This window comes from Paraburkholderia bannensis (genome assembly GCF_014200455.1).
GTDB lineage: Bacteria > Pseudomonadota > Gammaproteobacteria > Burkholderiales > Burkholderiaceae > Paraburkholderia > Paraburkholderia bannensis_A.
In genome coordinates this window covers 1-57671 of sequence record NZ_JACHBW010000007.1, presented here as the reverse complement: position 1 = coordinate 57671, position 57671 = coordinate 1, and the positions used below count along the sequence as shown (strand labels likewise).

Here is a 57671-nt window from a genome sequence, read left to right as displayed (position 1 = left end):
TCTTCATTGACGGTCTCGTCGAACGTAAAACCGTACTGGAAGCCCGAGCAGCCGCCGCCTTGCACGAACACGCGCAGCTTCAGCTCCGGGTTGCCTTCCTCGTCGATCAGTTGCTTGACCTTGTCAGCCGCTGCGTCGGTAAAAACGAAGGGACCGGGCATTTCAGTCACGGGGGTCTCGGTGACAGCGTTCATTCGAACTCTCCAAAAAAGCTTCTTGCCGCTATTGTAGGGCTGTTCCTGAGATCGTGCTTAAGCCCAGGAAATCAAGGGTTTCTCGCCACTTGTTTGATCCACATCGCAAATATGGATCAAACAAGTGGCGCGCGTTCGTACTTCTCATAAACGAAAAAACCGCCCGGCGCATTTCTGCGCGAGGCGGTTTTGCAGCAGCCATGCGTCTCCGCGAGGAACGCATGGACCACGAAGCGAAAATTAACGCTTCGAGAACTGCTTGCGGCGACGTGCCTTGTGGAAACCGACCTTCTTACGTTCCACTTCACGTGCGTCACGCGTAACGTAGCCAGCCTTCGACAGTTCCGGCTTCAGCGTTGCGTCGTAGTCCATCAGCGCGCGCGTGATGCCGTGGCGAACCGCGCCAGCCTGGCCGGTTTCGCCGCCGCCCGTCACGTTCACCTTGATGTCGAACGTCGTGCCGTGGTTCGTGAGTTCCAGCGGTTGACGCACGATCATCAGCGACGTTTCGCGCGAGAAGTAGTCAGCGATAGGCTTGCCGTTGACGATGATGTCGCCCTTGCCAGCCTTGATGAAGACACGTGCGACTGCGCTCTTGCGGCGGCCCGTACCGTAGTTCCAGTTACCGATCATGTGGGCTCCCCTTAGATCTCGAGCGCCTTCGGCTGTTGAGCCGAGTGCGGATGCGTTGCGTCTGCGTAGACCTTGAGCTTCTTGATCATCGCGTAGCCCAGCGGGCCCTTCGGCAGCATGCCCTTGACAGCCTTCTCGAGCGCGCGGCCCGGGAAACGCTCTTGCATCTTGCCAAACGTCGTTTCGTAGATACCGCCCGGGTAGCCCGAGTGACGGTAGTACTTCTTGTCGGTCGTCTTGTTGCCCGTGACCTTCAGCTTGCCGGCGTTGATGATGATGATGAAATCACCAGTGTCGACGTGCGGGGTGAACTCAGGCTTGTGTTTGCCGCGAAGACGGCGTGCCACTTCGCTGGCGACACGGCCGAGAACCTTATCCGTCGCGTCAATCACGTACCATTCGCGCTGCACTTCATGTGCCTTGGCGGAAAAAGTCTTCATGATCGATCCAAAAAATAACTTGTGCCCTGATTCGGTCCTGCTTGTGTGATGACGCTCGTTGGCGCCGGCGCAGGCTCTCCCTGGTCCGGGTTTCCCGCTTTCCCGTTTTGACACGAGAAACACGAGGAAACCGGCTTCCCCGCGGGCATGATGCGGGAAACCGACGATTATAAACTGAAAAGTCTTGTAAAGCCAAATAGTTAGCTTCAACGAGGCGCCGGACGGCACCGTCCTGCAAGCCGCTGGCTTTCGCTCCCGTTTCACCGACGTCACTCTCGAATTGCGCGGTCTGTCATCGACGCCTCGACTCGGTGCGTCTGCGACTCCTCTTGCCGCCCCCGAACAGGCCGCGCTCATGCGTCAATCCGACGCACCGATCCCCCGTCAAGGCTCCTACCGAAATCATTACGCGACGCGCAGACGTGACGGCAAAGTGCCGATGGGCGGCGCGTTGCCGCTCCAGACTCACCATGGAACAGAACGGATATGAAAAAGCCAGTCATCGCGGCAGCCATCGCTCTGGTTGCGATCAGTACGAACGCATTTGCCAGATATCAGGACTGCGACGCACGCATTAACGCAATCAAGACCAAAATCCAGATCGCGAAGCAATGGGGCAACGTCGGCCAGGCCGCCAGCCTCGAATCCGAACTCTCGGCCGCGAAGGCAGAGTGTGCGGGTCCAGCTCAAGCTGCACGCGCCGAGCGCGACGTGGCACAGCAACAGGAAGACGTCCGCAGGGCGCAGGCCGATGTCGATGAAGCATCCGACAGGCTGCGCGACGCACAAAGCCGCGGCGATACACAACGAATCGCACAAGCCGAGCGAAGGCTGGCCGACAAGCAGGACAGGCTCCGCGAAAAAATCGACGACCTTCACCGCGCGCAAGCCGCGCTAAAGGGCTAAAAACCCGGGAAGCTCGATCTGCGGTAAGCCGAAGTGCAGTAGGTATCTGCAGCGGGCGGACGAAAAAAAGCCCAAGCGCGTTTGCTCGGGCTTAATCCACTCTTTGGAGGAGGGTGGAGGAGACATGCTGAGGTGTCGTGAAGCAAGACAACCAATGTAAGTAACTATACCGATCGGCCTTGTGCAACGCAAGAAAATTCGCATTATGAATCTAAACACCATAATGCGAAATTATAAAAATATCTGCTCACAGAAAAAATATCCATAAGAATCAGATATTTATCAATAAACGACGGTGTGTGCCCCTCATTTCAGTAGAGCGAAACCCCTAATCACGGGAGGGAAATACCCTTGCGGTCGCGGCTTCGCGTCGCAACATTCCGGCAGAGCGCATGATGGGCATGCGCCATGTCCCCCCGGACATACCAGTAGGCCGCGGGCTACAATGCCGGCTGAATCGAGATAATTTGCGCAGGGGCAAACGCATGGAAGTCAAAGTAAGCTGGATGGGTCAGGATGGCATGGCTTTCGCCGCCGAAACGGGTAGCGGCCATCTGGTCAACATGGACGGAGCCCCGGAAGGCGGCGGTCATAACCTCGCGCCGCGCCCGATGGAAATGGTGCTGCTCGGCACCGGCGGCTGCACGGCGTACGACGTGGTGCTGATCCTCAAGAAGAGCCGCCAGGAAGTGAGCGGCTGCAACGTGACGCTCAAGGCCGAACGTGCGAGCGAAGATCCCAAGGTCTTCACGAAGATCCACTTCCACTTCACCGTGACGGGCAAGAACCTGAACCCGGCCACCGTCGAACGCGCGATCAACCTGTCGCACGACAAGTACTGCTCGGCGTCGATCATGATCGGCAAGACCGCCGAAATCACGCACTCGTTCGAGATCGTCGCGGTTTAAAACCCGGGGCGAAAAAAGAAAAAGCCGGCGCGGTTCTCGATGAACCGCGCCGGCTTTTTGCATCAATGAGGCTGCAAAGCAGGCCGATAAGCCGGATTCTGTGCGCACGTCGCGTCCGAAGACGCGCCGCGCGTGGCAGCCATTCCTCTAGGCGCGCCATTGCTGACGCGCTCAAGCTTCCTACCCGCAGACGAAATGGGGGCCCCATCCTGCATCCCGAAGATGCGCGCCTGCCTACTTGGAATTGCTCCGGGTGGAGGTTACCGTGCCGTCTACGTCACCGCAGACGCGGTGCGCTCTTACCGCACCGTTTCACCCTTACCTGATCCCGACCGAAATCGGGCCATCGGCGGTCTGTTCTCTGTTGCCCTGTTCCGCGTGTCACCACGGATGGCCGTTAGCCATCACCCTGCCCTGTGGAGTCCGGACTTTCCTCGCCCCCTCGACCGAAATCTCGGGGCCGCGACTGCCTGGCCTGCTTTGCGAGGCGCGATATTAGCACGGCTTCAGACCTGACGCTGACGCCGACCAGGCCGAAACACCGAGGTATCGTCGTAGAACACCGCTTCTTCATTAGGCGCCCACCAGCCCGGAATGCCCAGCACCGGCAGCGGCGCGAAGCTACGGCCATTCAGATCGGCCACGCTTGCGAGCGTTTTGCTCACCATCTCGTCGAGATACGCATTGCGCAGCGCACGCGGCCAGGCGAAATACGCCTCGGGCACGTCGATCACCCACGCGTGCGCCGTGCACGCCGCATAGGGCGCGACCAGCTTTTCGAGTAGTGCGTGGCCGAACACGCGCACTTCGCATGCAACGTCCCACTTCGCGCGAGCGTCGACGAACAGCGCGCGCCAGTCGAACTCGCGCAGCGCTCGTGTCAGCGCGGCATCGGCACTCGCGAACAGCACGGCGTTTTCATCGAACAGCGTGAGCGCGTCGCGCACGCCGCCGCGCGTCGGGCCGACGCCCAGCACGTCGATGGCATCGGCCTGGCGCGCGTTGAGCGCCGCCTTGATGCGCGGGAACTCAAACCAGTGCAGCGCGTTGAAGAAGTCGTGCAGGTTGTGGCGTGTGGGCACGCCGCCCGTCGCGGCGATGTGGCCTTCGTAGGACGCGCCTGCGGGCAGATCGTCCTGCGCGATGAAATGCAGCGCCTGGCCGCGGCCGGTGCGATGAGCGGCGGCGCGCGCATCGGCGTTCAGTTCGGCCAGATAAGGTGCGTAGCCCGCCAGCGCCGCCTGTTGCCAGCGGCGTCCACGTGATTCGTGCTGGGCGAACCACGGGTGCGCCCAGTCGATATCGGCGAAATGGCCTTCGGGAAGGCTGCGGCGCGGCGCTTTTTGAGGGATCGATGCGCTCGCATCGATCGTTTCAGGCATCGCCACGCCGACGCTCGCTACGCTCAAACCAGCTTCCAGCCGATGGTCTCGCCGCCGCGCAGCGGCACGACCGGCACGCCGCCCGCTTCGATTTCGCCCGGCAGTTCCCAGTCTTCGCGGCGCAGCGTGACGGTTTCGGCGGCACGCGGCAGGCCGTAGAAGTCCGCGCCGTAGAAGCTGGCGAAGCCTTCGAGCTTGTCGAGCGCGCCCGCGTTGTCGAACGCTTCCGCGTAGAGTTCGAGCGCGTGCAGCGCCGTGTAGCAACCCGCGCAGCCGCAGGCGTGCTCCTTGAGCCCCTTCGCGTGCGGCGCGCTATCCGTGCCGAGGAAGAAGCGCGCATCGCCCGACGTGGCCGCTTCGACCAGCGCGAGGCGGTGCGTTTCGCGCTTGAGCACCGGCAGGCAGTAGTAATGCGGACGAATCCCGCCGAGGAAGATCGCGTTGCGGTTGTACAGCAGGTGATGCGCCGTGATGGTCGCGCCCAGCAGGCCGGGCGCGGCGTTATCGGCACGGATGTAATCGACAGCGTCCTTGGTCGTGATGTGCTCGAACACCACCTTCAGGCCCGGGAAATCGCGGCGCAGCGGCGTCATTACACGGTCGATAAAGACTTTTTCGCGGTCGAACAGGTCGATGTCGGGACTCGTCACTTCGCCGTGCACGAGCAGCGGCATGCCCACTTCCTGCATCGCTTCGAGCGCCTTCGCGCACTTGCGGATGTCGGTCACGCCGGCGTCGGAATTCGTGGTCGCGCCCGCCGGATACAGCTTCACGCCATGCACGAAGCCGCTCGCCTTCGCGCGGCGGATCTCGTCGGCGGGGGTGTTGTCGGTGAGATAGAGCGTCATCAGCGGCTCGAACGTCATGCCCGCGGGCAGCGCCGCGAGGATGCGGTCGCGGTACGCCGAGGCCATTTCGGTCGTGGTGACCGGCGGCTTCAGGTTCGGCATGATGATCGCGCGGCCGAACTGGCGCGCGGTGTGCGGCAGGACGGCGGCGAGCATCGCGCCGTCGCGCACGTGCAGGTGCCAGTCGTCGGGGCGGGCGAGCGTGAGAGTCGTGGGGGTGGAAGCATTCATGGCTAGTCTGGTACGTGTGACGCGGAAGAATTTGCGCCAAGCATCGCGGATACACGGCAGCGGACGTCGCGCGCACACGACAGCGGCTTGTCCGCCACATCGGTGCGACCGCCGTTCCGGCGCGCTTTCACGCGGGACGGGAAAGCATCCGACAAATTTCGTATTGGCGCGCCGCAGGCCGGTGATATGCTTGGAAAATCATCATTGTACCGGGTCATGAGGTTAGCTTCGGCCCCGCTTCGCCCGCTGTACCACAGCATCTGATACGCGCCATGTGCCAACTTCTCGGAATGAACTGCGCCGCGCCGACGGACGTCACGTTCTCCTTCACCGGATTCGCGGCGCGCGGCGGCGCCACCGATCACCACGCCGATGGCTGGGGTATCGCGTTCTTCGAGGACAAGGCCTGCCGCCTCTTCATCGACAACGAAGCCTCGGCCCGCTCGCCCCTCGCCGAGATGGTCAAGCGCTATCCGATCAAATCCCGCAACACCATCGCGCATATCCGCAAGGCTACGCAAGGCGGCTGCTCGCTGGAAAACAGCCACCCGTTCCAGCGCGAGCTGTGGGGCCGGCACTGGATCTTCGCGCACAACGGCGACCTGCAGGACTTCAATCCCGTGATGACGGGCGTGTATCAGCCGGTCGGCACGACCGATAGCGAGCGCGCTTTCTGCCTGCTGCTGCAAGGCTTGCGCAAGGCATTTCCGGGTTCGCAGCCGCCTCTGGACGAACTGTTCGCCGCGCTTGAGACGCTCACGCGCGAGATCACGCAGTTCGGCGTGTTCAATTTCCTGATGTCGAATGGCCAGGCGCTGTTCGCGCATTGCTCCACGCATCTGCACTATCTGGTGCGCCGCTGGCCGTTTTCGACCGCGCATCTGGTGGACGCGGACGTCTCCATCGACTTCGCGAAATACACCACGCCTGAAGACCGCGTGGCCGTGATCGCCACCGCGCCGCTCACCGACAACGAAGTCTGGACGCGCTTCGCGCCCGGCGATCTGCTGATGTTCCAGCACGGCGAGGTGATCGCGCAGACCCGCGTGCCGGTACCGCAGAAGGTGCTCGACAAACTGAAGAATCCGGCGCTGGACGCGTCGGCGAGTGCGTCGCGCGTGGCGCCCTGCCCTTCGTTGAACGTGCAAGCGGGCGAAATCGACGCGGAAGCCGTCGATGCCCTGCAGAGCTGGGGCGAATAAGCACCCTACCGCGTCAAACGAAAAAAAGCCGCGCACGCCCTGAGGGCTGCGCGGCTTTTTGCATTGTTGCTTCGTCGATCAGTGCAGGATCTTGGCGAGGAAGTCCTTCGCGCGATCCGACTTCGGATTGGCGAAGAAGTCATCCTTGCGGTCGTCTTCGACGATGGCGCCCTTGTCCATGAAGATCACGCGGTGCGCGACCTTCTTCGCAAAGCCCATTTCGTGCGTCACGCACATCATGGTCATGCCTTCCTGCGCCAGTTCCACCATCACGTCGAGCACTTCGTTGATCATTTCCGGATCGAGCGCGGACGTCGGTTCGTCGAACAGCATCGCCACCGGGTCCATCGACAGCGCGCGCGCAATCGCCACGCGCTGCTGCTGACCGCCCGAAAGCTGGCCGGGGAATTTATCGGCGTGCGCGCGCAGGCCCACGCGATCGAGCAGCTTCAAGCCCTTTTGCGTGGCTTCGTCCTTGCTGCGGCCAAGCACCTTGATCTGCGCGAGCGTCAGATTTTCAGTGATCGACAGATGCGGGAACAGCTCGAAGTGCTGGAACACCATGCCCACTTTCGCGCGCAGCTTGGAGAGATTGGTGCGCTTGTCGCCCACCGACTGGCCGTTCACGAGGATCTCGCCCTGCTGGAACGGCTCAAGTCCGTTGACGGTCTTGATGAGCGTGGACTTGCCCGAGCCCGACGGCCCGCACACCACCACCACCTCGCCCTTCTTCACTTCCGTCGTGCAGTCGGTCAGCACCTGGAACTGGCCGTACCACTTCGAAACGTTCTTAATTGAAATCATCTTGCGACCTTTTTCTGAAGACCTTTCACAAGGCTCGACGCGATCACGCAGATCACGAAATAGCATGCGCCCGCGAACAGTACCATCTCGACCATTGTTCCGTCACGGTCGCCAATGTTGGTGGCGGTGCGGAAGAAGTCGGCGAGACTGATCACATACACGAGCGACGTGTCCTGAAAGAGCACGATGGCCTGCGTGAGCAGCAGCGGCACCATCGCGCGAAACGCCTGCGGCAGCACCACATACTGCATCGCCTGGCCGTAACGCATGCCCAGCGCGAAGGACGCGTTGACCTGCCCGCGCGGCACCGCCTGAATGCCGGCGCGAATGATCTCGGAATAATACGCGGCCTCGAACAGCGAGAACGCGATCATCGCCGAAGCGAGGCGAATGTCGATGTCGGGCGACAGGCCCAGCAGATTCTGCAGCACCTGCGGCACGATCAGGAAGAACCACAGCAGCACCATCACCAGCGGAATCGAGCGGAACACCGTGACGTAGCCCTTGGCGAACCACTCCAGCGGCTTGACGCCCGACAGGCGCATGAGCGCGAGCAGCGTGCCCCACAGAATCCCAACGACGATCGCGCAAACCGTGATCTTGAAGGTGACGATGGCGCCGGTCCACAAGGTAGGCAGTGCGCCCGGAATACCGCTCCAGTCGAAATGATGCATCACTTGCCTCCGATATAGCCTGGCAGCCGGGTCTTCGCTTCGACCCAGCGCATCAGCGCCATCACGATCACATTGATCAGCACATACGCGAGCGTGACCGAGATGAACGACTCATAGGTTTGCGCCGTGTAGTCCACCAGCTGACGCGCCTGCGCGGACAGATCGAGCAGTCCGATGGTGGACGCCACCGCCGAGTTCTTGAAGATATTCAGGAATTCGGACGTGAGCGGCGGCACGATGATGCGATACGCAACCGGCAGGAGTACGTAGCGATACGTCTGCCATTGCGTGAATCCCATCGCCAGACCCGCGGCGCGCTGGCCGCGCGGCAACGCGTTGATGCCCGAGCGCACCTGCTCGCACACGCGCGCAGCCGTGAACAGACCCAGACAGATCACCGAGGCCGTAAAGAACTGGATGCCCGGCGGCAGCTGCTTGAATGCATTGCCAAGCGAAGGCGGCACGAGTTCCGGCAGCACGAAGTACCAGATGAAGAACTGCGCGATGAGCGGGATGTTGCGGAAGATCGCCACGTAGACCGTGCCGACGCCCGCGAGGAAACGGTTCGGCGCCGTGCGCAGCACGCCGAAGAATGAACCGACGACGAGCGCGATCACCCACGCGCACAGCGACACCGACACCGTCACCCACAGGCCCGAAATGAGCCAGCCAAGGTACGTGGTGGGTTCGCCCGTCGAGACCGGGCTGAGCAGAATGCCCCAGTTCCAGTGATAGGACATGAAGAGACTCCAACAAAAAGAACGGAAGAAGCGCCGCTTTTGCGTCCGCTTCTTCCGTCCTGTGTTACACGCTGATCAGGTGGTTAAGGCCGCGATCAGTCGATAGCCTTGTCGTTCGGGCTCTTGTAGAGCGCCTTCATGTCGTCGCTTTCCGGGAAGTTCAGGTTGAGACCCTTCGGCGGAATCGGCGATTCGAACCACTTCTTGTAGATCGCGTCGGCTTCGCTCGACATTTCGACCTTGGCGATGGCGTCGTCGGCGACCTTCTTGAACTCGGGGTCGTTCTTGCGCAGCATGCAGCCGTAAGCCTCACGCGATTGCGGCGTGCCGACGATCACGAAATCGCCCGGATTGTTCGACTTGGCGCGCTCGCCTGCAAGCAGCGCGTCATCCATCATGAACGCCACTGCGCGGCCGGTGGAGAGCGTCATGAACGATTCGCCATGATCCTTCGCGCTGATGATGTTCATGCCCAGGTTCTTGTCCTGGTTCATCTTGCGCAGCAGGCGCTCGGACGTCGTGCCCGCCGTCGTCACGACGGTCTTGCCCTTGAGGTCGGCGAAATCCTTGATGCCCGAATCCTTCTTCGTCATCAGGCGCGTGCCGATCACGAAGATCGTGTTCGTGAAGGCAGCTTGCTGCTGACGCTCGACATTGTTGGTCGTCGAGCCACATTCGATGTCGATCGTGCCGTTCTGCACGAGCGGAATGCGGTTCTGCGAGGTGATCGGCACCATCTTGACCTTGAGGTTAGGCATGTTCAGCTTCTGCTTCACGGCCTCGACGATCTTGAGCGCGTAGTCCTGCGAGTAGCCGATCACATTCTGCTTGTCGTCGTAGTACGAAAACGGAATCGACGATTCGCGGTGACCCAGCGAGATGACGCCGGTGTCCTTGATTTTTTTGAGCGTCCCCGAGTCCTGCGCATGTGCACCGACGGCGACCAGACCGAGGGTGGCGAGAACGAGGGCGGCCTTTTTGAATTTCATCTGTGATCTCCTTCTTGGCATGGATCGAGCGCAGTGTAGCAAAGTAACTTTATTGAAAGAATAAAGGCCGACCCTGGCGTTGCAACCACGCACAACCCGCTCCATGACAGGGTTGCACGCTGCATGAAATTGCACCCTGTCGCGGCTTTTTCATCTTTTTTTCACAGTGCGAATGCAAAAACGGGCGGCCCCTTGTGGGGACCGCCCGTTCGTTACCTCTCACCGCCGGCGTATAACCGGCGACGCAATTTTTACCGCTTCGATCAGGGGTACAGACCGCGCATTTCGCGCGCCATCAGGATGCGCTTACATGCCACGATAAACGCCGCCGTACGCATCGACACACCTTGCTCGCTCGACACTTGCCAGACCGCCGTAAACGCTTCGCGCATGACGCGCTCCAGACGTTCGTTGATTTCGCCTTCGGTCCAGAAGAAGCTCGAAAAGTCCTGCACCCACTCGAAGTACGAAACGGTCACGCCGCCCGCGTTCGCCACCACGTCCGGAATCACGAGGATGCCCTTGTCGTGCAGGATGTCGTCGGCTGCCGTCGTGGTCGGGCCGTTTGCGCCTTCGACGATGATCTTCGTGCGGATCTTGCCAGCGTTCTGTTCCGTGATCTGGTTTTCCAGCGCGGCCGGAATCAGGATGTCGGTTTCGATGGTCCAGAATTCGTCGTTGCTCAGCATGTCGGCGCCGGCGAAGCCTGCCACGCCGCCTGTCTTCGCAACGTGTTCGAGCAGCGCGTCGGCGTCGATACCGGTCGACTTATAGAGCGAACCCGTGTGGTCCTGCACCGCGACGAGCTTCGAGCCCGCTTCCTGGAACAGACGCGCAGCGATGCCGCCGACGTTGCCGAAACCCTGCACGGCAATGCGTGCGCCTTCGATCGACAGACCCTTGCGGCGAGCCGCTTCGCAACCCACCACGAACACGCCGCGGCCGGTGGCTTCGCGACGGCCGAGCGAGCCGCCCAGCGAGATCGGCTTGCCGGTCACGACGCCGGTGGACGTCTGCCCCTGGTTCATGGAGTACGTGTCCATCATCCACGCCATGATCTGCTCGTTCGTGTTGACGTCCGGCGCAGGAATGTCGGTGTTCGGTCCGATGATGATGCCGATTTCGCTGGTGTAGCGGCGCGTCAGGCGCTCAAGCTCACCACGCGAAAGCGTACGCGGATCGACGCGGATACCGCCCTTCGCACCGCCGTACGGCACGTTCACCGCGGCATTCTTCACCGACATCCATGCCGACAGCGCCATCACTTCGGACAACGTAACGTCCTGGTGATAACGCACGCCGCCCTTGCCGGGACCGCGCGAGACGTTGTGCTGAACGCGATAGCCTTCGAAGTGCGCCACCGTACCGTTATCGAGTTCGATCGGGCAATCGACGATCAGGATGCGCTTCGGACGCTTGAGCGTTTCGAGCCAGCGCGACAGCGAGCCGAGGTACGGCGCGACGCGATCCACCTGACGGAGATAGTTGCCCCACGGACCGAGCGCGTCGGCGTGAAGATAGGAAGGAACCGAAGACACAGCAGACTGCGATTGGGATGACATGAACGCTCCAAGCGATCGAACAAGTGCCGCCATTGTCAGAAAACACCTTCACTCGCGCCAATGCCGTTTGTTCATCACGTTATGCTTTTCGTGCATAACGTTGGAAAATTCGCAAGAATGTGTCGCGGATACCCTGTAACGGCGGGCGTTTGCGGGAATCGCGACGGCGCGTCAACGTGACGCAACGATTGTTTCCGGCCGCGCAAAACAGCCATGCGAAAGCGGACACGGCGGCTTGCGCTGCCGTGTCCGCTTTCGCATCGGGCGTATTCGTAACTGAGGCGGGGCTTAGCCGCGCGCGATTTCCGCGCTCACCGCATCCCAAAGCGCGCGCACCAGCGCTTCGCGGGCGTCGTCGCCCTGGGCGGCAAGCTTGTCGCGATAGAGGCGGATCTCCATGTCGAGCGTGAATTGCCCCTCGGGCGCGCCGCGCGTGCCGCGATCGAGGCGCATCAGCTTGCCCTGCGCAACCGCCTCCTCCACCGCGCTGTGCGGCAGGAACGCGATGCCGTGACCGGCCTGCGTCATCGCCTTGAGCCCTTCGGCCATGTCGGTTTCATAGACGCGGTCGAGGTAGAGCCGCGTGGGCGCATTGGCGACGATCACCTCGGTCATGCGGCCGAGGTACGCGTTGGGCGTGTAGGAGAGATAGGGCGTGGGCGCGTCGGGCGTGCCCGGCAGCGTGTAGCGCGCGCGGCCCGCGCGCTGCGGCGCCGAGTACGGGCTGATCGATTCGATGCCGAGCGTGAGCGTGTCGTAGCGCGCCGGATCGAGCGTCACGGGATGGCTCGGATGGTGATAGCCCATCACCAGATCGCAGCCGCCTTCGACCAGCGACAGCACGGCGTCGTGCACGTTGAGCGCGCGCAGGCGCGTGTGGATGCGGCCGAGCTTGGCCTCGATGCGCTGCAGCCAGCGCGGGAAATAGGTGAGCGAAAGCGTATGCGGCACCGCGAACTCGATGGTCGCGGCGGGCGTGGCCGTGTGGCCGCGCAGCACCGTGCGCGCCTCATGGAATTGCGAAAGCATCGCCAGCGCCTGTTCGTAGAACACCTGGCCCGCCGAGGTGAGGCGCGTGGGATAAACCGAACGATCGATCAGTTCGGTGCCGAGCCACGCTTCGAGCGCCTGGATGCGGCGCGAGAACGCCGGTTGGGTGACGTGGCGCAGCTCGGCTGAGCGGCTGAAACTATGCGTTTCCGCGAGCGAAACGAAGTCTTCGAGCCATTTGAGTTCCATGCGGGACAGGCATTCGGATGAGAAGTCCGCATTCTAGGCCCGACCGCGCCAGGCCGTGGCGAATTTCTGTCAGCGCGCGTTGCTAGCGCGGCTAGAGCGTCTAGCGTGGCGATTCGGCCAGCGCCGTTCGCAACGCCGCCACCACGCCACTCCAATCGCCGAGCGTGGTCTGCCGGAACACGCGCGCCGACGGATACCAGACGGAATCCTCGCGCCCCGCCCCCCAGCGCCAATCCGGCTGCGCCGCCAGCAGCACCCAGACCGGCTTGCCGAGCGCGCCCGCGAGATGCGCAACCGAGGTATCGACGGTAATCACCAGATCGAGGTTCTCGATCAGCGCCGCCGTGCCGGCGAAATCGTGCAGTTCGTCGCCAACTGCGTGCAGCGGCCAGCGGCCCGCGACCTCCGTAAGCTGGGTCGCGCCGGGACCTTTCTGGATCGCGAACCAGGCGTTGCCGTCGAGCGCCGCGAGCGGCAGCAAGGTCGTCAGCGGCACGGACCGGAAGGCGTCGAAGTGATGGCGCGGATTGCCCGCCCAGACCAGCCCGATGCGCCTGCGCGCGCCCTGCGCGAGCTTCGCCAAGCGCTCGCGCCACGCGTCGGCTTGCGTCGCATCGGCGTGCATGTAGGGCGTGACGGCGTAGATCGGCTGGCCGGGAAACTTCAGCGGCAGGCTCATCACGTCGCACCAGTAGTCGTAATGACGCGCGATGGTCTCGTCGCCTGGCGCGGCGTCGAGAACGCGCGAAACGCCCGGCACGGTCGCCACGAGCGAGGCCAGTTCCGGGGCGACCCAGGCGTCGACCTGCGCGCCCATCGCCGCCATCGGCCCCGCGTAACGCACGAACTGGATCTGGTCGCCCACGCCCTGCTCGCGCGCGATCAACACGCGTTTGCCCGCGAGCGGTTCGCCCTGCCATTCGGCGCAGGGAAGCTCGCGGTAGTTGGCTTTGGCCGTCGAGGTGAGCTTGCGGTTTTCGAACAGCGGCCACCCCGCCGCATAGTCCCCACGCCGCAACAGCAGCATGCCCAGCTGGAATTGCGACTCGGGCAAGCCCGGGTTCATCTCCAGCGCGCGCCGGTAATGGACTTCCGCTTCGTCGTAGCGTGCGAGCGCGGTAAAAGCGAAAGCGAGGTTGTTCACTGCGCCCGCTGCGTCCGGTTTGAGCGCGATGGCCCGCCGATACAGGGGAATCGCCTCTTCGTAGCGATGCAAGGCGTCGTAGGCATAGCCCAGTTCGAAGTGCGCGCTGGCGTTGTCCGGCTCGCGCGCGACCACGGGCTCAAAGCACGCCGCCGCCTGCTCATGGCGCCTCGCGCCGCGCAAAAGCCGCCCCAGATTCATGAGCGTCGGCGTGTCGTTCGCGCCGAGCGCCTGCGCCTCGCGATACTGCACGATGGCGTCGTCTGCGCGCCCCGCCTTTTCCAGCGTGCGGCCCAGATTGAAGGCGAACTGCGCGGATTGTGGCTCCAGCGCCCGCGCGCGGCGGTAATGGCGCTCCGCATCGGCGGTCTCGCCCAGCTCCATCAGCGCGTTGCCAAGGTTGTTGTGCGCGTTGGCGAAATCGGGCATCTGTTCGATGGCCTGGCGCTGGAACGCAGCCGCGCCGGACTGATCGTTCAGGCGCGCGGCCGCCACGCCCCGATTGCTCAGGCAGTGGGCGTCATAAGGTGCAAGCGCGAGCGCGCGGTCCATCAAGAGCGCGGCGGCGGCGCAGTCGTCGCGGCCCATGGCGAGCACGCCCAGATAGTGCAACGCGGCGGCGCAGCCAGGATCTTGCGCGAGCGCCAGCTCGTAGAGCGCCTGCGCCGCGAGGTGGCGGCCGGCGCGATGCTCGGCGAGACCGGCATCGACAATCGTTGCGGCATCTGACACAGCGTCAGACTGGAGAGAAGCGGAATCGTGATTCATGCGGAACGCCCGGCGGGAAGCAGCCAACGCTGCCGAGGCTCTCAAGGTAGCGCCGCGCCCCCCCCAAGTCTGTCAGATAAGTCCGAAAACCCTGCCAGCGCCACCGGGGCTTGCCGCTCTGGATTGCCGCCCGGGCGCTGTCAGCGTGGTGATAAAATAACAGGCTCCCCCCGGTTCCTTTCTGATCGTAACGCTACACGTTACGTCCCCATCATGTCCGACACTCGTCCCGATACCCTCTACGCGCTCAACGCGCTCTCCCCGCTCGACGGCCGCTACGCGTCGAAAACCGAAGCCCTGCGCGACTGGCTCTCGGAAGCCGCCTTCATGCGCAACCGCGTGACCGTCGAAATCCACTGGCTGATCGCGCTGTCGCAAGCCGGCTTCGCGGAAGTGCCGCGTTTCTCGGAAGCGTCGGAGCAGTTCCTGCTCAAGCTCGCCGAGAACTTCACGGCGCACGACGCCGCGCGCATCAAGGACATCGAGCGCGTCACGAACCATGACGTAAAGGCCGTCGAATACTGGCTCAAGGAATCGGTCAAGGGCCAGCCGGAACTGGAACGCGCAAGCGAGTTCATCCACTTCGCCTGCACCTCGGAAGACATCAACAACACCTCGCACGGCCTGATGCTCGCGGGCGCACGCGAACACGTCATCCTGCCGGCGCTGCGTTCGGTGTACGAGCGCCTCGTGAAGCTCGCGCATGCGCAGGCCGACCAGCCGATGCTCTCGCGCACGCACGGCCAGCCCGCCAGCCCCACGACGCTCGGCAAGGAAATCGCCAACGTCGCGGCGCGTCTCGCACGCGCGATCACGCGCATCGAGAAGGTCGAACTGCTGGGCAAGATGAACGGCGCGGTGGGCAACTTCAACGCGCATCTGTCGGCGTATCCGGAATTCGACTGGGAAGCGTTCTCGAAGGAAGTCGTCGAGCAGCGTCTGAAGCTGGTGTTCAACCCGTACACGATCCAGATCGAGCCGCACGATTACATGGCTGAGCTGTTCGACGCCGTCGCGCGCGCGAACACCATCCTGCTGGATCTGGACCGCGACGTGTGGGGCTACATCTCGCTCGGTTACTTTAAGCAGAAGCTGAAGGCCGGCGAAATCGGTTCGTCGACCATGCCGCACAAGGTCAACCCGATCGACTTCGAAAACTCGGAAGGCAACCTGGGCCTCGCCAACGCGACGCTGCGCCATCTTTCCGAGAAGCTGCCGGTTTCGCGCTGGCAGCGTGACCTCACCGACTCGACGGTGCTGCGTAACATCGGCGTGGCGTTCGGCTACTCGCTGCTCGCCTATGACGCGCTGATCCGCGGCCTCGACAAGCTCGAAGTGAACCCGCAGCGTCTGAACGAAGACCTCGACGCCACGTGGGAAGTGCTGGCCGAGCCGGTTCAAACGGTCATGCGCCGCTACGGCATCGAAAACCCGTACGAACAGCTCAAGGAACTCACGCGCGGCAAGGGCATCACGCGCGAGGCGCTGCAGACCTTCGTTGCCGGTCTGGCGATTCCGGAAGACGCGAAGAAGCTGCTGATGGACATGACGCCGGCCTCGTACATCGGCAAGGCTGCCGAACTGGCCAAGCGCATCGCTTAAGCTTCCCTGGCGCGCTTTCCTTGCGCGCTGAGAGCGAAAAAGCCCCGGTTTTTCAACCGGGGCTTTTTTATCCGCGAGGAATCGGGCTACGCGAATCAACCTGCGCGGCGCGTTTCCAGCTGCTTCAACACCTCGTCGACGATCTGCTCGGGCGTGAGCTCGATGCTCACGATAATCGCTTCGTCGGTGCCAGGCTCTTCGAGCGTGTCGAGCTGGCTTTGCAGCAGCGACGGATCGAAGAAGTGGCCCGTGCGCGTCGCCAGACGCTCGTGCAGCACTTCGAACGAACCCTTGAGGTAGACGAAGCAGACGTCGTGGTCGCCGCCGCGCAGGATGTCGCGGTACGAACGCTTGAGCGACGAACAGGTAAACACGGCCGTCTCCTGCGCGCGCTGCTTTTCCTCGATGGCCGCGCGGATCGTGCGCAGCCAGGGCCAGCGGTCGTCGTCGGTGAGCGGGATGCCGTCGTGCATCTTCTGCTTGTTGGCTTCGCTGTGGAAAGCGTCGCCGTCCGTAAAGGTGCACTTGAGGCGCTCGGCGAGCATTTCGCCGATACGCGTCTTGCCGGCGCCCGACACGCCCATTGCTATCAGAATCATCAACTGCTCCTCATGAATCGGAGCACGCGCTCCGACCCCACACGTAAATTACCGTTACACCACTGCCGAAAGCGCGAACGTCAGTCCGAGGCCCAGCAGCGAAATGATGGTCTCCAGCAGCGACCAGGTCTTGAACGTCTGACCCACGGTCATGCCGAAATATTCCTTGATCAGCCAGAAACCGCCGTCGTTGACGTGCGAGAAGATCAGCGAGCCCGAACCCGTGGCCAGCACCAGCAGTTCCGGCTGCACGTTCACGCCCGCCGCCGTGGCGATCGGTGCGACGATGCCGCAGGCCGTCGTCATCGCGACCGTGGCCGAACCCGTCGCGAGACGGATCAGCGCGGCGACCAGCCAGCCCAGCAGCAGCGGGGACAGATGCGCGGTCTGCGCGAGATCGACAATCTCCTTCGACACGCCGCTATCCATCAGCACGCGGCCAAAACCGCCGCCGGCACCGACGATCAGCGTGATACCGGCGATCGGCGCGAGACAGTCGCCGCAGAACTTCTGGATCTGCTCGCGGTTGAAGCCGCGCGCAGCACCGAAGGTCCAGAAGCTTACCAGCACCGCGATCAGCAGCGCGACATCCGAGGTGCCGACAAAGTGCAACAGCCTGTTAGGCAGCGTCTTGGGCGTGAATACCAGATCGGCCCACGAGCCGATCAGCATCAGGATCACCGGCAGCAGGATCGTGAAGAGCGTGATGCCGAAGCTCGGCAGTTCGCTGTCGGGTTTCGGTTCGGCCTTGCTGACGAACTGCGCGGACAGCGGATTGTTTTCCGGCAGCTTGATGTGGCGATGGATGAACAGCGCGAACAGCGGTCCCGCCACGATCGCCGTCGGAATGCCGACGATCAGACCATAGGCAATCGTGCGGCCGATATCGGCGTGATATGCCTGCACCGCGAGCAGTGCGGCCGGGTGCGGCGGAATCAGGCCGTGCACCACCGACAGACCCGCGACCATCGGCAGCCCGATCAGCAGCAGCGACTTGCCGGTGCGCTTGGCGACGTTGAACGCGATCGGAATCAGCAGCACGAAGCCCACTTCGAAGAACACCGGCAAGCCGACGATCACCGCGACGCACATCATCGCCCAATGAATGTTCTTCTCGCCGAACCAGCGGATCAGCGTGGTGGCGATGCGCTCCGCCCCGCCCGATTCGGCCATCATCTTGCCGAGCATCGTGCCCAGGCCCACCACGATCGCGATGTGGCCGAGCGTGTTGCCGTTGCCGGTCTCGAATGATTTGACGATCTGATCCATCGGCATGCCGCTGGCCAGACCCAGCAGCATCGAAACGATGATCAGGACGAGAAACGGATAAACCTTGAAGCGCGTGATCATCAAGATCAGCAATGCAATCGCGACAAGCGCGTAAATCAGCAGAAAACTGCCGTGGGCCACTCCCATGAGGCTCCTCTCCAGGTAGTTGTTCATTCCCCTCCGCGGCCACGCGGCGACGCTCGATTGCGCGCCTGGCGGAAGGGGTCGGCCGTCGCCGGGCCGAGATTGTAGAGGTTATAACGGCTTTCGGCGCTGTCTGCTCGAAAGACGAGCGAGCCGCGCAGGCACGACGCCCGGTGGGCGCGGCCTGCGCGGCTCGTGATTCGGCCCGGCTTCAGCGGCTCGAAAGCGGGCTCGAATGCGATGCTATTGGGGGCGCGAACGTGCGCGGGATCAGTTCACCGGGCGCGACAGCTCGCTCGCGGCGCGCGCGAGGCGCGTCACCTCGGCCCAGTCCTGGTTGGCGAGCGCGGCCTTCGGCGTGAGCCAGGAGCCGCCCACGCAGACCACGTTCGGCAGCGCGAGGAAGTTCGGCGCGGTTTCGGCGCTGATGCCGCCGGTCGGGCAGAACTTGAGGGTGGGAAACGGACCGTGGAACGCCTGCAGCATGTTCAGGCCGCCCGCCGGCACCGCCGGGAAGAACTTGACGATCTCGTAGCCGAGTTCCATCGCGACGATGATATCGGTCGGCGTCATCACGCCCGGCAGCAGCGGCAGACCCGCATCGAGCGAAGCCTGATGGATTTCGCGCGTGAGGCCCGGCGAAACGCCGAAGGTCGCACCGGCCTTCTTCGCCAGCTCGCAATGCTCGGGCTTGGTGATCGTGCCCACGCCCACGGCGATATCCGGCGCGATCTGCGCGGCGCGCTCGATCGCTTCAAGACCGGCCTTGGTGCGCAGCGTGATTTCCAGCACCTTCACGCCGCCCGCGTACAGCGCGCGCGAGACGTGCTCGCCCTGCTCGGGCGTGTCGAATGCCAGCACCGGAATCACCGGACCGAGACGGACGATGTCGGCTACCGTGTTTGTTGCCATGTTCAGGCTCCTTGATGATGAATTCAGTTCGCGGCTTACTCAGTTAGCCGCTTGCGTCGCGTGGGCCGCAGCCGGGATCGAGGCCGCATGTGCAGGCGACTCGCCGACCAGCGGGCCGAATACTGTCGCGCCCAGCTCCGCAGGCGCCGCGGCGGCGCGGAACACGCCGAACAGCTCGCGGCCAAAGCCCACTTCGTTGCTTTCCTGATGCGCGGGCAACGCGACCGGGCGAGCGTCCCACTCGGCGTCGTCGATTTCGACGTCGAGCACACCGGCCACCGCATCGATCACGATCGTATCGCCATCGCGCACCTTGCCGATCGGGCCGTGCAGCAGCGTTTCCGGCGAAACGTGGATCACGGCAGGCACCTTGCCCGACGCACCCGACATGCGCCCGTCCGTCACGAGCGCCACATGGAAGCCCTTGTCCTGCAAGACCCCGAGCAGCGGCGTGAGGCGATGCAGTTCCGGCATGCCGTTGGCGCGCGCGCCCTGGAAGCGCACGACGGCCACGAAGTCGCGTTCGAGTTCGCCGCGATCGAAGGCTTCCTGCACGGCTTCCTGCGAATCGAACACGATCGCCGGTGCGCGCACGGTACGGTGATTGGGCGCAACCGCCGAAATCTTGATGACGCCACGGCCCAGACGCCCCTGCATCAGACGCAGGCCACCATCCGGCTGGAACGGCTCGGGCAGCGGACGCAGCACGGCCGGATCGGCGCTCTTTTCCACCGCCGGCACCCACGTGAGCTTGCCGTCGAGCAGTTTCGGTTCCTGCGTGTAGTGACGCAGACCTTCACCCGCCACCGTCTTGACGTCTTCGTGCAGCAGGCCGCCGTCGAGCAGTTCGCGCACGAGGAAAGCGATGCCGCCGGCCGCGTGAAAGTGATTCACGTCGGCCTTGCCGTTCGGATAGACGCGCGCGAGCAGCGGCACCGACGCCGAGAGTTCGTCGAAGTCGTTCCAGTCGATCAGGATGCCGGCCGCGCGGGCCATCGCCACGAGATGCAGCGTGTGATTGGTCGAGCCGCCCGTCGCCATCAGCGCGACGATGCCATTAATGATGGCCTTCTCGTCGATCACATGGCCGATCGGCGTGTAATTGCCGCGCTCGACGGTCAGCTCCAGCACGCGGCGCGCAGCGGCGGCGGTGAGTTCGTCGCGCAACGGCGTATGCGGATGGATGAAAGCAGAACCCGGCAGATGCAGGCCCATGACTTCCATCAACATCTGATTGCTGTTGGCCGTGCCGTAGAACGTGCAGGTGCCGTGGCCGTGGTACGCGGCGGCTTCGGATTCGAGCAGCGCCTCGCGTCCGCACTGGCCGGTCGCGAACTGCTGGCGCACCTTGGCCTTGTCGTCGTTCGAGATGCCGGTGGTCATCGGACCGGCCGGCACGAAGATGGTCGGCAGATGGCCGAACTGCAGCGCACCGATCAGAAGACCCGGCACGATCTTGTCGCACACGCCCAGACACAGCGCCGCGTCGAACATATTGTGCGTGAGCGCAACGGCCGTGCTCATCGCGATTACCTCGCGCGAGAACAGCGACAGTTCCATGCCCGCATTGCCCTGCGTGACGCCGTCGCACATCGCCGGGACGCCGCCCGCGAACTGCGCGACGCCGCCGCCTTCGCGGGCCGCCTTCTTGATGATCTCGGGGAAGTCTTTGTAGGGAGCGTGCGCGGAGAGCATCTCGTTATACGACGAGACGATGCCGATGTTCGGTTCTTTGATCGACTTGATGGCGATCTTGTCGCGCCCTTCAAGACCGGCAAAGCCGTGAGCGAGGTTCGCACACGAGAGCGCGCCGCGCGCCGGGAAACGGTCCTGCGCCGCCACGATGCGCGCGAGATAGGCCTCACGCGTGGGCTTGCTGCGCTCGATCACGCGCCGCGTGACCTTCATCAATTGAGAATGCGGGGAAACCATCGAATCTCCTTCCTTTTTATCTCGCGGGGACGCTCGGGGACGCATCACGCGGTCCAGGCAGCGATGGCGCGATGTTAGTAGAAAAACTACACGCTCGCAATCCCGGTTTTGCCCTGGTGAGCATTGCTGTAAACGCTGAAAAACGCCCTATAACCCTTTACAAACTTGATTGAAGGCAATCCCCACTTGTCTTGCGCAATCCATTCCTGTAGTTTTTGTACATGACCAACGATCCGCCATAGTCCACGGATCTTTCAGCATAGTGCGAGTTTCCTGATGCTGCTGTCCCAGGTGAAAGCCATACGCGAACAATTGCGCCCCTCCGAGCGCAAGCTCGCCGATTACATTGTCGAAGCGCCGCGCGAACTGCTCGACCTTTCGATGACCGAAGTCGCCCAGCGCGCCGGCGTGAGCCAGCCGACGATTGCGCGTTTCTGTCACGCGCTCGGGTTCTCGGGGTTCCGCGAGTTCAAGATCCGGCTGGCGCAGGCGGTGGCCGGCGATCTGCCGACCGAGTTGCCCGCCGTCTACCGTGACGTCAGGCCCGACGAACCCGTGCCGGGCGTCGCGGCCAAGGTGCTGGACCGCACCATCGGCGCACTCGTGCAGGTGCGCAACAATCTCTCCACGGATGCGCTGGGCGCGGCCATAACGCTACTCGCCAATGCTGCGCGCATCGAGTTCTACGGCGCGGGCGGTTCGGGTATCGCCGCTCAGGACATGCAGCACAAGTTCTTTCGCCTGGGCATGCCGAGCGTGGCCTACTCGGACCCGCACACTTTCCTGATGTCCGCAGCCCTGCTTGGCCCCGGCGATGTGGTCGTGGCGATCTCGAACACCGGGCGCACGCGGGACGTCGTCGATGCCGCTCGCACGGCGCTCGAACGCGGAGCAAAAGTCATCGCGATCACGCACGGCACGTCGCCGCTTGCGCGACTCGCGAGCGTGGGCTTGCATGCCAACGTCGACGAAGACACCGATGTCTTCTCGCCGATGACCTCGCGCACCTCGCATCTTGCGATCGGCGACATCCTGGCGGTGGGCGTGGCGCTGCAGCGCGGCCCTGAACTGGCCGAAAAGCTCGCCGACGCCAAGGACATCATTGCGAAGCGCCGGCTCGATCCCAATGGCTGAAATCGCGGTACGAGCCGTCCAATAAAAAAGCGGACTTCCGAAGAAGTCCGCCTTGCGTTTCGGCCTTAACGATTCGACCGAGGAACGATGTGGAGCATGACTCACCGGAAGCGGCTTACTGCGCCGCTACCGGTTTGCCATCAGGCGCTTACCACTGGTACGACATACCGCCGCCGACCGTCGCACCGCCACCCGACGCGTAACCACCGCCCACCTTCACCTTGATGTTCTGGGTGATGCGAGCCGATGCGCCGAGCGCCACAGCCTGGTAGCCCTGGAAGTTGGCCGTACCGACGCCAACAGCGATGTTCTTGCCCTGATCGACGTCAGGAATCATCGTCAACGCGGTTGCCGCCGCAATACCGCCGTAAGCGTTGCGCGCCACCGAATTCACGCTGCCCTGGAGCGCGTTCAAGCCGCTCTGGAACTGGCCCATGTTCACAGCATCGGTTGCGTTGACACCGTTCGCCACGTTGGTGACGCGACGCTCGTTGCCTTGCGAGCCAACAGACACGGTGTTGTCTTCGTCCGCGACCGAGTTTGCACCCAGCGCAACCGAGTTTGCACCCGTGGCCGAAGCCTTGTCGCCCATCGCCGTGGAGTTCGCGCCCGTTGCCGCAGCACCGCCGCCCACCGCGACCGAGTTCGCACCCGTGGCCGAAGCCGCACCGCTCGACGTGTTGGTCGCCAGGTATTCAGAACCGGTCGTGCTGATGTTCTGGATTGCCTGGTTGAGGTTCGAGACCTGCACGTTGGTCGCATACAGCTGCGAACCGTTCACCGCGTCAAGACTATCAGCGCTCAGCGTGCCGTTCGCTACATTGGTCAAGGCGACCGGCGTCGACGAGGCCGAACCGCCCAGCGTGATCTTGTCGTGCGCCGACGAGTCGTACTGGACAGCGTTGGCTACCGCGCCTTCCATCTGCGTGTAGTGCTGCTCGATGTTCGTCACGCGGCCATCGATGTTGGAAATCGCACCACCCACGTTGTTGTAGGTATTGCCACCGATGTTGTACGACGGCGCCGAGATCGAACCGTCGGGGGTCACCGTCGAACCACCGCCGAGCGCGCTCGCCGTGTTCGCTGCAACGTTATAGAGCTGGCCACCGTTCACAGCGTCATGACTGCCCAACGCCACCGCGCCATCTGCGAGGTTGTGGATCGCGACCGGCGTGGTCGAGCCAGCACCGCCCAGCGAGATCGAGCTCTTCGACGAATCGTCGTATGCCACGAACGAATTCGTCACATTACCCGATGTGTTGAAGGTCGCGCCCATCGCCTCAAGCTGCGCCACGTTGACTGCGTCGTTCGCGGTCACACCATTTGCAACGTTGTGCAGCACGACCGGTGCATGACCCGAGCCACCGAACGTGACCGAACCCATCGACGTGTCGTCGTACGCCACGAACGCGTTCAGCACGTTGCCCGACGTATCGGTGCGCAGACCCGCGGCGTACAACTGCGCGCCGTTGATCGCGTCGGAGCTTGCCGCATTCACTGCGCCATTCGCGACGTTGGTCAGCTTCACGGGTGCGTGCCCCGAGCCACCGAGCGTGATCAGTTCCTTTGACAAATCGTCGTACGTCACGAAAGAGTTCGTCACATTGCCGGATGTGTCGACGGTCGCACCCATTGCCTGAAGCTGTCCGATGTTCACGGCGTCATTCGAGTTTACGCCATTCGCGACATTGGTAAGCGCAACCGGCGTGGTGCCATTGGCTCCCCCGAGCTTGACTGAGGTATGCGACGGGTCGTCGTACACGACAGAGTCCGCGCCACCACCCTTCGCTGCTTCCATGACCGCGTTGAGCGCATTGCCCACGTTATTGTAGGTTTTGCTGTTGAGCACATAGCTCGGCATACCGATTGAGCCGTCCGCGTTCACGGAAGTCGAGCCGCCCAGTGCCGATGCCGTCGACGATGCCAGACCGTAGAGCTGCGAGCCGTTCACCGCGTCATTGCTCGTGACGTTCACCGCGCCATTGGCCACGTTGTGCAGTGCCACCGGCGTACCGATCGTGCCCAGCGTTACCGAATCATGCGATGACGAGTCGTACAGCACTGCATCGGCAACCTTGCCGTACAGCTTTGTGACGTCGCCCGAGATGTTCGTCACCGAACCCGCCAGCTCCGACACATTCTGGTTCGTCGCGAACAACTGGCCGCCATTCACCGCGTCCGTGCTCGACGCACTGCTGACGTCGCCTGCCTTGATGTTCGTCAGCAGCGCCTGCGTGGTTGCGTTCGTACCACCCAGCGTCAGCTTGTCATGTGCCGGGGTGTCGTACTTCACCCCATCCGGCGAGCCCGTACCGGCCTTATTGTCGATAGCCGTCAGCGCCGATCCCACGTCCGTGTAGGTGGTGCCCGAAAGATCGTACGTCGGCTCAGTGATCGAGCCGTCAGCGTTGACCTTCGTCTTGCCGCCCAGCGCGCTTGCCGTCGACGATGCCAGACCGTAGAGCTGCGAGCCGTTCACCGCGTCATTGCTCGTGACGTTCACCGCGCCATTGGCCACGTTGTGCAGTGCCACCGGCGTACCGATCGTGCCCAGCGTTACCGAATCATGCGACGACGAGTCGTACAGCACTGCATCGGCAACCTTGCCGTACAGCTTCGTCACGTCGCCTGCGATGCTCGTCACCGAACCGGCCACGTTCGACACGTTCTGGTTCGTCGCGAACAGCTGGCCGCCATTCACCGCGTCCGTGCTCGACGCACTGCTGACGTCGCCTGCCTTGATGTTCGTCAGCAGCGCCTGCGTGGTTGCGTTCGTACCACCCAGCGTCAGCTTGTCATGTGCCGAGGTGTCGTACTTCACCCCATCCGTCGAGCCCGTACCCGCCTTATTGTCGATAGCCGTCAGCGCCGATCCCACGTCCGTGTAGGTGGTGCCCGAAAGATCGTACGTCGGCGCAGTGATCGAGCCGTCAGCGTTGACCTTCGTCTTGCCGCCCAGCGAGCTTGCCGTCGACGATGCCAGACCGTAGAGCTGCGAGCCGTTCACCGCGTCATTGCTCGTGACGTTCACCGCGCCATTGGCCACGTTGTGCAGCGCCACCGGCGTACCGATGGTGCCCAGCGTCACCGAATCATGCGACGGCGAGTCGTACAGCACCGCATCGGCAACCTTGCCGTACAGCTTCGTCACATCGCCTGCGATGCTCGTCACCGAACCGGCCAGGTTCGACACGTTCTGGTTCGTCGCGAACAGCTGGCCGCCATTCACCGCGTCCGTGCTCGACGCACTGCTGACGTCGCCTGCCTTGACGTTCGTCAGCAGCGACTGCGTGGTTGCTTTCGTGCCTCCCAGCGTTACCTTGTCTTGCGTAGACGAATCGTAGTGCACCGCGAGCGAGTCCGCACCGGTGCCGGCCTTCGCGTCAATCGCAGCCAATGCCGCGCCGACATCCGTGTACGCACCGCCCGCCACGTCATAGCTCGGTGCGATGATCGAGCCGTCAGCAGTGTTCACGCTGGCGCCGGCTCCCAGCGCTTTCGTTATGCCCTTGAGCTGAGACACATTCACCGCGTCGGTGTCATCCTGGCCAGCAGCCATATTCACAACACGGCGTGTATTGGCCTGGCTCTGGACCTTCGTCGTCGAGTTATCGGGATTGACGACTGTACGCGTAGCCGACCCATCGCTACCCACCGACACGGTATTCGCGACGTTCGCCACCGAGCCTGAGCCCAGCGCCACAGAATCGTTAGCAGTCGCAAGCGACTGAACGCCAACCGCCGTGCTACCTCCTCCATCAGCTTCTGTATTCGAGCCGACTGCGATACTGCCAGCGCCGACTGCGCGCGCTACGTCGGTCGGCGAGGTCGACCCGACCGCGTTACCCGTGCCTCGAACCTGGGAGTAGTACGCTGCCGTTTTATAAGGCGCTCCAGCCGCTGTCGAAAGATCGACCCCCGAGCCCGCTGACGCACCAAGCAAAGCAGGCGAAGATCTCAGCAACATTCGCGGCGCAAGCACGCTGGCAGTGTCACCCTGCCCGTTCATGATGTCCCAAACTTGGCCGACATTAGCCGCATCCGTGTCCTGGATGCCGCTTGCTACGTTGCTGATGACAGTGCCCTTAGGAAGAAACCCGTCATTCCGGTTGCTGTTGCGATAATAGATGCTATCGCCAGTGCCGGGATCAAGCGTAATCGTCGGCGAACCGGATGCAATCGACCCTTCGTCGAAGGTGACCGCCTTGTTCACCACGGCACCAGTGGATGAGTCAAGCTTGAAACCCGCGGAGGTCAACTGGCTCACGTTCACTGCATCGTTGGCAGTAAGACCAGCAGCGACGTTGTGCAGCGCCACTGGCGTTGTCGAGCCTGCCCCGCCAAACGTTACAGAGTCGTGAGTAGAGGCGTCGTAAAGCACCGCGTCGGCAACTTGACCGTAGAGATTAGTCACGTCGCCCGCGAGTTTCGACACGTTCTGGTTCGTCGCGAACAACTGGCCGCCATTCACCGCGTCCGTGCTCGATGCGTTGCTGATGTCGCCTGCCGCAACGTTCGTCAGCTTCACCTGCGTTTTTGCATCCGTGCCGCCGAGCGTCACCTTGTCGTGTGCCGAGGTGTCGTACTTCAGCGTGTCAGCGAGCTCACCGTACAGGTTCGTCACATCGCCAGAGATATTCGACACCGAACCAGCGAGGTTAGACACGTTCTGGTTCGTCGCGAACAGCTGGCCGCCGTTCACCGCGTCGGTACTCGATGCGTTGCTGATGTCGCCCTTCGCAACATTTGTCAGCTTCACCTGCGTGCTTGCGTCCGTGCCGCCGAGCGTCACCTTATCGTGTGCAGAGGAGTCGTATGAAACGGCATTTGCCAATCCCACAGACGTTGTAGCATCCATCGCACCCAGCGCGGAACCGACGTCCGAATACGTACCGCCTGCGACGTTGTAGGTCGGAGCTGCAACCGAACCATCGGCGTTCACGGTCGCACGACCGCCCAAGGCCTTCGTTACGCCCTTAAGCTGCGACACGTTTACCGCATCGGTATCGTTCTGGCCTGCAGCCATATTCACGACACGCCGCGTGTTGACCTGACTCTGCACAAAGCTGGTGCTGCCGTCGGGATTGACCACAGCGCGCGTGGCTGTTCCGTCGCTACCCACCGAGACGGTGTTCGTAACGTTTGCTACCGAGCCTGAGCCGAGTGCAACCGAGTCGTTCGCAGTTGCGAGCGACTGGATACCCACTGCAGTGCTACCTCCGCCGTCCGCTTCTGTGTTCGAACCAATTGCAATACTGCCCGCTGCGGTCGCGCGAGCAACATCGGACGGCGAGGTCGAACCGACCGCGTTGCCGGTCCCACGCACTTGAGAATAATATGCAGCCGTTTTATACGGCAAACCGTCTGCTGTCGAAAGATCGACTCCGGAACCCGACGATGCGCCTAGCAGCCTGGTGGCCCGGAGAAACTTGGGCGTCGGAGCCTGATCGCCGCCACCACCGCCACCGCCTGCCTGTTGCGCAATCATGTCCGCCACCTGGCCAACGTTCGCAGCGTCCGTGTCCTGGATACCGTTTGCTACATTGCTGATGACGGTGCCTTTAGGTAAGTAGCCCGCCGCACGGTCGCCATTCGCAAAATAGGCGCTATTGCCCTGGCCCGGATCGAGCACGATCTGCGCGTTAGCTGTTCCGATCGTGTTCGGTACGTAAAGGACAGCAGGGTTGCTCACCTTGCCGTTCGCATCCATCTGAAAACCGCCGTACGCATAGCCGGCCGGATCCGCCGACGTGGCCTGCGCGCCCCAGCCAGCCGTTGTCAACGTATTGTGAATCTTGGTGAGATCGTTGTTGACAGTCGTGACCGAGTCACTCACGCCGTACAGTTGCGCGCCGGTAACCGCGTCGCTGCTGCTGGCGTCGACTGCGCCCGGCGCCAGATTGGTAATCGTCGTGCCTTCTGCCCCAGCCAAGGCGATCTTGGCTTTGTTTGCATCATCGTAGGTTACGGCATTAGCCGTTACGCCCGAAATGCTCTCGATCGCCTGATTCGTCGCAAAAAGCTGCGAGCCGTTCACTGCATCCGTACTCGCGGCATTGAGCTGGCCTGCTGCGACGTTCGTAAGCTGGCGCTCGCTACCCGGCGCGCCGACGCTCACGACACCAACCGGCGATGCACCGGCAAAGGTGTACGATTTGCCGCGAATCGTGGCGCCCGTGGTCGGCACCGCCGTTGCGGTTGTGGAGTTGTTGCCCAACGCAACCGAGTTGTCCGTCGTCGCTTTTGCGTTGTAGCCAAGGGCAGTCGAACCGGGAGCCGTTGCGCTCGCATAACCGCCCAAAGCTGTCGCGCCAGTTCCTGTTGCCTGCGCCCATGAACCCATCGCGGTCGCAAAGGTGCCTGCGCCGCTCGCCGTGGCCGACGCGCCCATCGCCATATCGCCAAGGCCAGTCGTCACCGCAGCGTTTCCGACAGCGGCGGAATAATCCCCGGTCGCATTCGCACCCGGGCCCATGGCCATGGCGTTAGTGCCCGATGCCGCTGCTTCCGGACCGACAGCCACGCTGTTATTGCCCGTCGCGGCCGAGTCAACCAGTGAAGAATTCGCGTGGAAATACGTGGTGCCGCCAGTTTCGAGAGCGTACAGCTGCCCGCCGTTAACCGCGTCGGTGCTTCCCGCCGCAACGTTGCCCGGAGTGAGATTGGTGATCTTCGTGCCGCCGGCGCCGCCCAGCGTCACCGAATTGTGCGACGACGAGTCGTACATCACGGCATCCGCAAGACGGCCATCCAGATTGGTAATCGCGCTGCCGACGTTGTTATACGTACCGCCGCTCAGCGCGTAGGTCGGATTTGAAATGGAGCCATTGGCGTTCACCGTCGAACCGCCGCCGAACGAATTGGCCGTCGAGCTGGCAAGGTTGTACAACTGGCCACCGTTCACGGCGTCGGTGCTTGATGAGCCCAGGCTCCCAGCGCCAACGTTCGTCAAGCTCACGGTCTTGCTCACACCCGAACCACCCAGCGTCACCTTCGTCATCGCCGAGCTGTCATAGTGCACGGCCAACGGATCGGTACCGGTGCTCGCGGTGCTCAACGCTCCAAGCGCATCGCCGACGTTGTTGTATGTTTTGCCCGAAAGTACATATGCCGGTGCGGTCACTGTACCGTTCGAATTGACGTACACGCCGCCACCCAGGTCCTTGGCAACGCTCGAGACCGCGCCGTAAAGCTGCGAACCATTGATTGAATCGGTACTTCCTGCGTTAACGCGTCCGAGCCCAAGGCCGTAGAAAACACCGTTCGAATTGAAGGTAACAGTCTGACCACTCGTACCGGCGCGCATCACGACCTGCTGCGTCGTTCCATCCGCATAGACTACGACATGGCTAGCCTGAAGCGATGCAAAATCGTGACTTGCAGGCACGTCGCCCGTGGATATTGCATTGCAGTTGCCGCTATACACCGCCGTGGACGTGGGGCCCACAAAAGTGTGGCTACCGTTGTTCGACCCGAGGCACAGTTCACCCGCAAATGCTCCGCCCGACATCATGGCCACAGCAATACCGACCCCGAGCTTTATGCTGCTTGTAGCTAGTTCGCAGGAAGAGCCGCTTTTACCATTTGCTCTCGCATTTTCCTGCACTGCCACCCATGTCCCCGTGGCCTCGTTCCAGACTGATCTGTATGTCTTGTTCATTCTTGCTTACCTTGATGAGAGACGGAATTCCCGGCTCGTGCCTGCGTACGCGTGCGCACGCATGACGACCAGATTCGTGAATCAATCCGGCTGAAAGTCTTCTGACCGGTAAATCAATGGCGAACCCAGTTCCATGATTTACGACTACATCAGGAGATAAATCCGACAATCGCTTCAGATAACGACCTACGGAATCAATCAGCCCAATTTCAACGCCGTCCGTCACTCTATTGATAAGCAAATCCCCAAGACATAAGAAAACTCCCAATCAAAACCTTTACAAGAATATAAACAACACCACATTAGCCTCGGCGCCGCTTCACAAGGCGATTTGTCCTATTCACGGAACTAAAAACCAAGAATTTTTTCACAGAAATCAACAAATTCAACAAAAATTAAGCACACCTCAAATAACAATTAATTAACAATAAAACACCAAAAAAATAATCAAAATAAAAACGAAATTACCAATAAAATCGCAAAGCAACAAAATTGAATAATAAATAAATCGCATAAGCCAATCACATCCAAAACCCGCGCCCTGACCTCGCCGCGGTTTTGAGACTTGTCCTATTTCCTACGCAATGTCAGATAAATACACTTCAGCTATCGGGAAACACTGACTCAAGGCTTCCACCTCAGCAGATCACAGCAGGCTTCGTACGCACTGTGCGCGGGCCGTTTCCCATCACGAACCGCAGCGGCTGCCACCCCGGCAGCGCACCGCCTCATCCAGGGAAACGCCATGAAACACACACTCATTCTGCTTGCCACCGGCGCGCTTACGATCACTGCCGCTGCGAATCCCGCCCCGGCGGGCGTCTCACCGATTTCGGACACGCTCCAGGTGCAATTGCTCGAACACCAATGGACGCAGGCTGCATCCGCCGGCGACCGGTCGATGCTCAACGACCTGCTCGACGATAAGTTTTTCGAAGTCTTTCCCGGCGAGATTCGCCGCGACAAACGTGAAATGCTCGCGGCGACGGCCATGCCCACCGGCGGGTCTCAGGTGCTGGAAGACGTGCGCGTGCAGGTGCTCGATAACGTCGCGGTGGCCACCGGCATCAACCGTTACACGCCGGCGTTGGGCTACAAGGCAATCGAATATCGCTTCACCGACGTGTTCGTGAAGCGCGAGGACGGCTGGCGCGTGGCGGCGTCGCGCATGCGCAGAAAGGAAACGGGCAGCATCTAAGGCTGCCCGTCAGGGGAAAAATGCGAGAAAGGCCGTCAGACCGACTAGAACGGCTTGATGACGACCAGCGCCACAGCCGCCAGCATGCCCAGCACGGGCAATTCGTTGAACATGCGATACCACTTGTCGGAGCGGCGGTTCTCGCCGCGCTCGAAGGTTTTGAGGATACGGCCGCAGTACGCGTGATAGATGATGAGCAGCACCACCACGCCCACCTTGGCGTGAATCCATCCCTGGCCGCTCCCGATGCCCACCACGAGCCACAGCCACAGACCGCACAGCAGCGCGGGCACGGCGATTATCGTCATGAAGCGGTAGAGCTTGCGCGCCATGAGGAGCAGGCGCCGGGTTGCCGCGGGTTCCGTTTCCATCGCGAGATTGACGAAGATACGCGGCAGATAAAACAGGCCCGCGAACCACGAAGCGATCAGTACGATGTGAAACGTCTTGACCCAGAGCATCGACATATTTTTCTTCTTCGATCGTTGAGCAAGGCGGCGCCGCGCGGTAAAACGCAGCGCGCCCCACGCGGGATTTACTGTCGGCCTTCGCCGTGGCCGAGCACGACATATTTGAGCGAGGTCAGTCCTTCGAGGCCGACCGGGCCGCGCGCATGCAGCTTGTCGTTCGAGATGCCGATTTCCGCGCCAAGACCAAATTCGAAGCCATCGGCGAAACGCGTCGAGGCGTTCACCATCACGCTCGCAGAATCCACTTCGCGCAGGAAGCGCATCGCACGGTCGTGGTCTTCGGTGACGATGGCATCGGTGTGATGCGAGCCATAGTGGTTGATGTGCTCGACTGCCTGATCGAGGTTGTCCACGAGCTTGATCGCCAGCACCGGCGCGAGGTATTCGGTGCGCCAGTCTTCTTCGGTCGCGTCCACGAGCGGGCCAACGCCCGAATCCGCGAGAATCGAACGCGCAGCGGCGTCCACGCGCAGTTCCACATCTTTATCGCGATACAAACGGCCCAGCGGCGGCAGCACGTCGTGCGCAATGCCGCGCGCGACCAGCAGCGTTTCCATCGTGTTGCAGGTGCCGTAGCGGTGCGTCTTGGCGTTGTCACAGACGGTCAGCGCCTTGGCCAGGTCCGCGCGGTCGTCCACGTAGACGTGGCAGATGCCGTCGAGGTGCTTGATCATCGGCACGCGCGCTTCGGCGATCAGGCGCTCGATCAGGCTCTTGCCGCCGCGCGGCACGATCACGTCAACGTATTCGGTCATGGTGATGAGCTTGCCCACCGCTGCGCGATCGGCCGTTTCCACCACCTGCACCGCGTCCTGCGGCAGCCCCGCAGCCGCCAGCCCTTCGCCGATCAGTTTCGCCAGCGCCGTGTTGCATTCGAGCGCTTCGGAGCCGCCGCGCAGGATCGTTGCGTTGCCCGACTTCAGGCACAGCGCCGCCGCGTCGATGGTCACGTTCGGGCGCGATTCGTAAATGATGCCGATCACGCCAAGCGGCACGCGCATCTGGCCCACCTGGATACCGCTCGGGCGGAACTTCATGTTGCTGATTTCGCCGATCGGATCGGCCAGCCCTGCAACCTGGCGCAGGCCTTCGACCATGGTCCTGAGCGCCTTGTCCGAAAGCGTCAGGCGATCGATGAAGGCCGCGTCGTGGCCCTTCTCTTTCGCGCGCGAGAGGTCGCGGGCATTCGCCGCCTTGAGCTGCTGCGTTTCGCGTTCGATGGCCTGCGCCACCGCTTCGAGCGCGGCGTTCTTCGCGGCCGTCGAGGCCCGGGCCATCGCGCGCGAAGCCTTGCGGGCGCGCTGGCCGAGGTCGGTCATGTACTGGTCGATATCCATGGTGTCTGTCGTGATGCGATGCGGCGTACCCGGCACAGAGCGTGATCGGCCTGGCTGGGCGATGCGGTTCAAGTTATATCGATTCTAAAGCCAGCGGCCGGGCTTTGCTGGGCGCGGCCTGGCGCAGCGCCGCACTTCGTCGCGCGCGCCTGAACGGAAGCAGGAGTCGGGAAGTCTGCCGGGCGAGCCTGAAACTAGCATGGCCTGCGTCCCGGCCCTGCGGTGCGCGGTCGAGCCGCCGCCGCTGCGGCAGCAGCCGCCGCGGCTGGGTTCGTTGCCGGCGCACCCGCAGCAGAACGAGCAGCGGGACGAGCCGCCGCACCCGCCGCCACACCTGCGTCGCGCGGCGCGGCCACCGTCATCGCGAGTTCGAAAAGACCGTCCCAGGCGTCGGGCGGCAGCGCGTTGCGCCAATCGCCGCGTGCCTGGCCCGACAGGCCCTTGACCTGTCGATCGAGACGTGCCGCCAGCGCCAGCCCACGCTCCAGCGTCGCTTCGCTCAGACGCGACAGCGCCGGCCCGATCAACCGCTCGCGCGGGCCCCAGACCCGGTTCTCGCGCAGCAGCGTGGCCAGCGGCTTGCCCGCCGCCACGCCACGCTTGATGCGCAACAGCGTGCGGACTTCCTCGACGACGGCCCACAGCACCAGCACGGCTGCTTCGCCCTCGCCCTCCAGCCCGTCGAGCATGCGCGCGAGGCGGCCCACATCGCCGGTCAGCATGGCTTCGTTGAGCTTGAACACGTCGTAGCGCGCCACGTTGAGCACCGCATCGTGAATCTGCTCGAAGCTCAGCACGCCTTGCGGATACAGCAGGCCGAGCTTCTGGATTTCCTGGTGCGCGGCGAGCAGATTGCCCTCCACGCGCTCCGCGACGAACTGCAGCGCGCGCCGTCCGTCTTCACCGGGCGCGACGCGCTGGCCCTGTTGCGAAAGACGCTGGCCAATCCAGTTTTGCAGCGCGGCGCGCTCGACCGGATCGATCTTGATCGCCACGCCGCTATCCGCCAGCGCCGTGAACCACGCGGATTTTTGCGTGGCCGCATCGAGGCGCGGCAGCGTGACGAGCGTAAGCACGTCGGGGTTCGCGCCAGCTTTCGACGATGCCGCCAGCGTCTTCAACGCGTCAGCGCCTTCCTTGCCAGGCTTGCCGGACGGAATGCGCAACTCGACCAGTTGGCGGTCGCCGAACAGCGACATCGACTGGCTCGCACCCAGCAGCGCGCTCCAGTCGAAACCGCGCTCGACCGTGAATACGGAGCGATCCGTGAAGCCAGCTGCACGCGCGCTTGCACGAATGCGGTCGCACGCTTCCTGGGCGAGCAGATGTTCGTCGCCATAGACGACGTACAGGCTGCCCATTGCTCTGGCGAGGTGCGGCTCAAGTGCGTCCAGTCGCAGTTGCATGGCGTGCTGTCCAGATAGCGCTACAGAAGAGACGGCGCATCAAAGCGGCGGCGGCGGCAGCGGTGCGCGCGGCGCGACGCCCGGCACCACCTGCTCTGCGTTCGGATGCAGCGTCTTGAGAATGGCGAGGCGGCGTGTGAGCTGGTCCACCGCGTCGTTCTGCATATCCGCGAACAACAGGTTGGCTTCGCTCACCTTCGCCGTGGAGTACTGGTCGCTGTACGTCATCGCGCGGTTCAGCGCGATCGTGCTCGGCTGTATCAGCGGCGAGCCGTCCACCGCCGACAGCGTGTAGTTCAGCGAATAATTGACCTGGTATTCCTCGACTTCACCCAGCGAGCTCAGCGTGAGCGTGCTGAAGCTTTGCGACTCGGACAGACGCAGCACGGCATCGGCGTTCGCGGTGGATTCCACCACCACCGAATCGCTGCCGCCTTCGATCATGCGCGTGAGACGCGCTTTCACGGGCTCCGCGCCGCCGACAATCGCAAGCCGCTTGAATGCGTAGTTCTGCTGCCCACGCAGCTGGAAGCCGCACGCCGAAAGCATCAACGCGCTGCTGGCCAGTAACAGGAACGATCTGCGAATCACATGGACTCCCTGGTTCGCGACAGATTCGGAACGGCGGCGCGGTGCGGCCCCAGGGACCGCGACGCGCCGCCAATACAACACATCAGTTTGATGATGCTTGATGACCGGCGGGAATCAGACCACGACGTTCACGAGGCGACCCGGCACGACGATGATCTTCTTCGGCTCGCGACCTTCCGCGAACTTGACGAACATCTCGTGCGCCAGCGCAGCCGCTTCGATCACGTCCTTCGGCGCATCCTTGGCCACCGTCACGGCGCCGCGCACCTTGCCGTTGATCTGCAGGACGAGTTCGATTTCGGCCTGCTCCAGCGCCTTTTCGTCGACCTTCGGCCACGGTGCGTCGAGCAGCGTGCCGAATTCGTCGGCGTAACCGAGTTCCTTCCACAGTTCGAACGTCAGATGCGGCACGACCGGATACAGCACGCGCAGCAGCACGCCGAAGGTTTCGCGCTTCACGCCCGCGCCGGCTTCCTTCGCACCGTCGATGGCGTTGAGCATCTTCATCGCCGCCGACACCACCGTGTTGTATTGCAGACGCTGGTAGTCGAAGTCGGCCTGCTTGAGCACGCCGTAGACTTCGCGGCGCAGCGCCTTTTCGACGTCCGTGACCGTGGCCGCGTCAAACGACGCGCGCGACTTGATCGCTTCGGCGTTCGCATAGCCGAACGACCAGACGCGGCGCAGGAAGCGGCTCGCGCCTTCCACGCCCGCGCCCGACCATTCGAGCTGCTGCTCGGGCGGGGCGGCGAACATCGTAAAGAGACGCGCCGTATCCGCGCCGTACAGGTCGATCAGCACCTGCGGATCGACGCCGTTGTTCTTCGACTTCGACATCTTCTCGACACCGCCCAGCACCACCGGCTGGCCGTCGCTGTTGAGCGTCGCGCCGATCGGACGACCCTTGTCGTCGTGCGACACGGTGACGTCGGCCGGGTTGTACCAGGTCTTCTTGCCCGACGCGTCTTCACGGTAGAAGGTTTCGTTGAGCACCATGCCCTGCGTGAGCAGGTTCTTCGCGGGCTCGCTGAACTTCACCAGGCCCAGGTCGCGCGAGACCTTGGCCCAGAAACGCGAGTACAGCAGGTGAAGAATCGCGTGTTCGATACCGCCGATGTACTGGTCCATCGGCATCCAGTGGTCGGTGCGCTCGTCGACCATCGTCTTTGCGTCCGGTGCCGCGTAGCGGTAGAAGTACCAGGACGAATCGACGAAGGTGTCCATCGTGTCGGTTTCGCGCTTCGCGTCGGCGCCGCAGCTCGGGCACTTGCAGTTCAGGAACGCTTCCGACTTCGCGAGCGGGTTGCCCGTGCCGTCCGGCACGAGGTCTTCCGGCAGCACCACCGGGAGGTCCTTCTCCGGCACCGGCACGTCGCCGCAGCTCGGGCAGTGGATGATCGGGATCGGCGTGCCCCAGTAGCGCTGGCGCGAGATGCCCCAGTCGCGCAGACGCCACGTGACCTGCTTGTCGCCGTAGCCTTGCGCCTTGAGATCGGCTGCAACCGCGTCGACCGCCGCCGTGTACGACAGACCGTCGTACTTGCCGCTGTTGACGGTGACCGCGCGTTCCTTGTCGCCGTACCACTCCTGCCAGCCGTCGAGCGAGTAGGTTTCGCCTTCCACGGCGATCACCTGCTTGATCGGCAAATCGTATTTCTTCGCGAAGGCGAAATCGCGCTCGTCATGCCCCGGCACACCCATCACCGCGCCTTCGCCATAGCTCATCAGCACGTAGTTGCCGATCCACACCGGCACCTGCTCGCCCGTGACCGGGTGCGTGACGCTGAAGCCCGTGGGCACGCCCTTCTTTTCCATCGTGGCGACATCGGCTTCCGCCACGCCGCCGCGCTTGCATTCGTCGATGAACGGCAGCAGTTCCGGCTTGTCCTGCGCCAGACGCGTGGCGAGCGGGTGCTCAGCGGCGATCGCACAGAAGGTCACGCCCATGATGGTGTCGGCACGCGTGGTGAACACGCGCAGCAGCTTCTTCTCGCCGTCCAGCTCGTACGGGAAACCGAAGTTCACGCCGAAGCTCTTGCCGATCCAGTTCTGCTGCATGATCTTGACGCGCTCGGGCCAGCCGAGGCCGTCGAGGTCGTTCAGCAGTTCATCGGCGTACTGGGTGATGCGCAGGTAGTACATCGGGATTTCGCGCTTTTCCACCAGCGCGCCCGAGCGCCAGCCGCGCCCGTCGATCACCTGCTCGTTGGCGAGCACGGTCTGGTCGACCGGGTCCCAATTCACTGTGCCGGTCTTCTTGTAGGCGATGCCCTTTTCGAGCATCTTCAGGAAGAACCACTGGTTCCACTTGTAGTAGTCGGGCTTGCAGGTGGCGATTTCGCGCGACCAGTCGATCGCGAGACCCATCGACTGCATCTGGCCCTTCATGTACTCGATGTTGCTGTACGTCCACTGCGCGGGCGGCACGCCGTTGGCCATCGCGGCGTTTTCGGCGGGCATGCCGAACGCGTCCCAGCCCATCGGCATGAGCGTGTTGTAGCCGTTCATGCGCAGATAGCGGTACATCACGTCATTGATCGTGTAGTTCCGCACGTGGCCCATGTGCAGCTTGCCCGACGGATACGGCAGCATCGAGACGCAATAGAACTTGGGCTTGTCGGCTTTTTCGGCCGTCCGGTAAGCGTCGCTGGCACGCCATTCGCCTTGCGCGGCGGATTCGACGTCGGAGGGAACGTATTTTTCGAGCATGGTGTGGATGGGAAAACGCAGATTCGGCTCAAACGGGCCTGTGGCGGCATGCGGGCGCGCCTTTTGGCGGCCCTTGATGGCGCCTTGTAGCGTCTGGCGCGACGGCTTTTCGGACGGTCGGGCGCGACGCGGCAGGGCCCCGTTTTTACAGGGAAACGCTGATTATACCGTTGAGTTGCCCGCGCTTTCCGCTCGCTTTTCGAATGGCGGGATTACACACGGATTGCGCGCGGGTTGAGCGCGAGTTGCGTACGGATTGCGCGCGTGGGCGAGCGCCTAATGCGCGGCGGCGGGCGGCGGATCGGTGACGAAGCCCAGCCGCGCAAGCCCCGCCTGCTGCGCCGCGCCCATCACCTGGGCGATGAAGTCGTAGCGCGTCTCGCGCGCGGCGCGCAGTTGCAGTTCGGGCTGTTGCGCCTCGGGCTCCTTGCCGGCATCGGCAAAGCGCTTGCGTAGTTCGTCGAGCGAGATCGGCCGCGCGTTCCAGTATATTGTTCCCGCCGCGTCGATGGACAGCGTGACGGTCCGCGGCGTCTGCTGCGCGGCTTCGGCAGCGACTTTGGGCAGATCGAGCCGGATCGCGTGGGTGAACAGCGGCGCGGTGATGATGAAAATGACCAGCAGCACGAGCATGACGTCGATCAGCGGCGTCATGTTGATTTCGGCCATGGGCGCCGCATCGCGCTTCTTTTCGAGTCCGCCAAATGCCATGTGCGTCACTCCCTCGCGCGTCAGAGTCAGATTCAGAGCGCGCCGGCGCGTGTCACGCCTTCGCTGCGCGCCGGCAGCGCGGGTTGCGCGTGCATGCGAGGCGCGGCGCTCTCTTCAGGCGCACAGGCAAAAGCGTGCAGATCGTGCGCAAAACCGTCGAGATCGTCGCCGATCTGCCGCGCGAGACGCCCGAGTATGTTGTAAGCCAGTACCGCCGGAATCGCCACCACGAGACCGAATGCCGTCATGATGAGCGCCTCGCCCACCGGCCCGGCGACGTTTTCGATCATGGCCTGGCCGCTCGCGGCGATGCTGCCGAGCGCATGATAGATGCCCCAGACGGTGCCGAGCAGCCCCACGAATGGCGCGGTGCTGCCCACCGAAGCCAGCAGTACCTGGCCGAATTCGAGCCTGCGCTGCGAAGCCTGGAGCGCGCCGCGCAAAGCGCGCAGCGCGCGTTCGTTGCGGTCGACGCGCGCGAGCAACGCACTTGCGGCGTCCGTTTCGATCACCGCCAGCGCGGCTTGCGCGAGCGGCAGGAACACGCGTTCCCGATCGATGACGCGCATCGCGCTGACGCCTTCCGCGAGGGTTTGCGCCTGCCAGAACCGCGCAACCGCGCGCGGTCCCTGGCGCTTTGCGCGCACGAGCACCCAGCTTTTCACGATCAGGAAGCACCAGCTCGCGACCGACATCGCCAGCAACACCCACGCAACCGCATGCGTGACAGCGTCGCTCGTCTGCAGATAGTGGATGACTCCGTTGCTCGCTGACATCGAACCTCGCGTGGTGGTTGAGCACCCGGTCAGCACGCCGGGCTTATCGCTGGATCAGGCCCGGTTCAAACCTCAATTCAGACCGAGCACGTCCTGCATATCGTACAGGCCGCTCGCCTTGTCCTGCAGGAACAGCGCCGCACGCACGCTGCCCTGCGCATACGAGAGGCGGCTCGACGACTTGTGGGTGATCTCGATACGCTCGCCGATGCCCGCGAACAGCACCGTATGATCGCCCACGATATCGCCGCCGCGAATCGCCGAAAACCCGATCGTCGACGGATCGCGCTCGCCGGTCACGCCTTCGCGGCCGTAGACGGCGCACTCGTCGAGATTGCGGCCGAGCGCCTTCGCCACGGCTTCGCCCATCGCCAGCGCCGTGCCCGAGGGCGCGTCGACCTTGTGGCGGTGGTGCGCTTCGATGATTTCGATGTCGTAGCCCTTGTCGAAGAACTGCGCCGCGTATTCGAGCAGCTTGAGCGTCACGTTCACGCCCACGCTCATGTTGGCCGCAAACACGATGCCCACCTGCTGCGCGGCGGCGCCAAGCTGCGCCTTCTGCTGCGCGTCGAAGCCGGTCGTGCCGATCACCATCTTCACGCCATGACGCTGCGCCGCTTCCAGATGCGCGAGCGTGCCCTCCGGACGCGTGAAATCGATCAGGCAGTCGCTCTGGGCGAAAACCTGCTCGATATCGTCGGTGACGCGCACGCCCGTGTCCTTGCCGAGGAAAGCGCCCGCGTCCTGGCCGATGGAGGCCGAACCCTTGCGCACCAGTGCGCCCGAAAGCGTGACGTCTGGCGTGTTCAGAACGGTTTCGATCAGCATGCGGCCCATGCGGCCCGACGCTCCGGCGATTGCGATTTTCATGACGGTTCCTGCGAAGGTATGGCGGGCAGCCCTGTTCGCGAGCCACGTCCGTCAGACGGACGTTTTCGAGATAGTTGCTGCCAAGGATAGACGCTAAAACGAACGCGGCGGCCGAAGCCGCCGCGGGAGAGCCCGGCGCGATCTGTCGCGATCTCGCACTACGCCGCGACGTGCCGGGCCTTGCTGAAAGTGATCCGCGCCAGCCCGGAGGAAACGTCCCTCAGGAACCGGCGCTGGCGACCTTAGTTGCCCGTCGCGCCCGACGCCGGCAACTGCGGAGGCGCGGTGAGCGGCGAATTGTGCGACGGCGGCAGCACGGCGGCGTTGGAATCGCCGGTGCCCTGCGCGCCCGCGGTCGGGCCGACCGGGTTCGATTGCGGCACGCCCTGGATCTGCGGCGGCGGCGAACGATGCAGCTGGACCTGCGCGGGCATCGTGCCCACGTTCGGCGGCAGCGCCGAGGAAGTCGGCGTGCCGGCGCGCACCGACGGCGTCAGCCCCGACGGCGTCTGCACGGCGTCCGTCGCGCGGTTGGCCGCGGCGGCGGCTTGCGCGTTCGGATCCAGCGGCAGCTGCGAGGTGGCGTTGCCCAGTTCCGAAGTGGGCGTGCGGACCGTATCGGGCACGCTCGGGCCATTGGCGCCAACCGCGCTGACCGCAGGCGCCGAAGCCGCCGTAGCACCCGACGCGGCAGCCGCGGCAGCAGCAGCCTTGTACTTCTTGCCGAGCTTGTCGCCGTCGATTTCCGCGAGCAGTTCGAGGTTGGACGGCAGATCTTCGCCTCCCGACCAGCTGGACACGCGATCGCCGTCGAACATCACGACGAAGTCGCGCTGCTGGACCACGGCGGTCGAGCCGCGCTTGAAGTAGAAGACGTAGTCCCAGCGGTTCGCATGGAACATGTCGGTCAGGAGCGGCGTGCCGAGCAGCTGCTTGACGTCCGCGCGCGACATGCCGAGCTTCATCTGCGCCGCGGCTTCCGCCGAAACGAAGTTACCCTGAACGATCGTGATGCGATACGGCGTGATGCTCTGGGCGACGCGCTGCGTCAGGCTGTCATAAGTGGAACAACCGGCGAGCGCCGCGAACGCGGCCGCAGCCAGCAGGGTGCACGCCAGGCGGCCGCCATTCATGCGTCGGCCGATCATAGTGAATTCTGGAATCATTTCCCTCACCGTGCGGGCTTTTCGCTAAGCCGCGCGTGTTCTGTAGAAGTTCGTTCGAAGTTCTGCCGAAGATGCCCGTAACGGCAAAAACGCATTAACATAAGAACCCAGCATTGTACTCCAGGGACTTATCGTCATGACCAATCCAACCGATCTCAAGAACATCGGCCTCAAGGCGACCTTACCTCGCCTCAAGATCCTGGAGATTTTTCAGCACAGCCCCGTGCGTCACCTCACCGCCGAGGACGTGTATCGGAACCTGCTGAACGAGGAGCTGGACATCGGCCTCGCCACGGTTTACCGGGTTCTAACGCAGTTCGAGCAGGCTGGCCTGCTCACCCGCAGCAACTTCGAATCGGGTAAGGCCGTCTTCGAACTCAACGAAGGCAGCCATCACGATCACCTGGTGTGCCTCGATTGCGGTCTGGTCGAGGAATTCTTCGACCCCGAAATCGAAAAGCGCCAGCAGATGATCGCCAACGAGCGCGGCTTCAAGCTTCAGGAGCACGCGCTCGCGCTGTACGGTGCATGCACCAAGGAAAATTGCCCGCACCGCAAGCATTGAAGGATGCCCGGTCGCGGCATGGAATTGCCTTTCCTGTAAGTTGCAGCAAGAAAAAACCGCCCCTTGAGGCGGTTTTTTTGTACGTCGGTCTGAAAAGGCTTACTTCGCGTTCGCGAGAGCAACAGCCGTGTCCAGCATGCGGTTCGAGAAGCCCCACTCGTTGTCGTACCAGCTCGACACCTTGACCAGACGGCCCGAGACCTTGGTCAGCGTGGCGTCGAACGTCGACGATGCCGGGTTGTGGTTGAAGTCGATCGACACCAGCGGCGCGGTGTTGTAGCCCAGGATGCCCTTGAGCGAGCCTTCCGACGCTTCCTTCATGATCGCGTTGACTTCTTCGACCGTCGTGTCGCGCTTGGCGATGAACGACAGGTCGACGATCGACACGTTGATGGTCGGAACTCGGATGGCGTAGCCGTCCAGCTTGCCGTTCAGTTCCGGCAGCACGAGGCCGACAGCCGATGCCGCGCCCGTCTTCGCCGGGATCTGGCTATGCGTGGCCGAACGCGCGCGGCGCAGGTCTTCGTGGTAGACGTCCGTCAGGACCTGGTCGTTCGTGTAAGCGTGGATCGTCGTCATCAGACCCGATTCCAGGCCGATCTTGTCGTTCAGCGGCTTGACGAGCGGTGCCAGGCAGTTGGTCGTGCACGATGCGTTCGAGATGACCGTGTCGGTCGACTTCAGCACATGGTGGTTTACGCCGTAGACGATGGTCGCGTCGACGTCCTTGCCGCCCGGCGCCGAAATGATGACCTTCTTCGCGCCGCCCTTCAGGTGGGCGCTAGCCTTTTCCTTGGTGGTGAAGAAGCCCGTGCATTCGAACACGATGTCGACGCCCAGCTCGCCCCACGGCAGTTCTGCCGGGTTGCGGTTGGCCAGCACGCGGATACGGTCGCCGTTGACGACGAGGTAGTCGCCGTCCACCGAGACTTCGCCCGGGAACTTGCCGTGCGCCGTGTCGTACTGCGTCAGATGCGCGTTGGTCTTCGCGTCACCCAGGTCGTTGATCGCGATGATCTGGATGTCGTGCTTCTTGCCGTTCTCGTAGAAGGCGCGAAGCGTGTTGCGGCCGATGCGGCCGTAGCCGTTGATAGCGACGCGAATCGTCATGGTTTATCTCCTGATGGTAAAAAATTCTGATACCGCACCGTGTTGCACCCTGTCCGGCCGCTCGTGACGGCTCGACTACCGTGGGCCAGGCGTACACGGCAAACGGGCCCGCCAGAAGGCGAGCCCGTAGAAGTCATGCTTAGTTGTCGAGCGCGGCCTTGGCCGTCGCGACGACGTTTTCGACCGTGAAGCCGAAGTGCTTGAACAGCACGCCAGCCGGAGCCGATTCGCCGAAGGTGTCGATGCTCACGACGCCGCCTTCGAGGCCCACGTATTTGCGCCAGAAGTCGCCCTGCGCCGCCTCGATCGCGACGCGGCGCACACCTTTGGGCAGCACGCGCTCCTTGTACTCGGCGTCCTGGCGGTCGAACACGTTGGTCGACGGCATGGACACCACGCGAGCGCCGATACCTTCGCGTTGCAGCGCCTCGACGGCCTTCATCGCCAGTTCGACTTCCGAACCCGTGGCGATCAGGATGATCTTGCGGCTCGGGATGTCGTCGTTCCAGTCCTTCAGAACGTAGCCACCCTTGGCGATGTTGGCGATCTGCGCGTCGGTGCGTTCGTTGAACTGCAGGTTCTGACGGCTGAAGATCAGCGACGACGGGCCGTGATGCGCGATCGACTCGGTCCAGGCCACCGCCGTTTCGACCGTGTCGGCCGGACGCCAGAGCGTCATGTTCGGGATCAGGCGCAGGCTCGGCACCTGTTCGATCGACTGGTGGGTCGGGCCGTCTTCGCCCAGACCGATCGAGTCGTGCGTGAACACGAAGATCGACGGGCACTTCATCAGCGCGGCCACGCGCAGCGCGTTGCGGCTGTAGTCCGAGAACGTCAGGAAGGTGCCGCCGAAGGCCTTGTAGCCGCCGTGCAGCGTGAGGCCGTTGAGCGCGGCGCTCATGCCGAATTCACGCACGCCGTAGTTGACGTGATTGCCCCACTCGATGCCGCTTTCGCCATCCTTGGCCGCACGCACGGGCTTCGAAGCCTTCCAGTTGGTCAGGTTCGAGCCGGTCAGGTCGGCCGAGCCGCCGAGCAGTTCCGGCAGCGCTGCGGCCAGGCCTTCGATGGCCTGCTGCGACGCCTTGCGCGTAGCGACGGTTTCCTTGCGCGAATCCGCACCGGCGACGATTTCAGCAGCCTTCTGCGCCCAGTCGGCGGGCAGCTTGCCAGCCATGCGGCGCTCGAATTCAGCAGCTTCCTGCGGGTACTTCGACTTGTACGCGCCGAACGATTCGTTCCATTCGGCTTCGAGCTTCGCGCCCGTGGCCTTCGAATCCCAGTCTGCGTAGACTTCCTGCGGCACGACGAACGGCTCCCACTTCCAGCCGGCCGCTTCGCGCCACTTGGCGATTTCTTCGCCGCCCAGCGGTGCGCCGTGCACGTCGTGGCCGCCTGCCTTGGTGGGCGCGCCGTGGCCGATCTGCGTCTTGCAGCAGATCAGCGTGGGCTTGTCCGATGCCTTCGCCTGGGCGATGGCCGCGTCCACCGCGTCCACATCGTGGCCGTTCACGCCCGGGATCACGTTCCAGCCGTAGGCTTCGAAGCGCTTAGGGGTGTCGTCGTGGAACCAGTGTTCGACGTGACCGTCGATCGAGATGCCGTTGTCGTCGTACAGCGCGATCAGCTTGTTCAGCTTGAGCGTGCCGGCCAGCGAGCAGGCTTCGTGCGAGATGCCTTCCATCAGGCAGCCGTCGCCAAGGAACACGTAGGTGTGGTGATCGACGATCTTCGCGTCGGCCTTGTTGAACTCGGCGGCGAGCAGCGCTTCAGCCAGCGCCATGCCGACCGCGTTCGCCAGACCCTGGCCGAGCGGGCCCGTAGTGGTCTCGACGCCCGGCGTGATGCCGAATTCCGGGTGACCCGGCGTCTTCGAGTGCATCTGGCGGAAGTTCTTCAGCTCTTCGATCGGCAGGTCGTAGCCGGTCAGATGCAGCAGCGAGTACAGCAGCATCGAGCCGTGGCCGTTCGACAGCACGAAGCGGTCGCGGTCGCTCCAGTGGGGGTTCGTCGGGTTGTGGCGCAGATGGCGGCCCCACAGTGCGACGGCGATTTCGGCCATGCCCATGGGCATGCCCGGGTGGCCGGAATTCGCTTGCTGAACGGCGTCCATGGACAGCGCGCGGATCGCGTTGGCCATCAACGTGGTGGTTGCGGGGGAGGCGGAAGACGAAGTCGTCATGTCGAGTCCGGAGGAACGAGTGCAAAAAGCGGCGTGGGCGGGCAGTTTTTGTCGGATCAAAACGATCGGAGCAAAACGGCGGGCGCACAGCAGCGGACGGTTCCGGAAGCTCGGCAACGCTCCGTCCGGCGCGCGATGCGGCGCCAGCAAGACGCGAAACGGCAGAGCAAACGGACAGGGCTGCAAAGGGCGACATTCTAACAGAACATGCGGCTTTTCCCTGGCTTCGAGGCGTGGCCCGCGTCGGAAAACGCCGACGGGCGCCGACGGCGGGCAACGGGCAAGCAACCGGCGGGCAACGGACCGGCAGCGGGCGGCCGGCACACGAAAAGCCGGCCTGACAGGCGTCCGTATAATGCGGCTATCGCCCCATTTTTGCGTCGATTTCCCCTTCGACGACCGCCGCCGTGACCGCCCCGCTCCTCTTTCACCCCTGCGCCGACGCCGTCTACGGCTTTCCCGGCGCGCGCCTGCTCGCCTGCGCAGATTCTCCGTGGCAACACATCGAGGTCTGGGACACGCCGCAGCTCGGTTGCCTGTTCGCGCTGGACGCACGCCCGATGACTTCGGCCGGTGACGAGTTCATCTATCACGAGTGCATGACGCACGTGGCCGCGCTCTCGCATCCGGCGCCGCGCGCCGCGCTCGTGCTGGGCGGTGGCGATGGCGGCGCGGCGCGCCAGCTGCTGCGTCATCCCGGCATCGAGCGCATCGTGGTCGCCGAGCTGGACGCCGATGTCGTGCGTCTAACCGCCGACTACCTGCCGGAGGTGCGCGGCGGCGCGTTCGACGATCCGCGCGTGGAACTGGTGATCGGCGACGCCGCCGATTTCGTCGCAAAGGCCTCGGCAGACCATCACGCCTTGCCCTTCGATCTGGTCGTCTTCGATCTGACGCCGCCGGATTCGCCCGCTGCCGGACTTTATGCGCCGCCGTTCTACGCCGCGCTCAAACGCATCATGAGCGAAGATGCCCTCGTTTCGCTTCACCTCGGCTCGCCGCTGTATCACACAGCGCGCGTAGGCGCGCTGCTAGACGGCTTACGCACGGCATTTGCGATCGTGAGGCCGCTGGGTGCCTGGGTGCCGCTCTACGGCTCGTTCTGGCTGATGGCCGTGGCAAGCGACCACATCGACCCCGTGGCGCAGTCTGAGGCGATGTTGACGGCCCGCATACAGGAGCGAGAGCTGGAGGGCTTGCGCTTTTACGACGCGCGGCTGCATGCGACACTCCTCGCTGCGCCGCAAATGTTCCGCGATAAATTAGGTCAATTCCTACAGCTTTAGGATGCGCAAGATTGCAGAATTGTCTGGTTCGTTACATTTGTTTGCGTGCCGCCAGTTCAAGCATCCGGCTGACTACCACCTGCCCGTAACCTGATCTGGAGAGCCCCGATGACCCCACCCCGCCCCGCAGGCGTGCCGTGGCTGACGCCGTATCTCACGGTGCGCGATGCGCGCGCCGCGATTGCTTTCTTCGAAGCGGCCTTCGGCTTTGCGGTACGCGACAGCGTGGAGGACGAGGGCGCGGTGATGCATGTGGAAATGACCTATCACGATCAGCTGATCGTGATGTTCGCGCCGGAGGGCGCTTTCGGTTCGACGGCCCGCACGCCGAAGAGCTCGGACGCGATCGCCCCCCAGTCCTTTTATCTTTACGTCGATAATGTCGACGCGGTATATGCGCGGGCGCTCGACGCCGGCGCGAAATCGTTGAGCGAGCCGCAGGACCAGTTCTGGGGTGACCGTTTCGCTCAGGTCGAAGACCTCGACGGTTACCGCTGGGCGCTTGCTCGCCATCTGTCATGAAGCAATGAGAACCTGTCTTATGCCCCGCTTTTTCGTCGGCAACTCCCTACAGTCCGGCGACGTCTTTACCCTCCCCGACGAAGTCACGCGACACGTCCAGGTGCTGCGCCTGCAGCCCGGCGACACCATCGTGCTGTTCAACGGCGTGGGCGGAGAATTCAGCGCCGAAATCATTTCCATGGAACGCCGCGACACCCAGGTGCGCGTCGGCCCGTTCCGCGATATCGAAACCGAACCGCCGTACCGCCTGACGCTCGCGCAAGGCATCGCCGGCAGCGACAAGATGGACTGGCTGATCGAAAAGGCCGTCGAGCTTGGTGCAACGAGCTTCGTGCCGCTCACCACCTCGCGCAGCGTCGTGCGCCTCTCGGGCGATCGCGCCGTGCGCCGTCAGGCGCACTGGCAGCGCATCGTGCAGGCGTCGTGCGAGCAGTGCGGCCGCAACCGCATGCCGGAAGTCGCGCCTACGCGCGAAATCGGCACGTGGCTGGGCTCGCTGCCCAAGACGCCGGGTGACGGCGAACTGCGCGTGCTGCTCTCGCCGCGCGCGAACGTATCGTTCGCCACGCTGCCGAACACCCCGCCGCTCGGCGAAATCACCGTGCTGGTCGGTCCGGAAGGCGGCTTTTCATCGCCGGAAGAAGCCGCGGCGCTCGATCACGGCTTTATCGCCGTGGGTCTTGGGCCCCGCGTGCTGCGCACTGAGACCGCCGGAATCGCGGTCCTGGCGGCCCTCGCCGCCCGCTGGGGCGGTTGGTGATCCGCGTTTGGTGATCCGCTGTCCCCCGATCCCTTGGCCACACGCCAGGCAGGTAAAAATGACAAGGCCCGCCGGTCGCGACGACCGGCGGGCCTGTGTTTTTTTGTCGCAGGAATACGACGTTATCGGTCTTGCTGCAAGCGTTCAGGCGAACGAATAAAACACGCGGAACGGCACCTTGCGCTCAGCCCAGTACTCCGAAGCTTCGCGGAACACGTCGAGCAGCGTCTCGCGGCCGTCCTTGTCGAACTTCTGCGCGATCGGCAAGCCTTCGAGCACGACCACGAAGCCGGGCTGCTCGCCCGCTTTCTGCACCATGTCCGTCAGGCAGTCGTAGAGCCCGTCGTAGTTCTTGCCAAAATGCTTCGGAAACAGAAACGATGTGGCGATCGTTTCCAGCACTTCCTGCTTGGTTTGCGCGTTCGCGCAGAACGCATAGAGGAAATGCTCCTGCAGGCGCTGCGCCTCGTCGGCCAGATCCTGCACGCGGAACGCGCGAATCGACTGGACGATGTTCGGACTGACGGTCGCAAACAGGCTCATGGCCTCCTCGTTCGATGAATGCGCCTCGCCCGTGCGCGCAGCGTCGCGCTGCTGGTCATCATGCTTCATCTGCATAACGCGCTGGAACAGGTTGCCCTCGCCGGACGCGAACAGATCGCTCGCGACCCGGGGGTCGTGCGCGTAAGTGTTATCGCTCATGCCGCTCTTCCCGGTGTCATTCAACAATTCGCCTGAAACTGGCGTAGTGGTCGTCGGTGTAATAGCAATTGTCGGTACGCCGAAGCGCTCCACCACAGATGATGCGCCGGGCGCCCCGATTGCGCGCCGCAGGCGTCGGTACCGTGTACTCGTGATAGTAACCACGCCGATGTTTGGGCAACTGCCGCTCATAATTGCCAAACACGGAGCCATCTTTCTCGAACGGGTAAGGACCGCCCTCATTGATCAGGCCGAGCGTATCGACCGCCTCCCGAGGCAATTCACCCATGCTCACGGTGCCAAAGGCCGCACCGTTATCGTCCGCAGACTGCGTGCGCGCCGTGGCGACCTGCGAAACGGCCAGTACCGCCCCCAGAAAAACGCCCGCTGCAAGTCGCTGCAAACGCTGGGACGATCGGCCCAAAACACTGTGGGAACAAGGACTTGCGATTGAAATCCCGCCGCCTGAGCGCTCTGCCCGCGCGGCTGTTTCTCCAGTCGTTTCGTCAGGCAGTCCTATCTGTACCATCTACGGATTCCCGGCTCCCGGATCACACGTTCGACGACCATGAAAGGTGTAAGGGTATCGCTAATGGCACCTGGAAGCAATCACGGCCCGGCAGCCGCAACGGGGGCGTGACGGTGAGCAACCGGCTATCGGGTAATTTTTACAATCAAAAACACGGCGGCAAGGCGCCTGGGAGACACGCCCGCCGACGGTGAAAAAAGTCCACCGCCGGCGAGGTTCGGGACGAGCAGATTAACGCGTCGCGTTCACATCCGCGACCAGCAGCGCCGTCATGTTGACGATGCGGCGCACCGTCGCCGACGCCGTCAGCACATGCACGGGCTTCGCGGCGCCCAGCAGGATCGGCCCGATGGCGATATTGTTGCCCGCCGCCGTCTTCAGCAGGTTGTACGAGATGTTGGCGGCGTCGATGTTCGGCATCACCAGCAGATTCGCTTCGCCTTCGAGGGTCGATTCCGGCAGGATTTCGCGGCGCAGGTTCGCGTCGAGCGCGACGTCGCCGTGCATTTCGCCGTCAACGTGCAGGTCGGGCGCGCGCTCGTGCAGGATCGCCAGCAGATCGCGCATCTTCTGCGCCGAAGGCGCGTTGCTCGAACCGAAGTTCGAATGTGAGCACAGCGCGATCTTCGGCTCGATGCCGAAGCGGCGCACTTCCTCCGCCGCCATGATGGTGATTTCGGCGAGCTGTTCGGGCGTCGGATCGACGTTCACATGCGTATCGACCACGAAAATCTGGCGGTTCGGCAGCACCAGCGCGTTCATCGCTGCATAAACGTTGCAGCCTTCCTTCTTGCCGATGATCTGGTCGATGAAGTGCAGATGGCGGTGCGTCGTGCTGACCGTGCCGCAAATCATGCCGTCGGCTTCGCCCTTTTCCACCAGCATCGCGCCGATCAGAGTGGTGCGGCGGCGCATTTCGAGCTTCGCCATCTGCGCCGTGATGCCCTTGCGTGCCATCAGCTTGGCGTAGGACTGCCAGAAATCGCGATAGCGCTCGTCGTGATCGGTGTTGACGACGGTGTAATCCTGGCCCGCGACCAGACGCAGACCGCAGCGCGCGATGCGCTGCTCGATCACCGCCGGACGGCCGATCAGGATCGGCTTCGCCAGCTTTTCGTCGACCACGATCTGCACCGCGCGCAGGATGCGCTCTTCTTCGCCCTCGGCGAACACGATGCGCTTTTTCTCCGCCTCCACCGCGCGCGCGATCTGAAAGATCGGCTTCATGGTCGTGCCGCTGTGATAGACGAACTGCTGGAGATGCTGCTCGTAGGCGTCCATGTCTTCGATCGGACGCGTGGCCACGCCCGAATCCATCGCCGCGCGCGCGACGGCCGGAGCGATCTTGACGATCAGACGCGGATCGAAAGGCTTCGGAATCAGGTACTCAGGCCCGAACTGCAGATCCTGGATGCCGTAAGCCGTCGCCACGACATCGCTTTGCTCCTGGCGCGCCAGTTCCGCGATGGCGTTCACGGCGGCGATCTCCATTTCGCGCGTGATCGTGGTCGCGCCCACGTCGAGCGCGCCGCGGAAGATGAACGGGAAGCACAGCACGTTGTTCACCTGGTTCGGATAGTCCGTGCGGCCGGTGGCGAGCACGGCGTCCGGACGCACTTCCAGCGCGAGCTCGGGCAGGATTTCCGGCGTGGGGTTGGCCAGCGCCAGGATCAGCGGCTTCGCAGCCATCTGCTTGACCATCTCCTGCTTGAGCACGCCGCCCGCCGAAAGGCCGAGGAAAATATCCGCGCCTTCGATCACTTCGGCGAGCGTGCGCGCCTCGGTTTCACGGGCGAAGCGCTCCTTGTCCGGATCCATCAGCTCGGTACGGCCCTTGTAGACCACGCCGGCGAGGTCGGTCACATAGATGTTTTCGAGCGGCAGGCCCAGATCGACCAGCAGATCGAGACAGGCCAGCGCCGCCGCGCCCGCGCCCGACGCCACCAGCTTCACCTGCTTGATGTCCTTGCCGACCACCTTCAGGCCGTTGGTGAACGCCGCCGCCACCACGATGGCCGTGCCGTGCTGGTCGTCGTGGAAGACCGGAATCTTCATGCGCTTGCGCGCTTCACGCTCGACGATAAAGCACTCGGGCGCCTTGATGTCTTCCAGATTGATGCCGCCGAAGGTGGGTTCGAGCGCGGCGATCACGTCCACCAGCTTGTGCGGATCCGATTCGTTCAGCTCGATATCGAACACGTCGATGCCGGCGAACTTCTTGAACAGCACCGCCTTGCCCTCCATCACCGGCTTCGAGGCGAGCGGCCCGATATTGCCGAGACCAAGCACCGCCGTGCCGTTCGAGACGACGCCGACAAGATTGCTGCGCGCCGTGAAGCGCGCGGCGTTGAGCGGATTCTCGACGATCGCCTCGCAGGCGAATGCCACGCCCGGCGAGTACGCAAGCGAGAGATCGCGCTGGTTGATCATTTGCTTGGTCGGCGCGATGGCGATTTTCCCGGGCGTCGGGAACTCGTGGTAATCGAGGGCGGCTTCGCGCAGCTTGTTCGTAGCGGAGTTCGGGGAGGAATTCGACATGGCAGGCGGGAGATGGGAGGTGAGTGCGGATTAGAATGACAACTCGAACGCAGACCCGATCGATTGTAGCGCCAATACCGGGGCGCATTCCTTTCAGTTCGGGTGCAACTGCCGCGACCGGATTGCAGCAGACGCCGCGCCGTCGAGCCGTCATACTGCGCACCGCATTGCCCGACGCATTGTTCGACGCATTGCTTGAATTTCCCGTCATCGTCCACCTTTCGTCATGCTTTCCGAGTTCTCCCTGATCGATCGATACTTCGCGCAACGCGCCCGCACCGGCGCGCGCCGCGCAACCCTGGGCATCGGCGACGATTGCGCGCTGATCGCGCCCGCCGCCGGCGAGATGCTGGCCGTATCCACCGACATGCTGGTGGAAGGCCGCCACTTCTTCCCGGATGTCGATCCGCATGCGCTCGGCCACAAGGCGCTCGCCGTCAATCTTTCGGATCTGGCCGCGATGGGCGCGCAACCGCTGGGATTCACGCTCGCCTTCGCCCTGCCCAAACCCGACGAAAACTGGCTTGCCGCCTTCAGCGCCGGCATGTTCGAACTCGCCGAGCGCCACGATTGCGAATTGATGGGTGGCGACACCACGGCCGGGCCGCTCAACCTGTGCCTCACGGTGTTCGGCTCGGTGCGGCAGGATGTCGCACTTCGGCGCGACACCGCCCAAACCGGCGACGACATCTGGGTCTCAGGCACGCCCGGCGACGCGCGCGCGGGCCTCGCCGCGATTCGCGGGGAATGGCCGCACGCCGCCATCGACTCGACCGACGCCGCCTACTTCCGCCGCGCGCTCGAATATCCGCAGCCGCAGGTGGCGCTGGGTCTCGCGCTGCGCGGCGTGGCGCGCGCGGCGCTCGATATTTCGGACGGCCTCGCGGGCGACCTGCGCCATATCCTGACGCGCTCGCACGTCAACGCAGATATCGACGTGGACGCACTGCCGCTGTCGGACGCGCTGGCGCGACTGCCGCGCGAGTTGCAGCTGCAGTGCGCGCTCGCGGGCGGCGACGATTACGAACTGTGCTTCACGGCCGCTCCGCAACAACGCGAAGCCGTCGCGGCGGCGGCGCAACAGGCCGGTGTGCGCGTCACCCGCATCGGTACAATCACTTCCCGGGATACGGCGTCCCAGGCGGCGCACGAGCAGCCGGACGCGGCCCCCACGATGACCTGGCGCGACCGCGCCGGCACGCCACTCAACCTGACGTTGCAAGGTTTCGATCACTTCCATGCCGACTGACCCCACGCCCTCGCCCGCCGACGACCTCGCGACGGCCGGCCAGCCAGCCGACACAACGGGCGCCAGCAGCCCGAACAGCGCCGGCAGCAGCGCAATCGCAGCGAAAGGTCCGCACCGCGCCGATCTGTCGTTCATGTTCGCGCACCCGTGGCACCTCGTTTCGCTTGGCTTTGGCGCGGGGCTCTCGCGCCTCGCGCCCGGCACCGCCGGCACGCTGTTCGCATGGGCGTCGTACGAAGTGCTCAACCGCTATATCAGCGTGCTCGACTGGGGCATCCTGATCATCGGCGGGTTTCTGGCGGGCATCGGCATCACGGCTTTCACCGCAAAAAGACTGCGCGTAGAAGACCCGTCGTGCATCGTGTGGGACGAAATCGTGGCCTTCTGGCTCGTGCTGCTGATGATTACGCCCATCGATTTCGTCGGCAAACTGTGGGCGTTCGCCATCTTCCGTTTCTTCGATATGGTCAAGCCGCCGCCCATCCGCTATTTCGAGCGGCGCTTCAAGGGCGGCTTCGGCATCATGGTCGACGATCTCGTCGCCGCATTCTTTACGCTGCTGGTCATCGCGCTCTGGCGCATGTCCGTCTGAGCCGCCACCCAATCCAACTCTCGCCATGCCTACCGATTCCGTCGTCCACCAACTCGCGATCCGCGCCGGCAACAAGCTGCGCGACGCCCGTCTCATGCTCGCGACCGCCGAATCCTGCACAGGCGGCATGGTCGCCACCGCCGTCACCGATGTTTCGGGCAGCAGCGGCTGGTTCGAGCGCGGCTTCGTCACCTATTCGAATCAGGCGAAGACCGAGATGATCGGCGTGCCTGCCGAGCTGATCGAAAAACACGGCGCGGTGAGCGAGCCGGTCGCGCGCGCGATGGCCGAAGGCGCGCTGCGCAACAGCCGGGCACAAGTGTCGCTGGCCATCACCGGCATCGCCGGTCCGGGCGGCGGCACGCCGGAAAAGCCGGTCGGCATGGTGTCGTTCGGCTGGAGCAACCGGCTGCATACGAGCGTCGAAACGCTGGTGTTCAAGGGCGACCGCGAACAGATCCGCGTGCAGGCCGCCGCGCACGCGCTGCGCGGGCTGCTTGCCTTGATCGACGAACAGGAACGTTGACGGCAGGCCGGCACGCGGCCGCCGCACTCACCGAGGAGGCCCGCTCCATGGCCATCGCGCAAACCGAGATTGAAGAACTGATCCGCCGCTTCGGGCTCGAACCGCATCCCGAAGGCGGCTATTACAGCGAGACCTATCGCGCCGACACCTTCGTATTGCGCGAAGGCGCAAACGACGCCGACGGCACGCGCGCGGCCTCCACCGCCATCTACTTTCTGCTGGCCAACGGCGCGTATTCGGCGTGGCATCGCATCCGCTCCGACGAGGTCTGGCATTTTTACGCCGGCTCGCCCATCGAGATTCACGCGATCGACGAACGCGGCGTACTGTCCACGCGCAAGCTCGGCCACGCGCTCGACCATCCGGGCACGGTGTTCCAGGCCGTCGTGCCCGGCGGCCACTGGTTCGCGGCCCGTTGCTGCGATCCGTCCACTTACGCGCTGGTGGGCTGCACGGTCGCGCCGGGGTTCGAGTTCAGCGAATTCGAGATCGGCGATATCGCCGCGTTGAGCGAAAAATATCCCCTGCATCGCGCGCTGCTCGAACTGCTGGGCAAGCCCGCTGCAGTCGCCCGAAAAAACTGAGGCGTACCCGCAAAAAAAACGGCGTGTCCGAAGACACGCCGAAATCGCCCTACCACTCTGACGGCCTTGCGCCGGCCGCTCTTGCACGCTCCCTACAGCGTGTCCTTCACATCGGTTTGCCTTACTTCGTCACGATCTCCACACGGCGATTCGGTGCGAGGCAGGCGATCACGGACGGCGTCGCCTTCTTGCCGGGACATGACTGCACCGGATTGGCCGCGCCAAAACCCTTGATATCGACGCGTTTCGCCCGCACGCCTTGCAGCTTCAACGCGGTGGCGACGGCCAGTGCGCGTTTCTGCGAGAGTTCGAGGTTGTGCTCGCTCGAACCGAAGCGGTCGGTATAGCCGACGATCGTGAGCTCGTTGATGCTCGCACCGGAGGCATTCCACTGCTGCGCCAGCAATTCGACCTGACGATGGCCTTCCGGCTTCATCACCGCGCTGTCGAAATCGAACAGCGCATCGGCCGAAAGCGCAATCGGCTTTGCCGGAACCGGGGCGGGAGCGGGAGCCGGGGGCGGCACGCACTTGTCGAGCTCGGCATTAACCTGCTGCGCCAGCTTCTGTGCACGCTCGATCGCGTCCCAGCCATGCACCCAGTGCGTCGCGTGGGTTTCGTCCTGCTCCTTCCACGCTTCGTCGGTCAATGCGGAAAGACGTCCCGCATCTTCGCCGCGGCACGGCGACTGCGACGCGCGCTGGTTGGTGCGCTCGATTTCCTGCAGCGCCTTCACCCACTTGTCGCGCGTTTGCGCCGACGGCCAGTTCTTCTGGCCGTAGATCGGCTGAAACGACACGCTGTTGTCGATGAAATGACGGCCATTGTTGAGCGCACGGGCCGCCGCGTCGTTGTAGACGCTGGACACCAATACGTGGCTGTCCTGACGATCCGCGATTTCAAGCCAGCCCTCGGCCAGACCGCGCTGATACGGATCGGCGATCTTCTGTGCGGCGGGCATCAGCGCCTGAGCATCGCTGCCGACGCTGGCGAACGCTTGCGCGCTCGCGAGCGCAGCCAGCAACGCACCGCAAATAATGGATTTATTCATGAGTTTCTCCGTGCCCGCCACGGTTTCTCGTGGCGGGCCTGGCTAACGGTAGCGGCCGATCAGAAGCCGATCGTCGCGCCGACCGATACGCCGGTGCTGCCGTAGCTGCTGGTCGAACGAGCGACGTGAGCGTTGACGAGCACGCGATCCGACACATACCAGTTCGCACCGAGCGCAAGGGCGCTTTCACCGCCGTAGGTACCCGCGGCCACCGACATCTGGAAGTTGCCTTCAGCGCGAGCGTTCGGCAGCAGCGACGAGGCTGCCATCGCCGTCGCGCCCAGCACGTTCATCTGCTTCTTCACGATGCCGATCTGCTGGTTCGTGTACGAGTTGGCTTGCGTGACGCCTTGCTGGACCTGCGCCGCGGTGTTGGACTCCGCGTTGCTGATCGCATCGTTCAACTGGTTCACGTTGACCGCGTCGGTGCCTTGCGTGCCAGCCGCGACGTTGGTGACCTGGCGCTCATTGCCCGCCGAGCCCACCGACACCGTGTTGTCACGATCGGCCACCGAACCTGCGCCCAGCGCCACCGCGTTGTTCGCGCTTGCCGTCGAACCTGCGCCGATCGCCGTCGACTTGCTGCCGGTCGCGTTCGAACCCGCGCCGTATGCCGTCGATTGCGTGCCGCTCGCCACCGAATTCGCGCCGCCTGCCGTGGCATGCGTACCGCTTGCGCTCGCGGCTTCGGTGTTGCGGTCGCCCTGCGCCGAGAACATCGGGTCCGTCGCGCCGTTGTCGATCATGTTCGTCACGCTGGCGATCGCCGCGTTCATCTGACCGAGGTTGACCGCGTCGCTATTCACCGTGCCATCTGCCACGTTGTGGATTGCCACTGCCGACGTTGCGCCCGAACCGCCCAGCGTGATCGAGTCATGCGCCGACGAGTCGTACATCACGGCGTCCTGCACCTGACCGGCGATGTTCGTCACCGACTGGCCAAGCGCATACAGCTGCGAACCGTTTACCGCGTCCACGCTCGTTGCGCTCACCGCGCCGTTCGCGACGCCCGTCAGGACACGCGCGCCCGCCGTACCCGTGAAGTCCACGGTCGTACCGCCCGTGTCCTTCGCCACCGTCACCGTGCTCGACGGCGTGGCTTGCTGCACCAGGCCGATCGAGCCGTTGTTGATGTTGTTCGTCAGGTTCGTGATGTCCGTCGTGTTCTGCGTCACACGGCCGTCCAGGTTGGTCAGCGCACCGCCGACGTTGTTGTACGTGCCGCCGCCGATGTTGTAGGTCGGGTTCGAGATCGAACCGTCGCTATTCACCGTCGAACCGCCGCCCAGCGAGCTGGCCGTGGAGCTGGCGAGGCTGTACAGCTGCGAGCCGTTGACCGCGTCGAGACTCGATGCCGTCACGTCGCCTGCCGCCACGTTGTGGAGCTTCACTGCCGACGTTGCATCCGAACCGCCCAGCGTCACCGAGTCATGCGCCGACGAGTCGTACATCACGGCGTCTTGCAACTGACCGTTGATGGTCGTGATGTCGCCAGCCAGGTTCGAAATGCTCTGGTTCGTCACATAGAGCTGCGAACCGTTCACCGCATCCACGCTCGTTGCGCTCACCGCGCCGTTCGTCACCCCCGTCAGGACACGCGTGCCCGCCGTACCCGTGAAGTCCACGGTCGTACCGCCCGTGTCCTTCGCCACCGTCACCGTGCTCGACGGCGTGGCTTGCTGCACCAGGCCGATCGTGCCGTTGTTGATGTTGTTCGTCAGGTTCGTGATGTCCGTCGTGTTCTGCGTCACACGGCCGTCCAGGTTGGTCAGCGCGCCGCCAACGTTGTTGTACGTGTCGCCGCCGATGTCGTAGGTCGGGTTCGAGATCGAACCGTCGCTATTCACCGTCGAACCGCCGCCCAGCGAACTGGCCGTCGAATCCGCGAGGTTGTACAGCTGCGAACCGTTGACCGCGTCGAGGCTCGATGCCGTCACCAGGCCGTTAGCCACGTTGTGCAGCGCGACCGGCGCAGCGCCCGAACCGCCCAGCGTCACCGAGGTGTGCGCCGACGAGTCATACATCACGGCGTCTTGCAGCTTGCCATTGATGGTCGTGATATCACCTTGCATGCTGGTCACATCCCCTGCGAGGTTCGTCACGTTCGTGTTCGTCGCATACAGTTGCGAGCCGTTCACCGCGTCCGTGCTCGATGCGTTGAGCTGGCCATTCGCCACGTTCGTCAACACCACCGGTGCGCTTGCACCCGAACCGCCCAGCGTCACCGAGTTGTGCGCCGACGAGTCGTACAGCACGGCGTCCTGCAGCTTGCCGTTGATGTCGGTGATGTTGCCCGAGATATCGGAGATGCTCTGGTTCGTTGCG

Annotated in this window: 47 protein-coding genes, 1 other RNA gene and 1 pseudogene (1 of these 49 running past the window's edge); 14 read left to right on the top strand and 35 right to left on the bottom strand. The window is 63.5% G+C overall.

Annotated elements, in window-relative coordinates; translation table 11 throughout:
• The 3 genes from erpA to rplM all read right to left on the bottom strand — a co-directional run.
• On the bottom strand, window positions 1–194 hold the 5' portion of the coding sequence (gene erpA / locus F4827_RS13260) for an iron-sulfur cluster insertion protein ErpA (RefSeq protein WP_027816867.1). 172 nt of this gene lie to the left of the window's left edge; 194 of the gene's 366 nt are visible here — the first part of the coding sequence; it begins with the start codon at window positions 192–194; the stop codon falls past the left edge of the window.
• 240 nt (window positions 195–434) lie between these two features.
• Window positions 435–827: a 30S ribosomal protein S9 gene (rpsI, locus tag F4827_RS13255; RefSeq protein ID WP_183724407.1), complete on the bottom strand. Its 393-nt coding sequence runs from the start codon at window positions 825–827 to the stop codon at window positions 435–437.
• 11 nt (window positions 828–838) lie between these two features.
• Window positions 839–1267, bottom strand: coding sequence for a 50S ribosomal protein L13 (gene rplM, locus F4827_RS13250; RefSeq protein ID WP_027795838.1), 429 nt, complete (start codon window positions 1265–1267; stop codon window positions 839–841).
• 486 nt (window positions 1268–1753) lie between these two features.
• Between rplM and F4827_RS13245 the strand changes: the two genes are divergently transcribed.
• Both F4827_RS13245 and F4827_RS13240 read left to right on the top strand, forming a co-directional pair.
• Window positions 1754–2173, top strand: coding sequence for a DUF1090 family protein (locus F4827_RS13245; RefSeq protein WP_183724406.1), 420 nt, complete (start codon window positions 1754–1756; stop codon window positions 2171–2173).
• A 485-nt stretch (window positions 2174–2658) separates the two neighbouring features.
• Window positions 2659–3081, top strand: coding sequence for an OsmC family protein (locus F4827_RS13240; protein ID WP_167061121.1), 423 nt, complete (start codon window positions 2659–2661; stop codon window positions 3079–3081).
• A 71-nt stretch (window positions 3082–3152) separates the two neighbouring features.
• On the opposite strand, the gene rnpB is transcribed toward F4827_RS13240, so the two are convergent.
• From rnpB to pyrC, 3 genes are all read right to left on the bottom strand, one after another.
• Window positions 3153–3563, bottom strand: an RNA gene (rnpB, locus tag F4827_RS13235) — RNase P RNA component class A.
• A gap of 24 nt (window positions 3564–3587) precedes the next feature.
• The gene (locus F4827_RS13230; RefSeq protein WP_260175178.1) at window positions 3588–4490 is read right to left on the bottom strand and encodes a DUF3025 domain-containing protein; all 903 of its coding nucleotides are present in this window, start codon (window positions 4488–4490) and stop codon (window positions 3588–3590) included.
• A complete protein-coding gene (gene pyrC, locus F4827_RS13225; RefSeq protein WP_183724405.1) occupies window positions 4487–5542 on the bottom strand; it encodes a dihydroorotase in 1056 nt (351 codons plus the stop codon). The genes F4827_RS13230 and pyrC overlap by 4 nt, the downstream gene beginning before the upstream one ends.
• A 272-nt stretch (window positions 5543–5814) precedes the next feature.
• Here pyrC and F4827_RS13220 point away from each other — a divergent pair, with 272 nt between their 5' ends.
• On the top strand, window positions 5815–6744 hold the full coding sequence (locus tag F4827_RS13220; RefSeq protein WP_183724404.1) for a class II glutamine amidotransferase: 930 nt from the start codon (window positions 5815–5817) through the stop codon (window positions 6742–6744).
• 78 nt (window positions 6745–6822) lie between these two features.
• On the opposite strand, the gene F4827_RS13215 is transcribed toward F4827_RS13220, so the two are convergent.
• From F4827_RS13215 to F4827_RS13185, 7 genes are all read right to left on the bottom strand, one after another.
• A complete protein-coding gene (locus F4827_RS13215; RefSeq protein WP_027816873.1) occupies window positions 6823–7548 on the bottom strand; it encodes an amino acid ABC transporter ATP-binding protein in 726 nt (241 codons plus the stop codon).
• Window positions 7545–8222 carry a glutamate/aspartate ABC transporter permease GltK gene (gene gltK / locus F4827_RS13210; RefSeq protein WP_183724403.1) on the bottom strand — a complete coding sequence of 226 codons (678 nt, stop codon included), beginning with the start codon at window positions 8220–8222 and terminating at the stop codon, window positions 7545–7547. Before gltK ends, F4827_RS13215 begins: the two co-directional genes overlap by 4 nt.
• Complete coding sequence (locus tag F4827_RS13205; RefSeq protein ID WP_183724402.1) at window positions 8222–8962, bottom strand: amino acid ABC transporter permease; 741 nt, start codon at window positions 8960–8962, stop codon at window positions 8222–8224. The genes gltK and F4827_RS13205 overlap by 1 nt, the downstream gene beginning before the upstream one ends.
• Window positions 8963–9057: 95 nt before the next feature.
• Window positions 9058–9951 carry a glutamate/aspartate ABC transporter substrate-binding protein gene (locus tag F4827_RS13200; protein ID WP_183724401.1) on the bottom strand — a complete coding sequence of 298 codons (894 nt, stop codon included), beginning with the start codon at window positions 9949–9951 and terminating at the stop codon, window positions 9058–9060.
• A gap of 263 nt (window positions 9952–10214) precedes the next feature.
• Complete coding sequence (locus F4827_RS13195; RefSeq protein WP_183724400.1) at window positions 10215–11513, bottom strand: Glu/Leu/Phe/Val dehydrogenase; 1299 nt, start codon at window positions 11511–11513, stop codon at window positions 10215–10217.
• Between the two features lie 288 nt (window positions 11514–11801).
• Window positions 11802–12752 carry a LysR family transcriptional regulator gene (locus tag F4827_RS13190; protein WP_183724399.1) on the bottom strand — a complete coding sequence of 317 codons (951 nt, stop codon included), beginning with the start codon at window positions 12750–12752 and terminating at the stop codon, window positions 11802–11804.
• Between the two features lie 100 nt (window positions 12753–12852).
• Complete coding sequence (locus tag F4827_RS13185; RefSeq protein WP_183724398.1) at window positions 12853–14664, bottom strand: tetratricopeptide repeat protein; 1812 nt, start codon at window positions 14662–14664, stop codon at window positions 12853–12855.
• A gap of 213 nt (window positions 14665–14877) precedes the next feature.
• Between F4827_RS13185 and purB the strand changes: the two genes are divergently transcribed.
• The gene (gene purB / locus F4827_RS13180; protein ID WP_183724397.1) at window positions 14878–16266 is read left to right on the top strand and encodes an adenylosuccinate lyase; all 1389 of its coding nucleotides are present in this window, start codon (window positions 14878–14880) and stop codon (window positions 16264–16266) included.
• Between the two features lie 95 nt (window positions 16267–16361).
• Here the strand turns inward: purB and F4827_RS13175 are convergent, their stop codons facing one another.
• The 4 genes from F4827_RS13175 to edd form a co-directional block, all read right to left on the bottom strand.
• On the bottom strand, window positions 16362–16865 hold the full coding sequence (locus tag F4827_RS13175; RefSeq protein WP_183724396.1) for a gluconokinase: 504 nt from the start codon (window positions 16863–16865) through the stop codon (window positions 16362–16364).
• Between the two features lie 54 nt (window positions 16866–16919).
• A complete protein-coding gene (locus tag F4827_RS13170; RefSeq protein WP_183724395.1) occupies window positions 16920–18281 on the bottom strand; it encodes a GntP family permease in 1362 nt (453 codons plus the stop codon).
• Window positions 18282–18548: 267 nt separating this feature from the next.
• Window positions 18549–19190: a bifunctional 4-hydroxy-2-oxoglutarate aldolase/2-dehydro-3-deoxy-phosphogluconate aldolase gene (gene eda / locus F4827_RS13165; protein ID WP_183724394.1), complete on the bottom strand. Its 642-nt coding sequence runs from the start codon at window positions 19188–19190 to the stop codon at window positions 18549–18551.
• Between the two features lie 39 nt (window positions 19191–19229).
• The gene (edd, locus tag F4827_RS13160) at window positions 19230–21122 is read right to left on the bottom strand and encodes a phosphogluconate dehydratase (RefSeq protein WP_183724393.1); all 1893 of its coding nucleotides are present in this window, start codon (window positions 21120–21122) and stop codon (window positions 19230–19232) included.
• Window positions 21123–21398: 276 nt separating this feature from the next.
• Here edd and F4827_RS13155 point away from each other — a divergent pair, with 276 nt between their 5' ends.
• Window positions 21399–22256, top strand: coding sequence for a MurR/RpiR family transcriptional regulator (locus F4827_RS13155; protein WP_183724392.1), 858 nt, complete (start codon window positions 21399–21401; stop codon window positions 22254–22256).
• 148 nt (window positions 22257–22404) lie between these two features.
• Here F4827_RS13155 and F4827_RS13150 read toward each other — a convergent pair whose 3' ends face one another.
• Window positions 22405–29562, bottom strand: coding sequence for a YadA-like family protein (locus F4827_RS13150; RefSeq protein ID WP_260184544.1), 7158 nt, complete (start codon window positions 29560–29562; stop codon window positions 22405–22407).
• Window positions 29563–29787: 225 nt separating this feature from the next.
• Window positions 29788–29916 (bottom strand): annotated as a pseudogene (locus F4827_RS35955) (ESPR domain-containing protein); the annotation flags it as partial.
• Window positions 29917–30661: 745 nt separating this feature from the next.
• Here F4827_RS35955 and F4827_RS13145 point away from each other — a divergent pair.
• A complete protein-coding gene (locus tag F4827_RS13145) occupies window positions 30662–31114 on the top strand; it encodes a nuclear transport factor 2 family protein (RefSeq protein ID WP_183724390.1) in 453 nt (150 codons plus the stop codon).
• A gap of 44 nt (window positions 31115–31158) precedes the next feature.
• Here the strand turns inward: F4827_RS13145 and F4827_RS13140 are convergent, their stop codons facing one another.
• From F4827_RS13140 to bamE, 9 genes are all read right to left on the bottom strand, one after another.
• Window positions 31159–31581: a CopD family protein gene (locus tag F4827_RS13140; protein ID WP_183724389.1), complete on the bottom strand. Its 423-nt coding sequence runs from the start codon at window positions 31579–31581 to the stop codon at window positions 31159–31161.
• 68 nt (window positions 31582–31649) lie between these two features.
• A complete protein-coding gene (locus F4827_RS13135) occupies window positions 31650–32921 on the bottom strand; it encodes a glutamate-5-semialdehyde dehydrogenase (RefSeq protein ID WP_183724388.1) in 1272 nt (423 codons plus the stop codon).
• 194 nt (window positions 32922–33115) lie between these two features.
• The gene (gene holA / locus F4827_RS13130) at window positions 33116–34327 is read right to left on the bottom strand and encodes a DNA polymerase III subunit delta (RefSeq protein WP_183724387.1); all 1212 of its coding nucleotides are present in this window, start codon (window positions 34325–34327) and stop codon (window positions 33116–33118) included.
• Between the two features lie 39 nt (window positions 34328–34366).
• Window positions 34367–34918 carry an LPS assembly lipoprotein LptE gene (gene lptE, locus F4827_RS13125; protein WP_183724386.1) on the bottom strand — a complete coding sequence of 184 codons (552 nt, stop codon included), beginning with the start codon at window positions 34916–34918 and terminating at the stop codon, window positions 34367–34369.
• 114 nt (window positions 34919–35032) lie between these two features.
• Window positions 35033–37627: a leucine--tRNA ligase gene (gene leuS, locus F4827_RS13120; protein ID WP_183724385.1), complete on the bottom strand. Its 2595-nt coding sequence runs from the start codon at window positions 37625–37627 to the stop codon at window positions 35033–35035.
• Window positions 37628–37903: 276 nt separating this feature from the next.
• Window positions 37904–38338, bottom strand: coding sequence for a biopolymer transporter ExbD (locus tag F4827_RS13115; protein WP_183724384.1), 435 nt, complete (start codon window positions 38336–38338; stop codon window positions 37904–37906).
• Window positions 38339–38370: 32 nt separating this feature from the next.
• Entirely contained in the window at window positions 38371–39114 is a 744-nt protein-coding gene (locus F4827_RS13110; RefSeq protein WP_183724383.1) for a MotA/TolQ/ExbB proton channel family protein, read from the bottom strand.
• A gap of 72 nt (window positions 39115–39186) precedes the next feature.
• Window positions 39187–39984, bottom strand: a complete 798-nt coding sequence (gene dapB / locus F4827_RS13105) for a 4-hydroxy-tetrahydrodipicolinate reductase (RefSeq protein ID WP_183724382.1) — start codon at window positions 39982–39984, stop codon at window positions 39187–39189.
• 242 nt (window positions 39985–40226) lie between these two features.
• Window positions 40227–41150: an outer membrane protein assembly factor BamE gene (gene bamE, locus F4827_RS13100; protein WP_183724381.1), complete on the bottom strand. Its 924-nt coding sequence runs from the start codon at window positions 41148–41150 to the stop codon at window positions 40227–40229.
• A 136-nt stretch (window positions 41151–41286) separates the two neighbouring features.
• On the opposite strand from bamE, the gene fur reads away from it, so the two are divergent.
• Window positions 41287–41715 (top strand): ferric iron uptake transcriptional regulator, encoded by a 429-nt coding sequence (gene fur, locus F4827_RS13095; RefSeq protein ID WP_103702255.1) that lies wholly within the window; start codon window positions 41287–41289, stop codon window positions 41713–41715.
• 99 nt (window positions 41716–41814) lie between these two features.
• Here the strand turns inward: fur and gap are convergent, their stop codons facing one another.
• Together gap and tkt are read right to left on the bottom strand one after the other, a co-directional pair.
• On the bottom strand, window positions 41815–42825 hold the full coding sequence (gene gap / locus F4827_RS13090; protein ID WP_183724380.1) for a type I glyceraldehyde-3-phosphate dehydrogenase: 1011 nt from the start codon (window positions 42823–42825) through the stop codon (window positions 41815–41817).
• Window positions 42826–42964: 139 nt separating this feature from the next.
• Entirely contained in the window at window positions 42965–45007 is a 2043-nt protein-coding gene (gene tkt, locus F4827_RS13085) for a transketolase (RefSeq protein WP_183724379.1), read from the bottom strand.
• Between the two features lie 407 nt (window positions 45008–45414).
• On the opposite strand from tkt, the gene speE reads away from it, so the two are divergent.
• The 3 genes from speE to F4827_RS13070 all read left to right on the top strand — a co-directional run bounded on the left by speE (window position 45415) and on the right by F4827_RS13070 (window position 47575).
• A complete protein-coding gene (gene speE, locus F4827_RS13080; protein WP_183724378.1) occupies window positions 45415–46293 on the top strand; it encodes a polyamine aminopropyltransferase in 879 nt (292 codons plus the stop codon).
• 108 nt (window positions 46294–46401) lie between these two features.
• A complete protein-coding gene (locus F4827_RS13075; protein ID WP_183724377.1) occupies window positions 46402–46815 on the top strand; it encodes a glyoxalase/bleomycin resistance/extradiol dioxygenase family protein in 414 nt (137 codons plus the stop codon).
• A gap of 19 nt (window positions 46816–46834) precedes the next feature.
• Window positions 46835–47575 carry a 16S rRNA (uracil(1498)-N(3))-methyltransferase gene (locus F4827_RS13070; protein ID WP_183724376.1) on the top strand — a complete coding sequence of 247 codons (741 nt, stop codon included), beginning with the start codon at window positions 46835–46837 and terminating at the stop codon, window positions 47573–47575.
• A gap of 144 nt (window positions 47576–47719) precedes the next feature.
• On the opposite strand, the gene F4827_RS13065 is transcribed toward F4827_RS13070, so the two are convergent.
• The 3 genes from F4827_RS13065 to F4827_RS13055 all read right to left on the bottom strand — a co-directional run bounded on the left by F4827_RS13065 (window position 47720) and on the right by F4827_RS13055 (window position 51344).
• Window positions 47720–48277, bottom strand: a complete 558-nt coding sequence (locus tag F4827_RS13065; RefSeq protein ID WP_183724375.1) for a barstar family protein — start codon at window positions 48275–48277, stop codon at window positions 47720–47722.
• Between the two features lie 16 nt (window positions 48278–48293).
• Window positions 48294–48701 (bottom strand): ribonuclease, encoded by a 408-nt coding sequence (locus tag F4827_RS13060; protein ID WP_260175201.1) that lies wholly within the window; start codon window positions 48699–48701, stop codon window positions 48294–48296.
• A gap of 336 nt (window positions 48702–49037) precedes the next feature.
• Entirely contained in the window at window positions 49038–51344 is a 2307-nt protein-coding gene (locus tag F4827_RS13055) for an NADP-dependent malic enzyme (protein WP_183724374.1), read from the bottom strand.
• A gap of 226 nt (window positions 51345–51570) precedes the next feature.
• On the opposite strand from F4827_RS13055, the gene thiL reads away from it, so the two are divergent.
• Genes thiL through F4827_RS13035 form a run of 4 tightly spaced genes read left to right on the top strand, consistent with a single transcriptional unit; the run spans window position 51571 to window position 54295 of the window.
• Window positions 51571–52593, top strand: a complete 1023-nt coding sequence (gene thiL / locus F4827_RS13050; protein ID WP_183724373.1) for a thiamine-phosphate kinase — start codon at window positions 51571–51573, stop codon at window positions 52591–52593.
• Window positions 52583–53185, top strand: coding sequence for a phosphatidylglycerophosphatase A (locus F4827_RS13045; protein WP_183724372.1), 603 nt, complete (start codon window positions 52583–52585; stop codon window positions 53183–53185). Before thiL ends, F4827_RS13045 begins: the two co-directional genes overlap by 11 nt.
• Window positions 53186–53210: 25 nt before the next feature.
• On the top strand, window positions 53211–53711 hold the full coding sequence (locus tag F4827_RS13040) for a CinA family protein (RefSeq protein ID WP_183724371.1): 501 nt from the start codon (window positions 53211–53213) through the stop codon (window positions 53709–53711).
• Between the two features lie 47 nt (window positions 53712–53758).
• Window positions 53759–54295 (top strand): cupin domain-containing protein, encoded by a 537-nt coding sequence (locus F4827_RS13035; RefSeq protein ID WP_183724370.1) that lies wholly within the window; start codon window positions 53759–53761, stop codon window positions 54293–54295.
• Window positions 54296–54416: 121 nt separating this feature from the next.
• On the opposite strand, the gene F4827_RS13030 is transcribed toward F4827_RS13035, so the two are convergent.
• Window positions 54417–55346, bottom strand: a complete 930-nt coding sequence (locus F4827_RS13030) for an OmpA family protein (RefSeq protein ID WP_183724369.1) — start codon at window positions 55344–55346, stop codon at window positions 54417–54419.
• Window positions 55347–55405: 59 nt separating this feature from the next.
• The coding region (locus tag F4827_RS13025) for a YadA-like family protein (protein WP_183724368.1) at window positions 55406–57671 on the bottom strand (2266 nt) is incomplete at its 5' end.

Excerpts from the sequence above, each read along its gene's own strand:
- rplM (WP_027795838.1), bottom strand. The coding sequence starts at position 1,267 with ATGAAGACTTTTTCCGCCAAGGCACATGAAGTGCAGCGCGAATGGTAC.
- purB (WP_183724397.1), top strand. The coding sequence starts at position 14,878 with ATGTCCGACACTCGTCCCGATACCCTCTACGCGCTCAACGCGCTCTCC.
- dapB (WP_183724382.1), bottom strand. The coding sequence starts at position 39,984 with ATGAAAATCGCAATCGCCGGAGCGTCGGGCCGCATGGGCCGCATGCTG.
- F4827_RS13240 (WP_167061121.1), top strand. The coding sequence starts at position 2,659 with ATGGAAGTCAAAGTAAGCTGGATGGGTCAGGATGGCATGGCTTTCGCC.
- holA (WP_183724387.1), bottom strand. The coding sequence starts at position 34,327 with ATGCAACTGCGACTGGACGCACTTGAGCCGCACCTCGCCAGAGCAATG.
- edd (WP_183724393.1), bottom strand. The coding sequence starts at position 21,122 with ATGGTTTCCCCGCATTCTCAATTGATGAAGGTCACGCGGCGCGTGATC.
- F4827_RS13040 (WP_183724371.1), top strand. The coding sequence starts at position 53,211 with ATGCCTACCGATTCCGTCGTCCACCAACTCGCGATCCGCGCCGGCAAC.
- leuS (WP_183724385.1), bottom strand. The coding sequence starts at position 37,627 with ATGCTCGAAAAATACGTTCCCTCCGACGTCGAATCCGCCGCGCAAGGC.
- F4827_RS13065 (WP_183724375.1), bottom strand. The coding sequence starts at position 48,277 with ATGAGCGATAACACTTACGCGCACGACCCCCGGGTCGCGAGCGATCTG.
- F4827_RS13055 (WP_183724374.1), bottom strand. The coding sequence starts at position 51,344 with ATGTCGAATTCCTCCCCGAACTCCGCTACGAACAAGCTGCGCGAAGCC.
- F4827_RS13220 (WP_183724404.1), top strand. The coding sequence starts at position 5,815 with ATGTGCCAACTTCTCGGAATGAACTGCGCCGCGCCGACGGACGTCACG.
- F4827_RS13115 (WP_183724384.1), bottom strand. The coding sequence starts at position 38,338 with ATGGCATTTGGCGGACTCGAAAAGAAGCGCGATGCGGCGCCCATGGCC.
- tkt (WP_183724379.1), bottom strand. The coding sequence starts at position 45,007 with ATGACGACTTCGTCTTCCGCCTCCCCCGCAACCACCACGTTGATGGCC.
- F4827_RS13205 (WP_183724402.1), bottom strand. The coding sequence starts at position 8,962 with ATGTCCTATCACTGGAACTGGGGCATTCTGCTCAGCCCGGTCTCGACG.
- F4827_RS13135 (WP_183724388.1), bottom strand. The coding sequence starts at position 32,921 with ATGGATATCGACCAGTACATGACCGACCTCGGCCAGCGCGCCCGCAAG.
- F4827_RS13145 (WP_183724390.1), top strand. The coding sequence starts at position 30,662 with ATGAAACACACACTCATTCTGCTTGCCACCGGCGCGCTTACGATCACT.
- gap (WP_183724380.1), bottom strand. The coding sequence starts at position 42,825 with ATGACGATTCGCGTCGCTATCAACGGCTACGGCCGCATCGGCCGCAAC.
- F4827_RS13075 (WP_183724377.1), top strand. The coding sequence starts at position 46,402 with ATGACCCCACCCCGCCCCGCAGGCGTGCCGTGGCTGACGCCGTATCTC.
- F4827_RS13155 (WP_183724392.1), top strand. The coding sequence starts at position 21,399 with ATGCTGCTGTCCCAGGTGAAAGCCATACGCGAACAATTGCGCCCCTCC.
- F4827_RS13030 (WP_183724369.1), bottom strand. The coding sequence starts at position 55,346 with ATGAATAAATCCATTATTTGCGGTGCGTTGCTGGCTGCGCTCGCGAGC.
- pyrC (WP_183724405.1), bottom strand. The coding sequence starts at position 5,542 with ATGAATGCTTCCACCCCCACGACTCTCACGCTCGCCCGCCCCGACGAC.
- F4827_RS13200 (WP_183724401.1), bottom strand. The coding sequence starts at position 9,951 with ATGAAATTCAAAAAGGCCGCCCTCGTTCTCGCCACCCTCGGTCTGGTC.
- thiL (WP_183724373.1), top strand. The coding sequence starts at position 51,571 with ATGCTTTCCGAGTTCTCCCTGATCGATCGATACTTCGCGCAACGCGCC.
- F4827_RS13070 (WP_183724376.1), top strand. The coding sequence starts at position 46,835 with ATGCCCCGCTTTTTCGTCGGCAACTCCCTACAGTCCGGCGACGTCTTT.
- bamE (WP_183724381.1), bottom strand. The coding sequence starts at position 41,150 with ATGATTCCAGAATTCACTATGATCGGCCGACGCATGAATGGCGGCCGC.
- F4827_RS13215 (WP_027816873.1), bottom strand. The coding sequence starts at position 7,548 with ATGATTTCAATTAAGAACGTTTCGAAGTGGTACGGCCAGTTCCAGGTG.
- F4827_RS13185 (WP_183724398.1), bottom strand. The coding sequence starts at position 14,664 with ATGAATCACGATTCCGCTTCTCTCCAGTCTGACGCTGTGTCAGATGCC.
- F4827_RS13170 (WP_183724395.1), bottom strand. The coding sequence starts at position 18,281 with ATGGGAGTGGCCCACGGCAGTTTTCTGCTGATTTACGCGCTTGTCGCG.
- F4827_RS13150 (WP_260184544.1), bottom strand. The coding sequence starts at position 29,562 with ATGCGCGCCGGTACGAGTGGTCAGACTGTTACCTTCAATTCGAACGGT.
- fur (WP_103702255.1), top strand. The coding sequence starts at position 41,287 with ATGACCAATCCAACCGATCTCAAGAACATCGGCCTCAAGGCGACCTTA.
- F4827_RS13245 (WP_183724406.1), top strand. The coding sequence starts at position 1,754 with ATGAAAAAGCCAGTCATCGCGGCAGCCATCGCTCTGGTTGCGATCAGT.
- gltK (WP_183724403.1), bottom strand. The coding sequence starts at position 8,222 with ATGCATCATTTCGACTGGAGCGGTATTCCGGGCGCACTGCCTACCTTG.
- F4827_RS13110 (WP_183724383.1), bottom strand. The coding sequence starts at position 39,114 with ATGTCAGCGAGCAACGGAGTCATCCACTATCTGCAGACGAGCGACGCT.
- F4827_RS13140 (WP_183724389.1), bottom strand. The coding sequence starts at position 31,581 with ATGTCGATGCTCTGGGTCAAGACGTTTCACATCGTACTGATCGCTTCG.
- F4827_RS13175 (WP_183724396.1), bottom strand. The coding sequence starts at position 16,865 with ATGATTCTGATAGCAATGGGCGTGTCGGGCGCCGGCAAGACGCGTATC.
- F4827_RS13195 (WP_183724400.1), bottom strand. The coding sequence starts at position 11,513 with ATGTCATCCCAATCGCAGTCTGCTGTGTCTTCGGTTCCTTCCTATCTT.
- eda (WP_183724394.1), bottom strand. The coding sequence starts at position 19,190 with ATGGCAACAAACACGGTAGCCGACATCGTCCGTCTCGGTCCGGTGATT.
- F4827_RS13190 (WP_183724399.1), bottom strand. The coding sequence starts at position 12,752 with ATGGAACTCAAATGGCTCGAAGACTTCGTTTCGCTCGCGGAAACGCAT.
- F4827_RS13045 (WP_183724372.1), top strand. The coding sequence starts at position 52,583 with ATGCCGACTGACCCCACGCCCTCGCCCGCCGACGACCTCGCGACGGCC.
- rpsI (WP_183724407.1), bottom strand. The coding sequence starts at position 827 with ATGATCGGTAACTGGAACTACGGTACGGGCCGCCGCAAGAGCGCAGTC.
- F4827_RS13035 (WP_183724370.1), top strand. The coding sequence starts at position 53,759 with ATGGCCATCGCGCAAACCGAGATTGAAGAACTGATCCGCCGCTTCGGG.